Genomic DNA, 57671 nt, shown 5'->3' on the forward strand with positions numbered 1-57671 from the left:
ACTACAGAACCGTTACCTTGATACGGACTAGTGAAAATCCGGTACACTCCGGTTGTAGCTGGCTTAAAGCTGAACAGCTGTGTGCTGAGAGAGGCCTGGTTTACATCCTGCGGCTGATACACAATTAGTTCTGGCAAGGTAGTTGAAGCCTGAACGGAGGCATAGGCGCTGCTGCCTTTAGGATAAACTGCGGCTACTTCCAAGAGATACCCCTGTGAAGACACCAAGTTTAAAAATGTATATGAATTAACGTTAGAGGTACCTTTCTCCACACCGTTAATCCGGAGTTTATAGAGCGTTGCCTCAGGCATCGAATCCCAGGTAAGCTTTATACTATTAGCATAGGCTGCCGTTTTCAGACCAGTAGGAACTGCAAACGGTTGAGTCTCAATAGATCCCAAAGTCAACGTATACGGTGAGTTGCTAAATTGGCCGCTGAAGCCAGTGATCTTAAGGTAATACACTTCATTTTTGGTAATTTGTAAATCTACATGCTCTGCCACGCCAGTGCCATTGGAGGAGCTCCATACGGGAAGTCCGGACGCAGTATAAATATCAAGTTCATAGTCAACTTTAGATGGAATGGTTAATCCGATAGGGATTTGTCCTGTCTCTTCAGCTGTCAGTTTGTAATAATCCACATCACTGGCTGAAGAAATGTAAGAGATATAACTGTTTTTAGGAAATACATTTTTTGCAGTTATAAAGGTATCATTAGGTTCAAAAGTATCTTGCCCTATACCTGCTTCAGTTACATAAACTGTAAACTGGTAGTCATATAATCCTGAAGGTACGGCAGGAAATTTGTATTTTATTTTATACGTACCGGTAGGCGTGGATGAAGAAGTCTGCCAAGTGTAGGGAATATCCTTATCCAGTGCCACTCCAGTTATCGTTTTACTTGCAATGACCTGAAGCGGATTGGAGGCAGAAGTAACTTCCACCTCAACTTTTTGATGCGGGTTCTCTCCATGCTCATCTCCTTCCAGCTTTAGGGAGACTGTAACCGAATCCCCAGGATGGATAGAGGCACCGTCATTCTTAGGGTCGTAAGAGGCGATTCCTATTTCACTATCTGGAATAGAAGGAATGATCGTATTAAGTCCTGATAGATTTTCTTCCGATAATGGGGCAATTGACCCTGTAATAACCCCTTCTGCTTTGGCAATATTAACAATTCCGTGACCGGCTTCATGTGATGTTTCGAGCGGGGTTGCCGCTTCATATAACTTATCAATAACTTCCTGCCCGTTCAGCGATGGATGGTGAGACCACAATAATGCCACAGCACCCGTGACATGCGCTGCGGCGTTGGATGTTCCCGAGGAAACACCATACTCTCCATTCATTGTTGTACTTATCACGCCAAAACCCGGTGCTAAAATATCCAGTTCATCGCCTGTAGCTGAGAAGTCCGTACGGTGGTGTGATGATTCTATCGCACCAACAGCAATAACCTCAGGGTATCTAGCAGGATATTGCACGGTGTCTTCCCCGGAACCATTATTTCCTGCTGCAGCAACAATAATAATACCAGCGGATGTCGCCTTCTGAATGGCTTTGTGCAGCATTTCACTATACTGCGCAGATACAAAACTCATATTAATGATATTAATCTTATGATTGATCGCCCATTCAATACCCTGAATAACCGAGCTTGTATATCCGTCGCCAGAAGAGTCGGCTACCTTTACTGCATATAGCTCAGCATTCGGTGCCATACCTACTACTCCGAAGGAATTATCCGAGGCGGCAATTGTACCTGCAATATGTGTTCCATGCCCCTTATCATCCTCATAACTATCCGCAGATTCTACATAACTAACCCCGCCAGCAAGATTCAGGTCCGGATGGTTAGATATTCCCGTATCAAAGACTGCCACTTTGATCTGGCCATCACCTGAACCTACTGCTTGTCTGGTTATATATGAACCTGACGAGTGAATTCCCCAAGGAATGGTTTGTGAAGATTCTTTAATTGGCTGCTCTTCTACCTTGGTGAGTGTTCTCTGTTCTGCAATTTGTATTGGTTTATCTTCTTCTACTGCAGCAACCATTGGATTTGCAAGCAGCTGATTGACTTCCTCGGGATGCAACTCCATATACAGAGCATTAGCACTTTCCAGATCCTTCACATGATATAAATTAACTTTTTGCGCAAGATCTTGATCGTATTGCTGTTTTCTCATCTCCGCTAAGGGACTCAGGTCTAGTGCACTATTCTTCAGACCTAACTCGTATTTCTCTTCATATACACTGTAAACTACGCTAGATACATTTACCTGGTAATTCTCCTTCAAGCTGACTATGTATTTCCCTCTCATATTTTTACTGTAAGTATCCTGTGTTACTGTCATCGACGATAATATTTCACCCACTGCGTCCTTAGTTTCCTTCGATACCGAAGATATCAAATCACCAGTTTCGAGCGCTGGCTTATTCTCTGTGAGAACGCCACCTTTAGTAGCCCCGCTAGCAGTAGCATAGCTAGACATCTGGCTCACATTTCCAGTCAAGATAGATAAAACTAAAAATAATATGGCTATCCTCTTCAAAAAAATTTCCTCCTATTAAATAAATTTCCATCTGGATTACATACTTAAACAGAGTATTCTTTTACTATAATTTCAACAATAATAATTTTTGTTCTTTTTTTTATATTGATGTCGAATAATGACATATGTTAAAAGATACTACTTTAGACACGTGTCATTAGCTGCTGGCTATTGTAATTTATCGGACCCTTATCCCTATTTATTAACAAACGTTTGTCACACAAATGTCAAAAAAGGGAGTATCCCAACGCCATTAAATGGCTGGAATACTCCCTTTATCATCCTCTATGCTAAGCTGGGCGCAGCGCCGCCCCCTTACTCCGTAACCTTACTCTGATTCGCCACCTCGCGGGCTTTCTGCTGCACCTCTTCCGGTTCGCCGAGGTAGAAGCGGCTGATTGGCTTCACATCGTCGTCGAGCTTGTAGACCAGCGGAACGCCGGTCGGGATATTGAGATCCAGCAGTGCGGTCTCGTCGATATCCTCCATATACTTGATCAGGGCCCGCAGCGTGTTGCCGTGCGCCGAGATCAGAACCCGCTCCTTCTTGCGGATGAGCGGCACAATCCGGTTGGTCCAGAAATCCCCGACCCGGTGGACGGTATCCTCCAGGCTCTCGCCGCGCGGGATGTCACCCGGACGCACTTCCTTGTAGCGGATATCATGTCTGGCATAACGCGGATCATCCGGCTCCAGCATCGGAGGGCGGACCGAGAGGCTGCGCCGCCAGATATGGAGCTGCTCCTCACCGTATTGAAGTGCGGTTTCACTTTTGCTGAGGCCCTGCAATGCACCGTAATGGCGCTCATTGAGCTTCCAGGATTTCTGCACGGGAATCCACAGCAGATCCATCTCATCCAGGATGTAGTTCAGCGTCTTGATCGAACGCTTCAGCACCGAGGCAAATGCCAGATCGAAGGTATATCCGGCATCCTTCAGCAGCTTGCCCGCCTTCTTCGCCTCTTCAACACCCTTCTCCGTCAGATCAGGATCATTCCAGCCCGTAAACAGATTCTGCCGGTTGTATTCACTCTCTCCATGCCGTATCAGGACTATTTCGTACATAAGTATTCTCCTTCTCCCGTGTATATTTTGGCTGTGCTTTCCTTTATTTTGTCACAGCGCAGTGTCCGCTTCAACTTCAGGCCTGCCTTGCGGACTGGAGAGCCGCTATTTCAGTGATTCTGCCAGATCACGCAGGGCAAGCGGACTCAGATGCTCTTAAGTTAGCCCATACGCCTCCATTTCGGCCCCAATCTGCATAATAACGGCCCCTGAGTCCGCAGCGGGCGGAATAAGTGCCTTTTTCGCAAATTAAGGTCCTCACGGTCCGCATAGCACGGATGGCATGCATAGCACACACAGCACACATGGCACGCATAGCACATCAAGCACCCGTAGCATAACAGCACACATAGCACGGATGGCGCACATAGCACATACAGCACATCAAGCACCCGAAGCACCTATAACACTCAGCACAATACTCCCCCGCCGCTTCAGCGAATCTCCGATGGGCTCTTCCCGGTATGCTGCTTGAACTGGCGGCTGAAAAAGAAGATGTCCCTGTAGCCGAGCGCATCCGCCACCTCCGTGACGTTCATGCCCGCATACAGCAGCAGATGCTGAGCCCGTTCGATCCGTGCGCGAATCACATAGGACTGGACCGAGGAGCCGGTGATCTCCTTGAACTTGATCGAGAAATAGCGAGGGGACAGCCCTGCACGGGCGGCCAGATCCTCTACCCGGTGCGCCGCCCCGGGATGCTGGCTGACATAGTTGGCGACCTCGTGGATCACCTCCGCCAGCTGGTTGCTGACATGGCGCTCGACCGGCCTTGCCTGATCCTGCCGCAGCAGATGAATCATGAGCTGCTTCAGAATCAGACGGCCCTCCTCCTCCGCAGCGTAGGTCTGCACCAGGAACAGCCGGACATAACGGGCCAGCAGATGCTCGAACTCCACCGTCTCACTTAGCTCGTGGTAGAACGCCGGCACCTCGGTCACCTCTTCGGCAACATCGAAATGAATATATGTAAGCACAAGCGGCTTTTGCGGATTATGTGTGGCGCTGGTATAATCCCCCGGACGGAACAGGAAGCAGCTTCCCTTCCCTACCTGATAGGGCACTCCTCCGCGCACAACAGTCCCCTCCCCGCTCCAGACGTAGAATAAATCGTAATTTTGCAGCGGCTTCTCTCTTTTTTGCCACTTCCAGCCCGGTTCACAGACAATCTTCGCCAGGGCCGGGAGGATTACAAAAGAGGATGGCGATGCATGCAGCATATGATTCCCTCCTATAGATATAGCGTAAGCTTACTTTTCATAATACCTTGTCCGGTTCCCATTTGTACATCTTCTGGGCTGCGCATGGGGACGGGACGCCGCTTCGTTTCCAAAACTATTTATGAAAACGCAGCATTCCTAAGTGACGGGGGCAATCCGCGGTGTTATAATGTTAGGCAATGTTAGCGTATATATCCCAGAAGAATACCGGAAGGATGAAACTGATGAATCCACTGGCTGGACAATTGAATGACAGCATCAAGGCAGGCAATGAACATGTGTACAATATGCTCTCTGGTCTCGGTAAAGCGATCTATTTTCCCAAAGAGGGGATTCTGAGCCAATCCGCAGAGGCAACGGCTCATGCTAAAAAGTATAACGCCACCATCGGGATTGCTACCGAGAACGGGTTGCCGATGCACCTTGGCGTAATCCAGGATAAGCTCTCCGCCTTCAGCCCCAAGGACCTGTACGGCTATGCACCTCCAGCAGGCAAGCCTGAGCTTCGCTCTGTCTGGCGGGAGAAGATGCTGCGGGAGAATCCGTCGCTTGAAGGCAAGTCCTTCAGTAATCCAATCGTCACGAATGCGCTGACCCACGGGCTTAGCATCGTTGCCGATCTGTTCGCAGAGCAAGGGGATGCCGTCATTTATCCGGACAAAAACTGGGAGAACTACGAGCTGACCTTTGGCATCCGCCGCCAGACTGAAACCGTGAATTACCCGCTCTTCACGGAGGACATGAGCTTCAACAGCGAAGGGCTGCTGGATGCCCTGCTGGCCCAGAAGGACCGCGGCAAAGCCATCGTCCTCCTTAACTTCCCGAATAATCCAACCGGATATACGCCAGGCCTTGCAGAAGGCGAGGCCATTGTTGCCGCTATCCTGCGTGCTGCCGAAGAAGGCGTTAATGTGGTAGTGGTCAGCGATGACGCTTATTTCGGACTTTTTTTCGAGGATTCACTCAAGGAATCCCTGTTCGGCAAGCTGGCGAATCTGCATCCGCGCGTGCTGGCGGTCAAGATTGACGGAGCCACCAAAGAAGAATTCGTCTGGGGCTTCCGCGTCGGCTTCATCACCTACGCTTCGGAGAACAAGGAGCTGCTGGCTGCGCTGGAACAAAAAACCCTGGGCATTATCCGGGCCACCATCTCCAGCGGCGCGCATCCGTCGCAGACCTTCGTGCTGGACGCGCTGAAGGCGCCGGAATTCTCAGCCCAGAAGGAAGAGAAATTCCTCATCATGAAAGGCCGGGCCAACAAAGTGAAGGCACTGCTGGACAGCGGTAAATACGGCGATGATGTATGGACGTATTATCCGTTCAACTCCGGGTACTTCATGTGCCTGAAGCTCTTTACCGTCTCTGCGGAGAATCTGCGGCTTCACCTGATTCACACCTACGGCCTGGGCACCATCGCCCTTGGCGAGAGCGACCTGCGCATTGCCTTCTCCTGTATCGAGGAGGATCAGCTGGAAGATCTGTTCGATTTGGTCTATGCGGGCATCCGTGATTTGGAGAAGGCCTGATCATCCGCCTGTGCATACCTGCGTCAGCCCCGGAAGGCCGGGGCTGATTTTTTTTGCCCGGTGCTACGGCATTGGCCTATACACGTTCTGCCCTCCGCACATACAATACGATGTACTCAAGTACAACAACTCACACGCGAAAGGGGAATGAACATGAGCGAAGAAGTTAGAGGCGGATACGGATACGGCGGCGGGTTCACAAGCACTGGAGCGATCCTGGTTCTCTTTATCCTGCTGGTCATCATCAGCCGTTCACTCTTTGTCTAACAGGGAGTGAGTCCCCTGGAGGGAGCTGCGTGCTCTCTCCGATCCACGTGTTATAGCATTCCCTGCTCCACCTGATATGAAGAGGGAATTCCCTTTTATACATTCTTATCTTCTAAAAATGGCCCCAGACTCCGCATCCGCGAGAGTCTGAGGCCATTTGTGATAAGCACACCCGCTTGCGGGCACGCCTTGTCGGCTGCTGCAATCTGTTCTACAGGTCGTCTTCATCCATACGCGCTTCCTTGCGGGTGGAGTTGGCCTTGAACAGATACGCCAGCAGGAATCCGCAGGCGAAGGTCGCCAGCACTTCCAGCGGGCGCTGCCCTAACTGAAGCAGGAGCGGCAATCCGGTCAGCAGCGCCAGGACCAGATGGGCCCGGAATACAAACTGGATCGTTCCCTTGCCCTTGCTGCCCTCCGGCAGCGGGTAGACGGTCAGCCAGAACGATTCGCTGTGCAGCTTGCGCAGCGCCGTCAGCTGAATGCCCATCAGGAAGAGGAAGAATACATAGATGCCGCTGCCGAGATAGCTGTCCTTCATCATCCACACCAGGAACAGATCCAGCACAGCCATCCGCAGGACGATGCCGAAGACGTCACCCCGGGCGAAGCTTTTGGTCAAGAGGAACCGGTAGGCTGAATCCCGCTGCCAACTCAGGCCGCTGCCCCAACGTGACAGATAACGGCGGGCATAGACCCGCTGCTCGCGTCCCGGAACATCGACGAACCAGCCGAGGACCATCAGCGCCCGGGTCCCCTGGTTCTTCTCCATGGTGATCAGGCGTTCCCACGGAACAGCGTGCCGGCCGGGAACGGCCAGCGCGGCCGCATAGGTTGCGGCCAGAATCAGGATGAAGATCAGGGCGCGCATGGACGGCTGCCATAGCCATGCCCCGACCATTAGACCGCCGACTGCCCAGCGCAGCAGGTTATAGCCTGCGGCAGCGGGGCGGGAGAGCATCGCCGTCTCCCGCCATAACCCGTAGCTGGATAACAGCTTGACCAGAATGAGCACCAGCAGGGTAGCCAGCAGCCCCCGGGGTGACTCCTCGGTGCGTATGTACAGCGGCCATAATGTAATGAGGATAAAGGCCAGGCGCAGAATCTTCCACACATTGCCGCTGACCCAGGACGGGGCGAAATACTCTCTCATCCGGTGGCCCTGCGGCAGCAGGAAGATCGTATCCGGGGTCTGCAGATACGTCCGGAAGCTGCTGTGTACCGCCGCGGGCACCAGCAGGACGAACATAATCCAGCGGATCGGTATGCCAGGCGGAATATCGCGCAGCAGCGCTGTGTACCAGGCGGAGAAAATAATCAGCACCAGCAGGAACACCATGGCGACACCGCTCTGTATGATATATCCCACATAAGGGACAAGGCTTCCTGTGAACCGGCTGCGCCGCTGCCGGCGCAGCTCCTTCAAATCCATATCATTTCCCTCCCTGAACCAGCTCGTAGAACAGCTGCTCCAAATTCAAGCCCTGCCGCCCGGCCTTCGCGGTCATCTCGGCGAGGGTTCCCTCCGCTATCACCTTACCGCCGTGCAGCACAATGAACCGGTCACAATAGTTCTCAATCGTAGAGAGAATATGCGAGCTGAGCAGAATTGAAGCTCCGGACTTCTTCAGGTCCAGCATGAAATCCAGCAGGGAGCGGATACCCAGCGGATCGAGGCCGAGGAACGGCTCATCGATGACATACAGGGCCGGGCGCGCTACGAACGCGCACATAATCATCACCTTCTGCTTCATGCCTTTGGACAGATGGGAGGACAAGGTATCCATCTTGTCCTCCATATTGAAGAGTGCAGCCAGCTGGCTGGTGCGTGATTCATAATCACTGCGCTCCACGCCATACGCTCTGGCAGTGAATTCTACATGCTCACGAACCGTCATTTCCTCATAGAGCAGGGGGGACTCCGGCACGAAGGACAGCGCACTGTGGTAGCTCTCAGGATCGCTGCTGCGCGTCTTCCCCTGTACCGTAATCTCACCCTTATGCGGGGACATCAGTCCCAGGATATGCTTCATCGTAGTGCTCTTGCCTGCACCGTTCAGTCCGATTAACCCAACCATCTCACCGGGCTGCACCTGCAGGCCGATGTCATGCAGCACCGGCTTATTCAGGCTGTAGCCTCCGCTGAGGCCCGTAATTTCCAATACGGGAGCTGTATTCATTGACCGTCACCTCTCGGGGTTTTGTTCTTGAGCCATTTCGGGGCTCCCTTATTCTTGCGGTTCTTATCCCGCTCCGCCTGGCTGCGGGCCTTGCCCCCGGGCCCCGCCGCGCTGCGCGTGCCGGCGCTCACTCCCGGCCGGTGCTGCTCGCGCCGCGCCGTAACGCCACTGCCGCCAGCCGCTGCGCCCGGCTGGCCTGCCGGCGCGTCGCCGCCCGTCCCTCCGGCTGCTGTTCCAGCCGCCGAGGTCCGCACCTGCGGCTTGCCGGTGCGCGCTGCAATGCCGCCGCGCGGGGCAACGCTTTCGCGGCGGGCGTTCCCGCCCCCGCCGCCTAAATCACTGCGCTCGCCTTCCGCCAGCGCCTTGCCGAAGGCCATGGCCCGCTCGTCCAGCTGGATATCCAGCTCGCGGGCGAATTTGCGCATGATGAACGTCTGCTGCTCCGTAACGATCGTTACGGATAAGCCGCGTTTGCCCATGCGCCCGGTCCGTCCGGCACGGTGGACATAGTGCTCGGAGTCAAAGGCCGGATCGAAGCTGACGACAAGCGTCAGATTCTCAATGTCCAGGCCCCGTGCCGCTACGTCACTGGCGACCAGCACCTTGAGCTTGCCGTCCCGGAAGCGGGTCAGCACGTTTGCGCGCGTCACCTTGTCCGCATCTCCATAGAGCGCAGCAGCCGGAAGCCCCAGATGGTTCAGCTTCGCGGTCACCTCTGCGATATCGTCTGTAGCGTTCACGAACACAATCGCCCGCTCCGGCTTGTAGTGGCGGATGACCCGGCGCAGCATATCGATCTTGTTCCGCTCCTCGCACACCACATAGTGATGCTCCAGGCTCGCTGCGGTCATCATCTCCGGATCAATGCCCACCTCCGCCGGATTCTTCATTTCCCGGTTCGCCAGCAGACGGGTCTCCGGTCCAATGGTGGCTGACAGCATGACCAGCTGCCGCGTACGCAGCGCACTGCTGACGATCTTCGTCACTTCGCCTGCACCGCTAAGCTGGAACATCTGATCTGCCTCATCGAGAATAATTGTGCTCACCTCGTGCATCTTGAGCTTGCGCAGCCCGATCAGCTCACGTATGCGTCCCGGGGTGCCTACCACCAGATGCGGATGCTCCCGCAGCTTGTCAATCTGGCGCTTGATCGCCGCCCCGCCGATCAGCCCCATGGCCCGGATGCCCCGGTGTGCCCCGTAGCGCTCCGCTTCACGGAGAATTTGCATCGCCAGCTCCTGGGTTGGGGCCAGCACCAGCTTTTGCACCGATTTCGAGTCCGGGTTAATCCCTTGCAGCAGCGGCAGCAGATAAGCCAGTGTCTTGCCTGTTCCTGTCTGGGATGCGGCCAGAACATCTCTTCCTTCCAGCAGAAGCGGAATCGTCTGCTCCTGTACAGGGGATGGTTCGGTGATGCCGAATTCAGACAATCGGGCAGCAAGGTCTTCCTGGATGCCGATAGCCGCAAAAGAAGCTTTATTCATAATAGGGTTTCATCCTTTTCACTTAAGATAATATGTTCATTATATGCCAAAAAGGCCTCTCCACCAAATGGAAGGCCATAAAATCTAAGTTGGGGCCGTATTTAACACGGTCATACCATCCTGTATACCAAAGGGGGACAAGCCGTTCACGCCACAGACGGTAACTATGATCTATACTTCTCTGGTCATTTTCTGTTCATCAGGTTATAGGTCAGCTTGTCTGCCAGCCGCGGAAACAGGCCATAGAGCCGGATGCCGAAGCCTGCCAGACCGGGCAGATCCACTTCCTCTTTGCCCTTGTCCATCAGCTTGACGATCTTCGCGGACACATGCTGCGGCGTCATCATGATCCGGCTTACGCTTCGTTCATAATTGCCTGAAGGGTCGGCGGTCTTGAAGAATTCGGTGGCGATAGGTCCAGGGTTCACCGCCGAGACAATAATACCGCTCTTGCGAAGCTCCTGGCGGAGCGCATTGGTGAAGCCGAGAACGGCATGCTTGGTGGCCGTATAGGACACTGAGCGTGCGGTTCCGATTTTGCCGGCCATGGAAGCCACATTCACGATCTGACCGCTGCCGCGTGTAAGCATATGAGGAACGACAGCCTTGGTGCAGCGCACAATTCCCATATAGTTAACATCCATCATGTCGGCGAACTCTTCAGACTCCATCTCTGTAAAAGCCGCAAACTTGCCGTAACCGGCATTATTGAGCAGAATGTCAATTCTGCCGTATTGCTCCAGGATCTCCGCAAAGGTATGCTTAACTGCCGTTTCATCGGTCACATCACAGACGAACAGCCCATGCTCCCCCTGAATGCCCGCCGCAACAGCCTGCAGCTTGTCCCTGGACCGGGCCAGCAGAACGGGAACCGCCCCACGCTCGCTGAGCATCTGTGCCGTAAGCGCTCCAATCCCGCTGGAAGCTCCTGTAATCACCACAATCTTGCCTTGTACTGCCATGGAATAGGTTCAACTCCCGATTATTTGCCTAAGAGATCATAACCTGAATATCAAGCTCCCCGATGCCTTCCATCAGAAGAGGAATACTCAATGCTTTGCGCGGCAGGATGGACATACCCTCGGACTTCATCAGCTTCGGCGGGGTAATGTCTACCGAGACCCCTTGATTGGAGAGAATAGTACTGGCATTGCCGCTGATCATATTGCCCAGCTCAGAAATGGCGCTCTGGCCCATCTCATCCATCTCTGTTATCACATAACCGCCCATCATGGCCGACACCATCTTAAGTGCTACCGGTTCGGCAATCCCGAAGATAATATTCCCGCTGAGCTGACCTGTCATTCCCACTTGAATCCATATATGATTATCGATCAGTTCAATATCCTTAATCCCCAGCATACCGGTGGACGGCGAGACTTGGATCACCTGTTCAATTACAATGCGCGCAGACTCTAAAAACGGATTGATTACTTCTGCTTTCATGAAAGTGCTGTCCCCCTCGACCAGTCTTTAGTCATATACCAAAAGTCCTAAGCAATAAAATTTATTATACTTCATATATCGGCATTATTCACCAAAAATTAATGGTCTTGTCGAATGATTTCTGAAGATAGTTTGGAGCGCAACATTGCCCTCCCGGGAGGAATCTCCTATAATTTAATCAATAAACGTAAGATCTGCGGCGTCACACCCTCCGAGTGCAGCACTCACAGCGACCCTTGTACCTATCTGCTTTGTCAGAATCCGCGGCTTGCAGACTCTAATTCTGGAAGCCGGCATGTGCGCATACGCCCTCCGGAAAGCTGCGGCTTTCCCTGTTTGTACAAATATACGGCGGCACCATCCGGTAGCCATAAGGGGGACAGTCCATGAATATCAGCCAGCTCGAAACATTGATCACCATCTCCAAAACCATGAGCTTCCGCAAGGCGGGAGAGCTGCTCAACCTGACGCAGCCGGCGGTCTCGGCCCAGATCAAAAGCCTGGAGGAAGAGTTCAAAACGCAGCTTGTTGACCGGAACCAGCCGGTGACGCTGACGGACAGGGGCAAGGTCTTCCTCGCCCACGCGGAACAGATTGTCGGAATCGTAGATGAGCTTAAGCAGCGCCTTGCCGATCTCGAAGAGAATCCCCAAGGGCATATTATTCTCGGTACGACCACCTCCATCGCCATCCAGATTCTCCCCAGGGTGCTCTCCTACTTCCAGGATCAGTTCCCTCATATCAAAACCTCGATCTCATCCATGTCCTCCTCCCAGATCTACCAGCAAGTCGAGAACGGGATTGTGGATGTAGGCATCGGCTATCTGATCGGCCGCAATCCGGGAATGACGACCTCGGTCCTGTATTATGATACTTTTGAACTGGTGGTTTCGCCCCGCCATCCGCTGGCCCAGGTCAAAACAGCCGGGATCGAGGCACTGGGCACCATCCCGCTCATCCTGCTCTCACCGGATACGGTCGGCCGGAAATTTGTCGATGAGGTACTGGCGAGGCACGGTATTCAGCCGCTGGTGATTATGGAGCTGACCAGCAGTGAGGAAGTGAAGCGGATGGTCGAGCTTGATCTGGGAGCGGCGGTCATCTCCAAGCAGTCTGTCACTGCCGAGGTCAGAAGCGGAACCCTGCGGATCGTCCCGATCATCGAGCTTGAGGTTACCCATCCTGTAGGTGTCATTACCAAGTCGGGCAAGTATGTCAACTCTGCGATGAGACAGTTCCTGAGCGACCTTAAGGGAATGCCCGAGACCCAGTTCATCGGCTCAGAGTAACCTGCACCCTATTTCGCCATATTGGCCTAAGGAGATGTTCCGATTATGAAGTTCGACCTGCATACCCATCATTTCCGCTGCGGCCATGCTGACGGCACGATCCGGGATTATATTGAAGCCGCAATAGCGGCAGGGCTGGATGTCATCGGTATTTCCGATCATTCGCCTTACTTCGGAAGCCCGTCCGAGCAGGCTTTTCCGCGCATTGCTATGGCCAAGTCCGAGCTGGTCCACTATGTAGAGGAAGTATTATCGCTGCAAAAAGAATACGAAGGCCGCATTGATGTCCTGCTCGGTATGGAATCCGACTTTTTCCCGGAGCATGCGGAGCTGTACCGCAAGACCTACGCCGCATACCCGTTCGATTATATAATCGGCTCCGTGCACCATGTTGAGGAGGTCAGTATCTTCAACCAGGGCCGATGGAAGGGGCTTGACCCCGCGCAGAGGCTTGCCTCCAAAAGCGAATACTACCGTCTGATTGCCGAATCCGCACGCAGCGGCATCTTCCAGATTCTCGGCCATATCGATGCCATGAAGGGGAACTATCCGCCGTTCTCCGAGATTGCTGCCCCCAAGGAGATTGACGAAGCCTTGCGCGTAATAGGCGAATGCGGCCCGGCCATCGAGATCAACACCTCCGGCGGCACCAAGCTGTGCGGCGGCTGGTACCCTTCCGATGAGATTCTGGAGCGGGCCCTGCACTTCGGCGTGGAGGTCAGCTTCGGCTCCGATGCCCATCTCCCTGCCCGCGTTGCCGACCAGCGCAATCAGGTGGCTGCGCGGCTGAAGGAGATTGGATTCGAATACTGGGTCTATTACAAGCGGCGCGAGAAAGTTAAGGTCGCGTTGTAGGCAGTAAGTGGGCGGGAATTCTCCGCGTACAACCAGCACCGCGCAAACAGGCAGCGTAGCGGGACACTCCCCGTCACGCTGCCTGCTGCTGTGGTGCTTTTTTGCGCTGTACACCTAATACTGTGCTTATTCCTTATTCAGATTCTCACAGGTGAAGCCCTGCTGCTTCAGCGTACGCTGTGAGTCCCCATACTGCGGATTCAGAGCGTAGAAGCGGGCAATCATGCTGGTCCAGCTCCGCTCCGTCAGCCCCTGGGACTTGAGCAGCTCCCGGTGAGTCTCATTATATTCTTCGATCAAGTGTTGCTGATCCGGGTTATAGACCTCTTCATGATACACAGCTGCTATAGGCAGGCGTGAACCCTTCGGCTGTTCTCCCGCCGGATAGCCGATGCAGAGTCCGACCACCGGGAATACATACTCTGGCAGCTGCAAAAGTTCAATTACCCCTGCCGTGTTACGGCGTACGCCCCCAATCGGGATAATCCCCAACCCCAGCGACTCGGCAGCAGCTACTGCGTTCGATAGTGCTATGCCGACATCCGTAGCCCCAACGAGCAGCGCGTCTATATCCGCAACCGTTTCGAACGGCTGGCCTTCCAGTTCTGCCGCAAGCTTGGCCCGGTGAAAGTCCATGCAGAACACCAGGAATACCGGTGCTTCCGCCACATGCTTCTGGTTACCGCTCAGCGCCGACAGCTGCTGCCTGCGTTCCTCGCTGCGTACCGCAATCATCGATACCTGCTGGCCATTCACCCAGGAAGGCGCCGCCTGGGCTGCCTCAATAATCGTCTTCAGCTTCCAAGGCTCCACCGACTGCCCGCTGTAGTTACGGAATGAACGGTGGTTCATAAGTAATCTAATCACATCATTCAAAGGTTCATTTCCTCCCCCATCTATACTTGTCCATGTACCCTCTACACTATCATAGCTCAATCCACTCGGAGACTGCCAGCACACAATGTTTATACGTAAGGGCAGAGGTTACTTATTCAGGAGAACTATGCTCCCCATTCAGCCATTTAGCCAACTATCTACGAATTCAGGGGCACTTGTGCTCCTCATTCGCTCGTTCAGCCGACTATCTACGAATTCAGGGGCACTAATGCCCCTCATTCAGCATTCCAGCCAACTATCTGCGAATTCAGGGGCACTAATGGACTCCTGTCAAGAAAGTAGACAGCAACTACATCGTTGTTCGCTTAAATGTGGCTGCAAACTGAACCGGAGAAACGTAACCGAGCGCCCCATGGATTCGTTTGCGGTTGTAGAAAAATTCAATGTACTGGAAAATGGCATCATACGCCTGTTGCTTCGTTTTAAATCGATTCCAGTACACCAACTCTTTTTTTAAGAGGCTGTGAAAAGATTCGATACAGGCGTTATCATAACAGTTCCCTTTGCGGCTCATGCTTGCCGTCATCTGGTACGTCTTTAGGCGTTCCCGGTAGTCTTCCGAGGCGTACTGGGAGCCTCGATCCGAATGGTGAATTAAGCCCTTCCCGGGGCGTTTGGCCTTGTAGGCAGCGTCCAGAGCGCCTTGTACGAGGTCAGTGGTCATCCGGTCGCTAAGCCGCCAGCCGACAATCTCCCGGGTACACAGGTCCAGCACACTCGCCAAGTACATTCGTCCTTCCCGGCAGGGAATGTAGGTGATATCCGCCACCCACGTCTGGTTCGGCTTTTCCGTGTGAAATTGCTGGTTTAACAGGTTGGGGGCAATGGGTAACGGATGGTTGGAGTCGGTGGTGCATACGCGAAATCTCTTTGCGACACAAGAGCGCAGACCCAGTTCTTTCATGTACTTGCCTACCGTGCGTTCACTGACCTGGTGCCCTTCACGCTCTAGGAGAACCTTGATTTTGGGGCTGCCATAGCGACCCTTAGAGTCATGAAAATGATAGGCAATCCGCTTCAGCAACAAGGTTTTGCGGCTGGCTTGAGGGCTGGGCTTTGCTGTTCTCCATTTGTAGTACCCGCTCCGGGACACCTGAAAGACATTGCACATCTTCTCCACGCGGAACTCGGAGCGATGATCTTCAATAAACTGAAATCTCAGTTCTTTGGATTGCTGAAGATGTGCACGGCTTTTTTTAGGATTGCCATCTCCTCTGTCAGCTCTGCGAGTTGTTGCTCCCGCTCCTTCAGTTGACGTTCCAGCTCTCTGTATTTGTCTGGAGTCACGATGGGCTCATTCTCAAACTGCCGGTACTGTCCTAGCCATTTATGCAACGTTTTGGCGGGGACATCCAGTTCCAGGGCCAGTTCCGCCACCGTTTTCGTCTGCTCCTGGATGTACTTTACGGTCTGTCTTTTGTATTCTTCATTGTAGCTTCTCCGTGTTCCACTCATGGGGACACCTCCTCGTTAAGCTTATTATCTCTATTCTCTTAACGGGTGTCCACGGTTAACACTAACAGCATAATGCCCCTCATTCAGCATTCCAGCCAACTATCTACGAATTCAGGGGCACTAATGCTCCTCATTCGCTCGTTCAGCCGACTATCTACGAATTCAGGGGCACTAATGCCCCTCATTCAGCATTCCAGCCAACTATCTGCAAATTCAGGGGCACTAATGCTCCTCATTCAGCCATTTAGCCAACTTCCGGTCGATCCCAAGGGATTTATGCCTCTCATCGGAGCTCAGGCCCGCACATGGCCAAAAAAAATGGACCCGAATCATCGGGTCCCAACAGCAGTTATATTTTCAAAAGGGGGTCATGTACTTAGTTTAACCGCTGACTGTTAGAGTTTGATAACGGCATTATTTCATTTGTATGACAAAGTGAAGACTTTCATTACGTCGCCCGAGCCGTCCGCCATCGGCAGGGTCCGCTCCAGGGTCAGGCCGTTCCTCAGCATGACCTGAGCGGACCGGTAATTATCCCCCCGGCAGCGCCCCTCGACCTTCCTCAGGCCAAGTTCCCTGAAACCGTAGGCCAGCAGCAATCCCAGTGCCTCGGTTGCATACCCGCGACCCCACCATAACGGATTCAACATATAGCCCAGCACCGCCTGGCCCTCCTGCCGGTTCCAGTTCTGCAGGGAGACTGAACCGATCAGCTCCGGCTGGCCTAACATATAGATTCCTGCATGCAGCGCGCCGGGATCATAGCCGTGCAGCATCCGGTTCACCAGCTTATCCAGCACACCCTGCCGGGAAGTCGATCCATGGCGCAGCTGAATATGCGGCTGCACCTCAGGGTGGGAGAGCAGCGACTTCAGCAGCGCTCCGTCGCCGGACGCCATATTCTTCAGTTCTACCTTAGAACCTTGCAGTGACATCCCCATGATCATCTCATAAGTGCTCATGAACTTCTCCCTCTTCTTCTCCCGCCTATGGCGTCCCTCTCTTGCAGTCCGGCTACCCCCGGCGCAGAGTCAGCACGGTAAGCTCCGGGCGGCACAGGAAGCGCAGCGGCATCAATGTCTCGCCGAAACCCCTGTTCACATACACTGGCATGGCCTTATTCTCTGTATAATACAAGCCGTCTATGTATTTCTGAGATCCGTAGGGCGTGAACGGCGCGCCAACCAGCGGCAGGCGAATCTGACCACCGTGGCTATGCCCCGAGAGCTGAAGGTGAAACGGGTACGCTTCCGCCACATCGGCGTAATCCGGCTCATGCATCAGCAGCACCGTGAAGATGCCGTCCGGAATATCCCGGATGGCTGCCTCCGGGTCCGGCTTGCCGTGCAGCATGTCATCCAGTCCTGCTACGGCAATCGTCGCTCCGCCTTGCTTGATCAGATAAGACTCGTTCCGCAGGACGCGGAATCCGGCCTCCGTCAGCAGACGGGTCAACAGCTCCGTATTCTTGTAATCATGATTCCCGAGGATAGCATACTTCCCAAGCGGAGCCTGTAGCTCTGCCAGCAGGGGGACTGAGTCGGTCAGATCCTCGGCATAGCTGTCTACGATATCTCCGGTGAAGCAGATCAGATCCGGCTGCTCTTCCTTGATATGCTTCGTCAGCCGGGCCAGATCCTTCGCATCCTTGTTGAAGCCCAGATGCACATCGCTGAAATGGACCAGCCGGGTCCCGGCGAACGCGGACGGCAGCTCCGCAAGCGGCAGCTCCCGGCGGGTCACCTCTAACCAGTTCGGCTCCCCCTGCCAGGCATAGCCGCCGGCGAGGAGACCCGCCCCTACCACCGCTCCTGCCCCCCGGGACAGGAACTGGCGGCGGGTCATCTTGCGGCTGCTTAGGCCTTCCGGCTTCGGGGGGCCTGTTCCCGCGCCATCGGCAGCAGCAGGAACTGTACGCTCGGGAGAGCCTCCGAACGATTTTTTCATAGGGAGATTCTCCTCTCTGTCTTGAATTCTAATCGGGTTATTGCCGATCCGCTACGGCTTCATCCACTTTGTCATCAATATCTACTTCAATGGCCGCCTCAATCTCTTCCTCCGTGGTATTTACCCCAAGAATCTTGCGGAATAAGCCCAGCATGGACAGCGCATAGGCGACCGTAATGAAGCTGAAGCAGATCTGCATAACTACAACCAGCCTTGAGGTATTGTCTATGGGAGCTATATCTCCGTAACCGACGGTCGTAAAAGTAGCCACGCTGAAATAGAGGAACGTAATCAACTGGCTAAGCAGATCCTGGCCCAAGCCTTCTCCCTGGAACGAGGACTGTCCAAACAGCTTATATATCGATGTATATACGACTGTAAAAAAAAGAATGCAGGTGAACGCAGCGATGCTGATCCGGACCAGCGTCTGCTGCATTCTGACTTCCTTACTGTTGGAATCCCTGATTTCATGGAAAATAAACAGAATATAAAACAGGACTGAAGCCAGGACAAAAAACAGAATCAGTCCGCGCAGTCCCCGGTTGCCGGGCACAATCGTCCCCAGATCGATCAGGTTCAGCAGATCCTCCACCGAGATCAGCGCATAGATCAGAATAGGAGCGAGCAACACGCCTCTGCCCATCCAGTTCAGCTTCAACCTTGCAAACCTCACTACCAGGAATACAATGACAATGATATTAAAAGCCCAGATCCACCATGCCATGGCTTTTACGCTCCTGTTCTATGCTCCCGGCTTCCCGCCGGGAAGGTCCTTATCCGGTCCTGCCGATACTCGCAGAGCTGCGGCTTGCCAGGACTTATACTACCCCTTAGTGCGCTGACCGGCTCCGGACTTCACCCGCGAATCTTCTTCCGGTCCGCTTATGACTCTGATCCGGCATTCTTCCTCAGGAGCCTCGCGGTAGGCGCGGGCAATTCCCTTATCCTTAATGTCCGCCCGGGTGACCCGCCGCTGCTTGAAGCTCACTTCAACCTCCTGAGTGAACGGGAACGGGGTCAGGGTCAGCGTAGCACTGTCCTGCCACTCCGCCTCAATGGCACGGCCGGAGGTGAAGCTGAACTCCTCACTACCGGAGAAGCCGTCTGCGAACCAGGGGTGCTTCTCCGATTCGGCGCTGCCCGGCCTACTAAGCGCCAGGAACAGCGACAGATCATCGCAGAATTGCAGCAGTCTGGCGTCATAATACAGCTCGCCTTCTTCAAGCGGCTTGCTCTGCTCCAGCGCCCGGTGGATACGGGCACGTCGGTCCGCTTCATCCTCCAGATATTGCGTCAGCTCCGGGCATTCCTCACCCGACACCTCAATCAGCCGTTCAAAATGCGAGCTGCACAGCAGCGCCCCGTATGGCGTCTCCGCTTCCACCTCATCGATTCCCCGTCTATAAAAGGTCAGCTTCGGCACAACCGGGAAATCGAGGAAGCTGTAAGGCAGCCCCTCCGCATCATTCCAGAACGGTGTCTCATCCAGATCAATCCAGCCCCGGTCATGGTTACTTACTGCCCACAGTACCTCAGCCCGGCGGCCTTCCGCGGGCGTATGCTCTTCCTTGAACCACTTAGCAAATTCTCCAGCCAGCAGACCGTGCTCATGCTGCTTCGTCATTACAAGCGTTCCATCCTGTTCACGGCAAATCACAGTCATTCCTCCCCGTTATCCGCTGTCAGACGGTTATCTTCAGCTATGTAGATTATAACATATTCACCTATATTTATCGGAACCTGCGGACGTATGGCTATTCTATGCAACTTCAGGCTCTTCATTACAGGCTGTCTACACATGTACCCTTTTTTCAGCCGGCCAGAAACATCCTTACCTGTTACTATGCCAGACGCAGCCAAACAGGCCACCCAGGATTGACACCTGAATGGCCTGCTACAATTCTGACTATAGAGAAATGGTCTAAGATGCTGTCAGACACCCAGCCAGCGCTTGAACATATGCTTCGTTGTCTGCTTGTTGATCTCGGCAATGGAGGTCGTCAGCGGAATGCCCTTCGGGCAGGCCCGCACACAGTTCTGCGAGTTACCGCAGCCGTCGATACCGCCGTCATCCATGAGCGCATCCAGGCGCTCTTCAGCATTCATCTCTCCTGTAGGGTGAGCGTTGAACAGGCGCACCTGGGAGATGGCTGCCGGCCCGATGAAGTCAGTCTTCTCATTGACATTCGGGCAAGCCTCCAGACAGACGCCGCAAGTCATGCATTTAGACAGCTCATACGCCCACTGGCGTTTCTTCTCCGGCATACGAGGTCCCGGACCGAGATCATACGTACCGTCAATCGGAATCCAGGCCTTGACCCGCTTCAGGGCATTGAACATCCGGCTGCGGTCAATCACCAGGTCGCGGACGACCGGGAAGGTCTTCATCGGCTCAATGCGCACCGGCTGCTCCAGATTGTCGATGAGCGCTGCGCAGGCCTGACGGGGTTTGCCGTTGATGACCATGGAGCAGGCGCCGCAGACCTCCTCCAGACAGTTGGATTCCCAGCATACAGGAACTGTATTATCGCCTTTCGCGTTCACCGGATTACGCTGAATCTCCATCAGCGCGCTGATCACGTTCATCCCCGGGCGGTAGGCAAGCTCGAACTCCTCCGTATAGGGGCTGGTCTCCGGTTCATCCTGGCGGGTAATAATAAATTTCACATTTTTGGGAGCTGCTGCTGTTTCCGCCATGTCAGTTACCTCCTAGAAAGTTTGGTTAGTCTAACCTGTCAGTCCTTCGAGTAATCCCGTACGCGCGGAGGAATCAGCGATACATCGACTTCCTCGTAGGAGATATGCGGACCGTCTGCTGTCCAGGCGGCTTTGGTGGTCTTGAGGAATTCCTCATCATTGCGCGTCGGGAATTCCGGCTTGTAATGTGCGCCCCGGCTCTCATTGCGCAGGAGGGCTCCAAGCGTCATCGCCTCCGACAGCTCCAGCATGTTCCACAGCTGGCGGGTGAAGGCCACGCCCTGGTTGCTCCAGCGCGAAGTGTCGCTCATATTGATATTCTTGTAGCGTTCCTTCAGTTCTTTGATTTTGCCGATGGTCGCTTCCAGCTTCTTGTTCTCACGCACCACGGTCATGTTCGCCGTCATCCATTCGCCAAGCTCCTTATGGATCACGTAAGCATTCTCTGTACCAGTCATCCCCAGGAGAGACTCATATTTATCGGTCTGCGTCTTGTGGAAGCTATCGAACACCGTCGAGGAGATATCCTGCACCGATTTCTTCAGTCCCTTGATGTATTCCACAGCCTTCGGACCGGAGACCATCCCGCCATAAATGGCAGAGACCAGGGAATTCGCGCCCAGACGGTTGGCCCCGTGGTATTGATATTCACATTCCCCTGCCGCGAACAAGCCGGGAATATTCGTCATTTGATTATAGTCGACCCACATGCCGCCCATCGAATAATGCACAGCCGGGAAGATTTTCATCGGAATCTTGCGGGGATCATCCCCCATGAACTTCTCGTAGATCTCAATAATGCCGCCCAGCTTGACGTCAAGCTCCTTCGGGTCCTTATGCGACAGATCCAGGTAGACCATGTTCTCGCCGTTAATGCCCAGCCCCTGATCCACACACACATTGAAAATCTCACGGGTAGCAATATCGCGCGGCACCAGGTTACCGTACGAAGGATATTTCTCTTCAAGGAAGTACCACGGCTTACCGTCCTTATAGGTCCAGATCCGTCCGCCTTCACCGCGCGCCGATTCCGACATCAGCCGCAGCTTGTCATCGCCGGGAATCGCCGTCGGGTGAATCTGAATGAATTCCCCGTTCGCATAATGCACACCCTGTTGATACACGGCGCTTGCGGCGGTTCCTGTGTTGATGACCGAATTCGTGGTTTTGCCGAAAATAATCCCCGGACCGCCGCTGGCCAGAATGACCGCGTCCGCCGGGAAGGTCTGAATCTCCATCGTCTTGAGATTCTGGGCGCTGATGCCGCGGCAGACCCGCTCGTCATCCAGAATCACCGAGAGGAATTCCCAGTTCTCGCTCTTGGTCACCAGGCCTTCCGCTTCCCAGCGGCGCACCTGCTCATCCAGTGCGTAGAGCAGCTGCTGACCGGTAGTCGCCCCGGCAAAGGCTGTGCGGTGGCGCTTCGTTCCGCCGAACCGGCGGAAGTCGAGCAGCCCCTCTGGGGTACGGTTGAACATTACGCCCATCCGGTCCATCAGGTGAATAATGCCCGGTGCCGCTTCGCACATGGCCTTCACCGGAGGCTGGTTGGCCAGGAAGTCGCCGCCGTAGACGGTATCGTCGAAATGCTCCCAGGGCGAGTCGCCCTCGCCCTTGGTATTCACGGCGCCATTGATGCCGCCTTGAGCGCAGACGGAATGTGATCTTTTGACAGGGACCAGTGAGAATAGATGTACATGCGCGCCGGATTCAGCGGCCTTAATGGTAGCCATCAGGCCGGCCAGACCGCCGCCCACGATGATGATATCGGCTGATGCCATGATTGTTCCCCTCCTACAAGTTAATAGTTCTCTCTTCTATTACTAAATAAAGCTGCCCAGCGACTGCATCGCCACGGCTGCCGTTTGGAATTCATCGTTACGGAAGGTAACCAGCGACAGGACGAACATGAAAGTAACGATAACGAAAATACCTAGGCAAAGTACGGACGATACTCTCTGCGAACGCGGCCCCACCGTGATTCCCCAGCTGATCAGGAACGACCATAGACCGTTGGAGAAGTGGAAGCAGGCAGCCACGATTCCGACAATATAGAGAGTCATCAGCAGCGGCTGGGTCACAATGTTATGCATCACTCCGCCAAGCTGATCATGCTCCACCTTGCCGAGCGCTACCTGGACACGGGTGTCCCACAGATGCCAGACAATGAAGATGAAGGTGACGACTCCGGTAATCCGCTGCAGCGTATAACGCCAGTTGCGCTCAAGATTGTAGCGGTTCAGGTTCGGCTTCGACTGGTACGCGATGTACAGGCCGTAGACTCCATGGTACAGCAGCGGCAGCCAGATGCCGAACAATTCCAGGAAGAAGACAAGCGGCAGGCTGTTCAGCCACAGCACACTGTCTGTGAAGCCAGAAGCGCCACCCTCTACTGCTGCGAAGTTCGTCAGCATGTGCTCAAGGAAGAATGCCCCGAGCGGGATAACGCCGAGCAAGGAATGAATCTTTCTGGAATAAAATCCTCTCATGCAAAGTGTCCCCTTTCCATATAAAACAGCGTTTTCACAAGTCTTTTTAAAGAGCATACACCGCCGGGAGTACAGTTGAAACAGGGCAGCGGCAGGCTTGATTTACCGGCTAATAGTCTGTTTGCACCACTATCCATTGTTTTCCCGGACTTTGCTGAATAATTCACAATATGTGAATATCCTGTGTCACTTTTCATGTTACTCTTTTTTCGCTTATAAGGGAATTGCAATCTAATTATTAATCGTTATACTATAATTGCATAAGAATATTTTTAATATGATAATAATTCTCATTTAGCTTCATTAATAACATACAATCCAGACTTGTCTTCCTGCGCATCAGGGGCAACCCTGTTCATCTGCTATACTTTTTATCACAGTTGAATGGGAATTTGGGAGAGAGAGGAGCACTATGAAATGTATGATGATTTAGATGCTTTTGCTGCGGTGGTGGAGCACTCCAGCCTGAATCGGGCCTCGCGCCAGCTCAACCTGTCCCAGCCGGCCCTCTCCCGCAAAATCTCCAAGCTGGAGGAGCGGCTCGGCGTCGCCCTGTTCAACCGCTTCGGCAAGCGTCTGGAGCTTACAGAGGTAGGCCGCCTTACCTACACCTATGCGCTGGAGCAGCGGCAGCAGCGTTCCAAGTTCCTGGAAGCGTTATCGAAGTTCAAGGAGGGCGAGCCGCAGCTCGTGACCTTAGGCGCCAGCCTGACCACGCTGCAGACAACCCTGCCTCCCCTGGTAAAAGCATACACAGAGAAATATCCGGCAGCCGAGCTGAAGCTCATCACCGGGAAAACCCATGAGATGGTTACCGCTGTCAGCGAAGGCAAATGCGATGTGGCCATCATCGCCTCCCAGGTTCAGGAGCCGGGGCTGCGCTGCATCCCGCTGTTCGAGGACCAGCTCCGGCTAGTCGTCTCCGAGCAGCATCCGCTGACCCTGACGCCGCGGCTCACCATGGAGCATCTCTCCCGGCTGCCGATGATCCTTTTCTCCAAGGGAACCTGGTACCGCCGGACGACAGATGATCTGTTCCAGCGCTGCGGGGTTGATCCCGATGTACGGATGGAGATCGATTCCTTCGAGGCCATCGTCCGCCTGCTTCCGACCATCAAAGCTGCGGCCCTGCTGCCGAATTCGTATCTGCGTCCGGAGCTGCTGAACGGCGGGGGGCTGGTCTCCCTGCACATCAAGGAGCTGGAGCAGACGCAGCGGACTACTTGCCTCATCTACCAGAGCAGCGGCGGACTCAGCACGGCAGCGCGCTGCCTGGTGCAGGTGACGGAGGATGTCTTCCTGAACAGCCGCGAGTAGCGGCGGGGAACACAGCAATCACCCGGCAAGCCTCCGTTATGCTACGGATCGGTCTGCCGGGTGAGGATACTGCCGGGTAATTTTTTTTGCTATACTAAGCCAGGCTTACACAAGATTAACGGAACTTGCCTGCATCAATTGCCGCCTGCTTCTCATCGAGAATCTCCTGGTAGCCTGCCTCCAGATACGTCTTCTTGGCGGCTTCATACGTAGCATCGAATTCAGCCTCCGGAGCGAGCACCACCTTCACATACAGCTCCTGGAACAGCGTATTCAGATCCGCCTTGTATTCGTTCACCTTCTCCAGCACCACATTGAACAGGGCATCCGGTGTACGGAATTCGGCAACCTCGTCATAATACTTCACCAGATCATCCGCCAGCGGCTCATAACCGGCCGGTGCCCAGTTGCGCAGGTTGGCCTTGCGGGTCTTGGCTTCATCCGGGTACTGGGCAATTTCTGTCACCAGACCCCAATAGTCCTTGTTATTGTTCTGTGCCAGCACCGCTTCGCCCTTATAATCCGGGTTCTTCAGCGCAATGCCGTCTGCGTCAAGCGTATAGTTCTCCCCTTCGATCCCGTTCTGGAACTTGAACAGGTTCTCCGGCTGGCTGAGCCATTCCAGATACATCCACACGGCTGCGCGTTCTTCCGGCGTGGATTCATAGTTAATTCCCATAATGAAGCCGAACGGCCAGTAAGCGCGTCCCTGAGGCTTGTTGCCTTCCGGAACTCCCGCATACGGAGGCACCACCGCAAATTCGGCATCCGGGTTATTCTGCAGCGTAGCCGCAAAGACATCAGTGTTGTTCGCCAGATAGAAGCCGAAGTTGCCGGTTTTGCCTGCCACGAATTCAGCCTTAATCTTCGGTTCATCGTTGCGCAGATAGAATTCCTTATCAATCAGGCCATTGTTATACTGATAATTGAGGTTACGCAGGTAAGCCTCAGTCTCCTCCGTAGTCAGATCGGCCACACTGAGATCGGAATACAGCGCACGATATTTCGCATCCACCGGCCATTTACGGAACGGATAGTTGAAGTTGAAGAAATTCTGCTGCAGATTGCCGCCGCTTACGCCGAGTCCGGCTTCCTTCCATTTGGCCAGCATCTCGTTATACTTCTCCAGCGAGGTCAGATCCTCAACCTTCATGCCTACCTTTTCCACCCAATCCTTGCGGATAATGTTGACGAAGTTGTCGGCTTCAGGGCGGGCAGCGAAGAAGAAGGTCTTCTGATCGTCCACGGTACCATACTGTTCAATCGTCTCACCCAAGTTCTTCCAGTAGATCGGCGCATAATTCTGGATCTCTGCATAGTCGAGCGGCTGCATCACATCCTCGCCATAATAAGTAAGCGCTTGCGGCATATCATAGTGGAAAATAATATCCGGAGCCTTGTGCGAAGCCAGCAGCTGTTCGAAATCCGTTACTTCTTTGGAGCGGGTGATCGGCACATAGTTAACCTCTATATTATATTTGTCGCCGAACTCCGCCTGCACCCAGCGGGTATAATAGTTATCGGACACGTTCCAGCCTTCATAGGCACGCTCATAGACCGGAATGTCGAGTGAGACTTTTTTCTCGAAGCCCTTGGAATAATCAGGGTAGGCTCCTTCGGTCTTGTTCGTAGCAGCGGCAGTCTCGGCCGGCTTATTGCTGGATTCGGCTGTATCCTTGGTGTTATTTCCCCCGGAGCACCCGGCCAGCAGGCCGGCCGTCATGACGGATGCCATCATTAACGAATACACGCTTCTTTTACTCATCGCAATTCCCCCATTTTTTGAATTTTCGTAATTCCAAAGAATGACTATATACCAGGGACGCAGGATTACTCCTTGACGGCTCCGAGCATAACACCTTGAACGAAGTATTTCTGGACGAACGGATACACACAGAGGATAGGCAAGGTAGCGAATACAACGACTGACGCCTTCAGGACTTCGGGATTGCTGAGCTGCACCTGGCTGGCCTCCAGCTGGAAGCTTTCACTTGCCTGAATGACCAGATAATACAGCTTGAGCTGAAGCGGCCGGAGCGAGGTCTCATGCTTGATATAGAACAATGCGTCCTGATAAGCATTCCAGCGCCCCACCGCGTAGAAAAGGGCAAGTGTCGCCATAATGGGCTTGGATAAAGGCAGCACAATGCTGAACAGAATCCGGAAATGCCCGGCACCGTCGATCCGCGCAGATTCCTCCAGACTGACGGGAATTCCGCTGGTCAGCGAGGTTTTCATAATCAGCAGATTGAAGGCACTGAAGGAGAGCGGCAGCACCAGTGACCAGATGGTATCCATCAGCCCCAGGTTGTTGATGTTCATATAGTCGGGGATAATGCCCCCGCTGAAGTACATGGTGAACAGGAAGATAAAGGTGATCACCCTGCGGCCCTTGAACTGGGTTCTGGACAGCGGATAGGCGGCGCAGATGGTCAGGATCATGCCCAGAATGGTGAACAGCACAGTCACGATGACCGAGATGTACAGGGAACGGAGGATACTGGCATCCGCGAAGATTTTGTTATACGCTTCAATGGTGAAGCCCTGCGGCCACAGAAAGACCTTGTTGGCAATGACGAAGGAGTCAGAGCTCAGCGATTTCGATACGACATGAATGAACGGCAGCAGGCAGATCAATGAGATGATAATAATGACGAGGCGGATCAGCGTTTCCCAGATATCGATACGTGCTTTATGGGGTGCGGCAGTGCCTCCGGCTATGGCTTTCATGGTTCCTCTCCTTTCTACAAAATCCCATCCTCGCCAAGCTTCTTGGCTACGCGGTCCGCGGAAATGACCAGAATAATCCCGATGACGGACTGGAATAATCCGATGGCGGTCGCCCGGCTGAAATTACCGCTCTCAATCCCCCAGCGGTACACCAGGACCGGTATGGTGGTGGTGAACTCCGTGGTGGCCTTATTCTGCAGCGCATAGATACGCTCGAAGGAGCCGTCCATTACTTTGCCCAGCGCCATAATCAAGAGCGTCACAATCGTTGCCCGGATCGATGGAAGGGTGATATTCCATACCTTTCTCCAGCGGCCTGCCCCGTCCACCGTAGCCGCTTCATACATCTCAGGGTTGATCCCGCTCATCGCCGCCAGGTAGATAATCGTGCCCCAGCCCATGCTCTGCCAGACCCCGATTACGAGATAGCTAATGAGCCAATTCGTATCCTGCTGCAGGAATGGAATCCGGGTGCCTCCCATCAGCTCTATGAGGTTATTGACAACGCCGCCCCCCTCACTGAGGAGCTGATAGGCGATGGCTCCGATAATGACCCAGGACAGGAAGTGGGGCAAATAGAGCACCGTCTGATTGATTCTTTTAAACCGTACACTCTTGATCTCGTTCAGCAGCAGAGCCAGCACAATCGGCATCGTGAAGCTGAAGCACAGGTCGAGCACGTTCAGCAGCAGGGTGTTGCGGACGGCCCGGATGAAATCAGGCTTGGCGAACAGGTCCTGGAAGACCTGCAGTCCGGCCCATTCACTGCCCCAGAAGCCTCTGGCGATCTTATAGTCCTTGAAGGCGATTACAAGTCCGGTCATGGGCAAATATTTGAATACGATGACAAAAGCCAGCGGAAGCATCACCAGCAGATAGAGCTGCCAATCCCGCTGTAAATAATAGCTGAACCCCTGTTTCCTTCTTAATAAAGGACTGTGATTCGTTTGTGAAGCGCTTGCAGCTTTCAACATATTCACCTCCTGCCTTGAATTCTCTTGCCGGCTTCCGGCTATTATACTCCGGCCTGGCTCCTATGCTACCGCCTTTGCCGGGTCTTGAATATCATGAGTATTGATGATCACCTATCACAATTGATTGCCAATGGATTGCCGCCCGGCCCTCCTGGCCTCAGCCGCAGGAGAATAATCAAAACTGATAGGCATTCCCAAAATTAATAAAGCGCTTTCAATTTGGAGGGGAGCAGGTACAAGTCGGATAGAAAGGCATGGCGAGGGATGGGGCCAGGGGAGATTGGAGTGATTGGGGCGATGAGGGAGTGATGAGGGAGCGATCAAGGAGCAATGATAGCTAACAGGGAGCGATTCGGGAGCTATGAGAGCTATCAGGAATGATTAGGGAGCTACTGTTGCTCGCCCCGCACGCTTTTGACTAATATAGATTTGAACACTCCTACTTTCCACGAACTCAGGGGCACTTGTGCTCCTGAATTACTCGTTTAGCCAACTTTTCTGGAATTCAGGGGCACTTGTGCTCTTCATTTACTCGTTTAGCCAACTTTCCCGGGATTCAGGGGCACTTGTGCTCTTCATTTACTCGTTTAACCAACTTTCCTGGAATTCAGGGGCACTTGTGCTCTTCATTTACTCGTTTAGCCAACTTTCCCGGGATTCAGGGGCACTTGTGCTCTTCATTTACTCGTTTAGCCAACTTTTCCGGGATTCAGGGGCACTTGTGCTCTTCATTTACTCGTTCAGCCAACTTTCCTGGAATTCAGGGGCACTTCTGCTCTTCATTTACTCGTTTAGCCAACTTTCCCGGGATTCAAGGGCACTTGTGCTCTTCATTTACTCGTTTAGCCAACTTTCCCGGGATTCAAGGGCACTTGTGCTCTTCATTTACTCGTTTAGCCAACTTTCCCGGGATTCAGGGGCACTTGTGCTCCTCATTCGCTCGTTTAGCCAACTTTCCCGGGATTCACATCCACCCACTTTCAGCACCATTAGAGGGATTTATCCCTCTCATTTCCACCGCCTGCCCACTTTCCACCGACAAGCCGAAAAACCAAGATCCTTGAAACGAGTTACCGGTCCGCCGGGGATGGGTTTCTAATGGTTTCTACGGGTTTCTATGGGCTTTTATAGGTTTCTATAGGTTTCTATGGCCATCTGTGAGCTTCTAGGAACTCTTGCTCTTCGCTGACTTGTAGCCGCTTGGCGGCATGCCTTCATACTTGCGGAAAAAGCGGTTGAAGCTCTGCACATTGGCATAACCAACCTCTGCGGCAATCTGCTTGATTGTCAGCCCCGAATCCAGCAGCAGCTCCTTCGCCTGCTCGATCCTTAGCTGATTGACGAAATCAATCATGCTGCTGCCGGTCTGCTCATAGACAAGCTTACGCATGTAGGAGTAGCTGATGCCAATCTGCTTGGCCATGTCCTCGAAGACAATCTCTTCGCGGTAGTGCTGCTTCAGGTACTCCATGATCCGCTGCGCATAATTGGTCTCATGGGTGCTCCGATCCAGGCTCTGTACAATCTCACAGTAGAAATCATACAGGTACTCCTCCAGCTCATCCAGCGTATCCATCGCGGCGAGAATCGAATACACGTTGCCCCGGCCCATAATCATCCTTCCGGTTCCGAGGTGGTTCTCCCGGAGATGCTTGATCGTCGCGCCCATCAGCTGATGATAGATGAACATAATATTATCGTAGGAGATATTATCCTCTGCGGAGATCTGGCTGCGGATGCTCTGCAGCTCCTTGAAGATTCCCACCAGGTCGCCGGCATCCAGGAAATTCAGAATTCGCCGCTCGCTGCTCTCAGAGTCAACATACTTGCGGCTGTTATCCTCCCCGTCATGCCAGTACATGATGCTTCCGGCCCCCTTGATCATCCTGCGCTTAATCACCTCCATCGCTTCGAACAGCCGCAGCGCCACCCTCTCCGGAGCATCCGTCCGCTCACTCACCCCAATCGTGACCGAATGCTCCAGCAGCTCAAGAGACTGATCGCGGATCTCCTCTAGCGCCTGATGAATCAGAGTACTATGCGCCTCCCCCTCCTCCGGAGCAAAGTTCAGTACAATCACTGTACAGCCCTCATTATGGTAGACACAGCGGGCCACCAGCCCCTCAGGGAAAACATTCTCATACTTGGCACTCAGCAAATACCGGTGATAACTGCGCGTCTCCCCATTGGTATGGCCCACGTATCTTCTATATTGGTCGATGGAGACCACCACCACTCTATAACAGGCATGCGGAAAAACCTCCGTGATCCGCGGCGGAATCTCACCGCGCAGCAGACGGTGTACGGCCAGACTGCGGGTATCCTGTTCGCGCTCCTGCAGCAGCTGGAACAGGCTCTCTTCCTCCTCCTGCATCCTTTTGAAGGCCAGATCCAGGAAGGCCAGCTCATTCTTGTTCACTACGCCAACATCAATCTTCGAGCGCATCGTCTGCACCAATTGCCTCAGGGGCCTGGATAACCAGGTGGCAAGGAAGATGGCCAGCAGCGTCCCCAGTACAATGATCGCCCCTGTCAGCAGAATAATATTCCCCTGCATCTCTCTGGATTTGGTCATCAGCTCATCCATGGAGCTCCAGCTGACATTCCACCACCCGGACAAGGAGGAACGGCTCCAGGCATACACCGTCCGTTTGCCCTCCAGCTTGCGGAAGGTGTAGCCTTCACTGGCTTCCTGATTCAGAATCTCCTGTAAGAACGGCAGCTTACGGCTGTCGGAGAGCAGCATGGACCGGTCATTGAAGGAGATCACCGTACCCGCAGCGTCCAGCAGCAGGTAGTTGCTGTCACCCACCTCGGTAGCATGCAGATATTTGCCGATCTGGCTCTCCTTCATGTTGACGACAATCACTCCCCTGGTGGTGGTGGACAGGCGGTTGAGCGGGTACACATAAGACACCACGTTCTCGCCCGACGCAAGCTTACGGGGCACCCATACCCCGCTGATCCCCCTGCGTCCCTTAAGCGCTTCAGTAATCCATCCGATAGGCTCATAGCGGGCAAGCGTCGTGATGCTGCTGTCGGTAGAGAAGACATAATCCGAATCCTCCAGGACAAAGAATGAAGAGTACACACCGTCCACCCGGCGGTTCAGGTTCAGCAATTCCTTGGTGACAGACAACGCCAGACTTACATTGTTATAGTTGGCGTTAATCTCATCGTAGGTCTCGAAGCTGCGGATACGGTCAAAAATATTCGTCGCCGCCAGACGCGACGTATCCTGGGCCAGATTGGCCAGCGCGTTCTCGTTCAGCCTGCGGTTGGCATTAAGCCCGGCCAGCGTGGACTCCCCGATAGCCGCTTCAGAATTCTGTATAATCTGTGACCCGCTGTACCAGGTCAGGACTGCTGTAGGAATAGCCATAATGCAGAATAGAATCAACGCCAGCTGCAGGATCATCGGTGTTTTTTTCATCACATATCCCCCTAAGGATTTCTATGTTACCGCTTACAATATTTTTATTTTATCATTTCAGGATACATTTTACATATGTGTATAGGAAAATTTTCCGGTCCCCGCGCGGCATGTTACAGGCTGATGTGCAGGCGTTCTAATATGCGGCTGCAGGCTTACGCCGAAACAGCAAAAACGCCTGGATGCATTGCCATCCGGGCGTTTGTAGCTTTCTTTTATCGGGATAGGCTCGCTGTCAGGAAGTCCTTACTCCGCATTCACCGCTTCATCCTCGAACTCCTCGATGCTGTCGTTGGAGCCGATCACCACCATGATGTCTCCCTGATGCACATGATCATGCGCGGTCGGGGCAACGATGATGCCATCCTCGCGGTTCAGGGCAATGATGCTGCAGCCGTATTTGGCGCGGGTGTTCAGCTCAGAGAGGCTTTTGCCGTTCATGCAGGCGGGCACCGTCAGCTCAACGACCTTGTAATCCTTGGAGATCTCGATATAATCGAGCAGATTCGGCGTCACCAGCTGATGAGCCACGCGGATACCCATATCCCGCTCCGGGAAAATCACCCGGTCTACCCCCAGCTTCGACAGCGCGCGGCCATGCAGAATGGAGATGGCTTTGCCGACCACCTGCTTGACGCCCAGCTCCTTCAGCAGAATCGCGGCCAGAATACTCCGCTCCATATTATCGCCGATCGCCACAATGCCGCAGTCGAAATTACGCACCCCGAGGGAGCGCATAATCCCTTCATCCGTAGCATCTGCCATGACTGCATGGGTCAGCCGTCCGGTCATCTCCTCCACCCGCTCCTCCTGGTGGTCAATGCCAAGCACCTCGTAGCCCATAGACATCAGCTCCAGCGCCAGACTTGAGCCGAAGCGGCCCAGGCCGATTACAACAAACTGCTGTGGTTTCATGACTTGATTCCCCTATCCAATTATCATTTTGCCTTCCGGATATTTATATAATGGTTTACCCTGTCTCGGACCGAGCGCATACGCCAGTGTCAGCAGTCCCAGCCGTCCGGCGAACATGGTCAGGCAGATCAGAATCTTGCCGACCTGCGTCAGCTCCGGGGTCAGTCCCAGACTCAGTCCGACATTGGCAAACGCTGAGATTGTCTCGAACAGAATCATCAGATAAGGCAGCCCCTCTGTAGTCGAGAGCATCATCGATACCGTAACGATCAGCAGCAGCGCCAGCAGCGTAATGGTCAGTGCCTTGAACACGCGCTCCTGAGCCAGCCGGTAACGGAAGAGCACGATGTCTTCGCGGCCGCGCAGCATGGAGATTACAGCTCCGATCATCAGCGTGAAGGTTGTGGTCTTAATGCCGCCGCCGGTAGAGCCCGGGGAAGCCCCGATGAACATCAGGATCACGATGAAGAACTGAGTGGCCTGACGCAGTCCCGTGATATCCAGTGTGTTGGCCCCTGCCGTACGCGGTGCCACCGATTGAAACAGGGAGGCCCATAGCTTGCTCCCGAGATTCAGCGGTCCCAGGGTCCGCGAATTGGTGAACTCGAAGATGAAGATGACCACCATTCCGGTCACAATCAGTCCGGCTGTCATCGACAGCACCACCTTGCTGTGCAGCGACAGCCGCCGGGTGCGGCGGAAGTCGGCCAGATCGGAGATGACGATGAAGCCGATTCCCCCGGAGATGATCAGGAACATAACGACCAGGTTAATGACCGGGTCTCCGACATAGCTAATTAAGCTATGATCATGCCCGCCGAACAGATCGAATCCGGCGTTATTGAACATCGACACCGCGTGGAACACCCCGTAGTAGACCGCGCGGCCAAACGGCATATCCACCGCCCAGCGGATGGACAGGAGAAGCGCTCCCGCAGCTTCAATGACCAGGGAATAGAGCAGCACCTTGCGGATCAGCCGCACAATCCCTTCCATCGAGCTCTGATTCATGGCTTCCTGAAGAATCAGCCGGTCACGCAGTGATATTCTGCGCCTGAACACCAGCGCAAACAGCGTGGCCATCGTCATGAACCCGAGCCCGCCAATCTGGATCAGCACCAGAATGACCGCTTGTCCGAAGCCCGTAAGATGGGTACCGGTATCCACTACAGCCAGTCCGGTCACACAGGCGGCAGAGGTGGCTGTGAACAGCGCGTCCATGAAGCGGAGCGGCTGACCGGGTACGCTGGATACCGGAAGCATAAGCAGCAACGTGCCGATGAGGATGACCGCAGCAAAGCTCAGCACCAGGATTTGCGGAGGAGCCAGCTTCAGGAATCGGAAGCCGGTGATCTTGGAAGACGGTGACGCCAAACTTCTCATCCTTTCAGGGTTCCATATTAGAAATTACGAATCGGTCAGTATCAGATAAGCATACAAAATTATATACGTTATTGCCTAACTTCACAAAGACTCATTTTGATAAGAAGACAAAAATAACAAGCCTTTAAGCATAAGCCGTGACTTCTTCACGTAAAAGGATAATAAGGCATTTCTTTGTACCTGCCCGGCATGTAATACTATAATGGATGGATGAGAGCATTTTATTTCAAGGAGGCGTTCCATGAATCCCGTCGGCCAGCCCCTGCATCAGCGGCCCCTTACTACCAAACTTATCCTAGCCGGAATTCTAGGACTCATTCTATTTGTCATGTTCCAGATCGCTCCACAGCTCCTCTCCAGTTCAGACGGGGATACAGCCATTCTCAGCAAAAGCGAAATCCGGGTGAAGGCCGCCGCATTCGCTGCTGGGCAGCTCGGCTATGAAGCCGCAGCCGGAGATGAATGGGTGATCCTGTACAAGACGGACTCTTCCTTCTACGGCTATATGTCCCGTGAGAAGCTGCTTCCGGACTATTCCAAGAATAAGCTGGACCAGCGTTATCCGTTCGATGTGTACCATGCGGTGCTCTATACGTCCGGAGAGGCGGCAGCCCGGCTGGCAGTCGATCTCAATATGTATACCGGCGAGCCTGTGGCTTTTGCTGTTGGCGCCGATGCCGACGCTGCGTCCGGGCTGAATTACGGGGAGCGGCCCACGGCGGCAACCAAACGTACCGATACTGCCAATCCTGTAAGCAGCATACCGGATCTGAGCCTGGAGGCAAAAGAGAGGCTCGCCCTTCCCTGGCTGAAGCTCTGGGGGGCCAATCCTGCCAAGCTGAAGATTGAGGCTAACCTTGATGGATACGGGCTTGTCTATTCCGACAACTCCGTCACCATAGGTGAATTACCGCTTAAGTACCAATTCAATTATCTGAACGGCGAGGTCTCGTACTTCCGTGCCGGATTCTCGGCTCCCGCCTGGCATGATACTTATGTGGACGGGCAGACCTCGCTTGCCAAGAAGCTCACCTTGTTCGGCTACGGCCTGCCTACCCTGCTGCTCGGTATCCTGGCGATGATCTACGGCATTCTGCGCAGGAAGCATACTTCCTGGAAGCGCGGAATTTTCCTGAGCTCCGTCCATTTCCTGATCATGATGGTCAGCAGCTACAATGTGGTGTCCGAATCCGGCAGCGGCAGCGCTGAGGCAAGAGTTACAGCGGTAGTCATGTTCATCATCTACGTTCTGTACAGTCTGCTGATGTCGCTCCTGCTCTACTTCTCCCTGGTCGGAGGGGACGGCTTGTGGCGCTCTGAGGAGAAGCTGAATCCTTGGCCCCGGGCCTCCGAGCCCGGCTACGGCCACTATGTACTGAAGAGTATTCAGGCTGGTTATATCTGGGCCTTCATCCTGCTTGGCGTACAGACCGTCATGTTCATTATTCTGTCCTATACGCTGGATAACTGGTCCACCACTGACGCCAGCCAGTCGCCTTACAATATGAAATATGCCTGGCTGCTGCCGATTGTAGCCTGGCTGGCCGGGCTCTCGGAAGAGGCGGTCTACCGTCTGTTCGGTATCCGAATGCTGAAGAAGCTGGTCAAGAATACGCTCATCGCTTCACTGATCACGACCCTGATCTGGGCACTCGGACATACGCTCTACCCAATCTATCCCGTCATCTCACGGCCGATTGAGCTGACGGTCATCGGCCTCCTGTTCAGTTATATTTTCCTGCGTTACGGGTTCATTGCGGTGATGTTCAGCCATGTGGTATTCGACAGCATCCTGATGGGCGCGACCCTGATCTTCATGCAGGATAAGGTGAACGTAGGGGCAGGCATCGTGACCATCATCCTGCCGTTCATCGTCGGTTATCTGGTATACCGCTTCAATCCTCCACGGGAGCCGAAGCCGGTAGAACCTTTCTCTACTCCATAAACACCAGCAGCGGCTGCGCCTCCTGATCAGGGAAAGCGCAGCCGCTGCTGCTGTATAGCTATAGCTGTCATGCCTCTTCCGGCACAGAATGATACGGACGGTAAGGAAAGCGGAGCCGGATCAGCGTTCCTTCGCCCAGAGAGCTGTGAATAGCTACGCCATACGGTCTGCCGTACTGCAGCTTGATCCGCTGGTCCACATTACGGATGCCATAGCCGATACCCTGGCCCGCAGGCTCAAGAATCTGTCCGATCAGCTCCTCCTTCATCCCCAGCCCGTTATCCTCCACTTCAAAGACCACATCCCCCTCTTCCATGTAAGCACGGATAACCAGGGAGATTTCATCGTCATACCAGGCATGCTCCAGCGCATTCTCCACAAACGGCTGCAGAATAAATTTCACGCTCTCGCTCTCCAGCACCTCCGGCGCTACAGCATAGGCGACATGAATCCGGTCCGCATTCTTGATCCGCTGAATGTCGAGATACGATTCCGCGATCTGCAGCTCCTGCTCCACGGGAATAATCATCTCCCCCCGGTGCAGCGTCAGCCGGTAGAACCGGGCCAGTGAACGGATGACCTCATGCAGCTTATCAATCTCCCCGAGCTTGGCCATCCGGCTGATGGAAGAGAAGGTGTTATACAGGAAATGCGGGTTCATCTGGGAATGCAGCACCTGCAGCTCGGTCTCCTTTTTCTCCAGACTGACGACATAGACCTCATCGATTAACCGCTGAATGGTTGAAGCCATCTCGTTAAAAGCACTGCCGATCTCCGCAAACTCATCATTGCCCCGGACCGGCATCCGCTTGTGGAAGTCCCCTTCCTGAAAAGATTTCAGGGAAGACACCAGCTTCTGGAAGCTCCGCGAGAAATACTGGGACATCGCCAGACTGATCAAAAAGAGCAGCACCAGGGTAACCAGACAGATGCCGATGGTCACATTGCGGACCTGCTGTGAATTCTTCTGCAGCGAAGCATATGGAATCCAGGCCACTACACTGGCCGGCATATTGGTAACCGGCTGTTTGATCTGCATATAAGAACCGGGCTGCTTAATATAACCTGAAGCGGCTGAAGCCAGCGGCTCAGGGATAACCCCGTTCGGGGAGCTTGTGAACAGCAGGCGGTCTGCGTTATCCACGATGAACAGGATGCTGTCCTCGCCCAGCTGCCCCGAGACTGCATCAGAGAAGATGTATTTCATATTCGCCGTCATTTTGATCAGACCATTCAGCTGCAGGGTATCGTAGTTGATCAGGGGCCGCAGGTAGGAGATGCTGCCATCCGCCTTGTCATTGCCCGTCTGCCGCCATGCATTGGAGCCGTAATGCAGATCGAGCCTTCTGTACCACGCTTCATCCTCAATGCGGTCCATATGAAACAAAGAGTACTTCCGGACATCTTCTGCTGCACTATCGTTGTAATAGAATTCCCCGACATCAGGATTGCTTACATAGACGGAGAGCTCGACCTCCGGGTCCGGCAGATTCGCCGCATTCTTCAGCCTGGGAAGGATATACTGCGACATAATGCTGTATCTCTCCCAGCCGGAATGATAGCCTGCCAGATAACGCGCCAGGGTCTGGTCTGCATACAGCTCATCGGTGCTGCGGACCATATCCTTTAGCCGGAAATCCACGTTGCTGGCCATTTGCTTGACAGCCACCTCCAGATTGCTTCTGGTATGCTGCTCGGTGGAACGCACAGACGATAGGTAGGCATAGCTGCCGATCGCGATGATCGGTGTCAGCACCAGCAGCAGATAAGAAATAAGCAGCTTGTAGCTTATGGGAATGTATAAGGATTTCGCACGCTTCATCTGCATGCCGGATCAGCTCTGCTTTCTGTAATCGGCTGCGGTCATATTGAAAAACTCCCGGAATTGCCTGCTGAAATAAGCAATGTTCTTGTAGCCAACCTTATCAGCCACCTCGTAAATTTTGTATTGAGGCTGATCGAGCAGGAGAATCGCCTTCTCCATGCGGAGCCGCACAAGATACTCATTGAAGCTCTCCCCCGTGTGCTCTTTGAACAGGACCCCGAGATGATTCGGCGAATAGGCAAAATGGGCAGCTACCGCCCGCAAGGTAAGATTCTCTGTCAGCCTCTCCCGGATATAGGCTTCAATCCGCTCCATCAGCCGGCGGTTCTTGTGCTGCTTCTTCATGAACAGAAGCTCGGAAATCTCAAACAAGGTACACCGGAGCCAGCGTTTGATATCGTCAACGGTCTCCAGATGATGAATAACGTCCATCTGCTGCAGACTCTCGTAGGTCTCGTTGAGTGTCCCCAGGTAAGCCTCCAGCCGGGTAACGATATGAATAGAGAAATGATAGACCTTCACCGGATGCTCGAACAGCGCCGCCATCTCGAACAGCTCGTCGAGGCAGTCGCAAATATCAGCCAGCCTGTAGGCCGCCATGGCCCCGAACATCCCCTCCAGGACAACGCTCAGCTCCTTGATCTCCTGAACCATACCCGGCTTGCTCATCACCGGCGGAATCACCCTGTTCTTGCCGATGAACATTTTGCCGTTCATATAAGCCTTCGCCTGGGAAAAGGAGGAGGCCAGTCCTTCCGGAGACCCCACCTCTGCTCCATAACTTACAGTGATCGTATACTCCGTGTGCTCACGGACCTTCTGCACCAGCTGCTGAAGCTGCTCTTCCAGCGTCAAGCGCTGCCCGGTATAGACGAAACCGAGCTGTGAACGGTTCAACCGGCACCATTTCCCGGCAGCGGCGGCGTCAATCTCTGTCCCGATGTATTGAAACAGCCTGTCCAGACCGGCATAGACATCCTCCGGCTGCTCCTGCACCCGCATCAGAACATCATCGGCCTCAATCAGCACCGCAGAAGCGCTGGAGAAGGCCAAATCGAGCGGATACCGGTCCAGGAAGGCGCCCAGCGTAGCCCCGTCAATGCTGCCCTCCAGCAGATGCTGCAGCACATCATTTTTGATGAAATCGAAGGAAGCGATCATCCCGCCGTCCTCCGGCCCCCTGCTCCGTTCCAGCTCCAGCTCGGCGGTAGCCGTGCGCAATACACTGATCAGCTCCTCATCATCCACCGGCTTAAGCACGTAGGCATGGGCCTTCAAGTCGAGTGCCTGCTTCGCATAATGAAATTCCTGGTAGCCGCTGATGAACACGATTTTGAGCCCCGGATTCAGCTCCAGTGCCAGGCGGGACAGCTCCATACCGGAAACCGCCGGCATCCGGATGTCCGTAATCAGCAGATCAATCTCATGATTCTCGATATATTGGAGAGCGGCAAGCGGGTTGCTCTCGCTGCAGACCACTTCAATCCCAAGCTCACTCCAGGGAATCAGGCAGCGCAGCCCCTCCAGGTCATAATTCTCATCATCTACCAAGACAGCTCTGTACATCGCAACCAGCACTCCTTCATGCGGAAAAGAGGGTACATAACGTATCCCTCTTCTTCTCCAAACGTTTATTGTTCTGGTGTGTAATCCTTGATCTTCTTCAGATTGCTCTGCCACACTCCGGTCTTCCAGGCCAGCAGCCTGTCATAGCCCAGGTCCGATGCTTCCCTGTCTGCTGCCTTAAGCAGCTCCCGGAGCTCTTCATCACTTGCCGCAAAAATCATCCGGGGCACCACCTGCGCATATTGATCCCTCAGCTTTTGCAGAATAAGCCCCTCTTCCGAGGCAGGCGCCGGGTCAAGATTAGAGAATTCGGTGATGTTCATCGAAGTCTTGAACGTTATATTGGATTGTCCAAGGGTCGTCCAGTCCCGGGCTCCGGCGGGCAGCAGCTTCTCACGCTGTGCTTTGGCAGCATCAATGTATGAAGTATTACCGTACCAGTTGAATTCTCCGATCTTCAGATCATCATACCATTTCAAGTCACGTCCAATATAGGAATCATTTGGGATGGGAACTCCATCCTCTACTTTATCATAAAACAATCCCTCCGGCCCGAAGAAAAGAATACGCTGCCCCTCAGGACTCGTCGCCCAGTTCATATAGGAGAAAATGGCCTCCGGGTCCCGGGCAGCGGTTGTAATGACATTGACATTCCAGCCCAGCGTATTGTACCCGGAGGGGTAGACCTTGCCTGAATCAACGCCTTCGCGGTGCAACGGCCAGATGAGCTCATAGCCGTCCAGCGGGTCCTTAGCCGAGAGCTGATTATTCGCTTCCCGGCCGATCCCTTCCACGACAGCGTCATATGCGCCGAATACCGCGATCCGGCCGCTTTTCAGCTTTTCCAGCACCTGATCCCGTGTCTCGGTCAACAGATCCGGAGAGGTCAGTCCCTGACGGACCAGCCGGGCCGCCAGCTGCAGCGTCTCCAGGAATGCCGGGTCCCGGTACACAGAAGTCAGCCGGATGCCGGAGGGCACACCGAAGATTTGGCCTGAACCGGGAGAGATGAAGCTTGGCGTCCGGTTATCCGCCGCACCGCTGTACAGCATGCCGATCATCTGTATTTCCACGCCGTCCCGGGTCTCCCCGAAGTCGATCGGCACAATATCCGGGTATTTCCTCTGCACTTGCTGCAGATACGCTTCGAGATCATCCCATGTCGCAAGCTTAGGGGAGCCGAGCTCGCGGTATATTCTCTTCTCCACCAGGAAACCGGCGTTGCCGCTGCCGCCGCTGCCGTTAATATACCAGTTCGGAATCTGGTACAGCCTGCCGTCTTCACTGCGCAGCATGTTCAGCGTGTTCTCACCAACCGTCCGGGCGAATTCAGGATATTGCTCCAGATAAGAGTCCAGCGCCACCAGCTTGCCCGCCTTTTGCAGCCGTTCCACATCCTTGCCGCGATCCATAACCAGCACATCGGGAAGCTGATCCGAGACTATCATCGCATTCAGCTTCTGGGCGGCAGCACCGCTCGATGGTACCGGCAGAAGCTTCACCTTCAGATGATCGGTGATCCACCGGCTATGCGGCCCGGCCTCCCAGTCCGGCGCCGTATACCAGTCATAGTTCACAAAGACGGTGAACTGAACCGGCCTCACCTTGGCAGCCAGCTCCGAGAGGGGGACGGCTGAAGGATGGCCCGCAGGCAGCGTAATTTCGGAGCGGCCGCTGTCCGAGCAGGCACTAAGACTGCTTAGAACCAGCAAGAACAGGAGTGCCGCTGACCTGGGCATTAATAGATTGACAGTTCCCATAAAGAATAGCCGTACTGGGTGCCGCGCTCCGTCCCGTTCACTTTCACATACCGCGCACTGACCGGGGTGAAGCTGACATCGTCGAGTCCGCCATCCCCGGTTGTTGTGGAATAGGCCGTGGTCCAGTTCGTACCGTCTGCCGACGTCTCGATCGTGTAGGCTTTGGCGTACGCCCCCTCCCAGTTCAGCAAGACACGGCTGAGCGTCTGGGTAGAGCCGAGATCCACCTGAATCCACTGCGGATCACTGAAATCCGATTCCCAGCGGGTGCCCTCGTTTCCGTCCACAGCTCCGGCAGCGGGCTGCTTCGGATTCTCCGAAGCGGTAACCGCCTTATTCAGCGCAAGGTTCACAAGCGGCGGTGTGCCGCCGGTAATCACCTGCTGCACCGAAGCATCGTTATATCCCGCGGCTGTTACTGCAATCGTATACGTCTTCCCTGTAGGGAACAGCGCGGTATTCAGTTTGATTTTACCGGCTTCCACGGTATAATTCGCTGCCGCTGCTGCCACTCCACCCACCCTCACCGCAGTGATTGCAGTTCTCCAGGCCGCATTCTCCGTGAACGTCAGCTCAATCGGCTGACCGACAGCATTCTGGGTGGTATCGGCTGTCAGAGCAGGCGGAGCCAGCGGTGTCACGGCGCTGCCGCTGCCGTACACCTCCAGTTCCCACAAGGAATACCCGTACGGCGTCCCGCGTTCAGTCCCGTTCACTTTTACATACCGCGCGTTGACCGGGGTGAAGCTGACATCGTCAATGTCCCCGTCTCCGGTAGTTGTCGAATAGACTGTTGCCCAGTTCGCGCCGTCTGCCGATGTCTCGATCGTGTAGGCTTTGGCATATGCCCCCTCCCAGTTCAGCAGGACACGGCTGACCGTCTGGGCAGAGCCAAGATCCACCTGAATCCACTGCGGATCACTGAAGTCCGATTCCCAGCGGGTGCCCGCATTTCCGTCTACAGCGCCGGCAGCGGGCTGCTTCGGATTCTCCGAAGCGGTAACCGCCTTATTGAGGGCAAGGTTCCCGGACGGCTGTGTTCCGCCGGTAATGACCTGCTGCACCGAAGTATCGTTATATCCGTCTGCTGTTACTGTAACCGTGTAAGTCTTCGCCGTGGGGAACAGCACCGTGTTCAGCGTGATTTTACCGGCTTCCACGGTATAATCCGCTGCTGCTGCTGAAGTTCCATCCACTTTTACCGCAGTAATTGCATTTCTCCAGGCTGCGTTCTCCGTGAACGTCAGCTCAATCGGCTGGCCGGCAGCATTCTGGGTGGTGTCAGCTGTCATGGCAGGCGGAGTAAGCAGCGTATCCGTGGTCACCTTTGTCGGGTCCACCTTCACCAGCTTCCCGGCCGGGACTACAGCCGAGCCTGTAACTCCTCCGCTGTTGCGGAACGTAACGGTAATTGCCGCATTCGTCGGATTCCAGACCAGCGCACGGTAGGCGGAACCTTTTTTATACACCGTTGCACTGTAGCCGTTCTCCGCCCAAATGTCCTTGGTGCGTGATCCAAGCGTGGCCATATTGTGCACGAACCAGTACGTGTTGAACAATTCGTTCTGTTGCGGCAATGCCGGATTCCATTTATTCAGCACAGCCTGCGGATCGCTCAGCGCCTGAATCGGCCAGACAATATGGTACCAGTCCGGTTCCGGCCCACCGTTATCGGCCACGAAGCCGCTGTATAATCCAGCCGCCTTAGCCGTATCGAACCCGTAGCTGGTCAGATATTCTGCTGTAGGCAGCCAGTGAATGCCATAGACATACACCGGATTCCCATTGAAAAAGGTGCCGAAGAAATTCGAGCTTCCGTAAATCTGCCCCACCGTTTTATGCGTATAGCCGGGCAGCCAATTATCCTGGTCGTAGTTGAACCAGTATTGCTGTACCGCTCTAAGCTCCGTCGTGAAGCCCATAATGGAAGCATCGCGGAAGGCGGTGTTGCCAGTCAGTGTGCTCCACATATATTGGCCGACCCAGCCGAACAGCGATTCCCCTGCTGCTTCCTGGTTATTGCCGCTGTCATTGTCAGCATAACCCCCGGCCCATGAATGGCCTTCATACGGGTCGAAGTTGCGGAAGTACGGATACTTCGGGTCCGTCTTCGACGGATTGGCATAATCCCGGATCAGCTCATCGACCATCCCGCTGAATTTATTTCTGAAGTCGGTATCGTAGGTCGCGAGCACGGCGGATGCAAAAACATAATAGCCATACGTGAAATGATGGTCCGTGATGCCAGAGTTCGCACCGAACTCGCTGTTTTTATAGATCAATGTTCCCCAGTCAGAGTTGTAGTCGAAATAATAATCGGTTTCCCCCGAGGTGTACGTATACCAGTCTGTAAGCACCGTCTTCATCCGGGACAGGAACAGATTCTTGTAGCTCTCATTGCCGATCTGATCGGCGATCAGCACACCCATGGCCAGCGGATGCAGCTTCTTGCCCTGCCAGTACGCATCGGCCTGCATCAGATTGGTGGCGGTGTCCGTATCCAGCAGCGCCAGGTAATTCAGCAGATCCTGACGGGAATAGGTAGAATCGCCCGGCTCGGTGAACTGCGGCACAATGCCGTGGAATTTATCCGTAGTGGCGAACGAATTGCCCTCTGTCACCTTCATCGTTCCGCGGATGGACGGGAAGGAGACAGCAGTCAACGGTGTTGTAGTAACCTTCCACTGGTGGGGAAGCTGTGCCATCAGCGTTGTATTCGGGAAGCCCGAACGCTTGAGTTCTGTCACCGCATTGAAGGTGGTCGTGACATCGGAGGTGGTCTCGTTGAAGGTATAGGCCACCTTCGTGTCCGTCACGAAGGCATAGCCGTGCTGGTAGAAATAATTCAGATTGGACGGTGCCGGAAGAGCCGACAGGGACAGGTAGTTTTGGCCTCCGCCGAGCTGGATTTTGAGCTTGGCACCGACCCGCTTGAAGGTTGTACCAGCCGGCGCATACAGCCCATAGTGTCTGGTCACCATTTCAGATGTTGGCGCCCCGTTGGAATTGGTGACCGCAATGCCGATATGGTCTGCCGTCACTGTGTCGCCGTCTGCAGCGAGAATAGTAGTATTGCTGCCGTCGAAGAAGCGGGCCCCGGCTGGCAGATACACTTCAGGACTGGACGGATCACTGAATTGCGAATAGAGATAAGGCGAGCCTTTGACGAATGTTGTCTTCAGCTTCTCGGTTGCACCATCGCTTAATACGGCTGTCGCTGACCAGTCGCCGTAAGCAGTAATCCGGTTCGACATCCCCGAGGTATTAATGTTGCCGGCCATCAGGAACAGATCCGGGCTTCCCGCGGCTTCCTGTGCTCTTCCGTCAGCGCTTAGGTAGCCTGCGCCCGGATTCAGAATGCTCAGCCCCTGCTTGGTATATTTCGATTTGAGCGGAAGCGTAATAATGCCGTTGCCGAGCTGATTGATCATGATGGACTGCCACCAGTCATTGGAAGGCAGCGGTGCAGTCAGCGCATCCGATTTATACTGCGGATATTTGGGCTGGGGCACCGAGAGGTCATTCGCAGCATGACTGCCTTGACCCACGGCCACTGTAGTCAGCTCCGGCAGGGCCGGAATGTTATAGACCGGCTTAGGATCGCCTGCCACATAATCATAGGCCTGGAATTCAAAGATCGAGTACCCGAAGGAGGTTGCTCTGCTGATCCCTTTCATCCGGAGATAGCGGCCGCTGGCATAGACGGGAAGATTAAGGGTGCCTCCGTCGCCGTGAAGCTCCCGGTAGATCGTAGTCCATGAGGTTCCGTTATTCGAGACCTGAATATCATAGATCCGGCCGGCGGCTGCCTCCCAGTTAAGGATCACCCGGCCCAGCGTACGTACGCTGCCAAAATCAACGCTCAGCCATTCATTATCGGTAGCGTTGGAGGACCAGCGTGTGTTCAGGTTGCCGTCCACCGCCAGTTCCGGCAGGGTAGAGCCGACCGGGAGATAATCGGCCACCTGATAGGATGAAGCCGTCACAGGCTTGTTCAAGGCCACATTCGGCCCCAGAACCACCGGAGGAGGATTAACGCCGCCGGTGCCGTATACCTCGAACTCATAGAGGGAGATGCCGTATTGCGTCAGGTTCCGCTCCGTGGCGAATACCCGGACATAACGGCCTGTGCCGCTGAGCGTAAGCTCATCCACACCGCCATCTCCTGTAGTTGTGGAATAGATATCACTCCAGTTCAATTCGTCAGCGGATACCTGGATTTTGTAGGCCTTGGCGTAAGCCCCTTCCCAGCGGAGCACCACGCGGTCTACGGCGGCAGTTGCCCCGAGGTCAACATAGATCCAGTTCGGGTCCGTCCCCCATGAGCTGCTCCACCTTGAACCCGTATTGCCGTCCACCGCCAGATCCGGGGTATTATTGCCCTCTGTGCCCGAGGCATACGCCGGCCGGTCTTTGGAGAGCAGATAAGAGTCCGCAGCATGCGCCGGTCCTGGCGGAAGCGCCAGCACGAGACTCAGCAGCATGATGATGCTCAGACAAAGAGCAGTCCCATTGATCCCCTTTTTGCGTCTTACTGTTTTTGAATATCCCATTTCTTTAATCCTCCTCTTATAAGCGTTTTCATAGATTCAAGATAAGCGTACCCTTTACCGAAACCGGTTGCAATTATACAAATCAACGATTTTATGCAGAAAGTAAAGATTAACCTAATTATGCAGCAGCTCATAGTGTTCAGTCTACTATGTACATTTGGCCCGCACAGCGCCACCCAACGCAATGTAGTCGGTTTTTCGACTACATTTACTCCACGTGCCTCCACCATGCCCAATGTGGTCGGTTTTTCGACTACATTTGATCCATGCGCCTCCGTCACGCCCATTGTGATCGGTATTTCGACTACATTTACTCCATGTGCCTCCACCATGCCCATTGTGGTCGGTTTTTCGACTACATTTGATCCATGCGCCTTCACCATGCCCAATGTGGTCAGTTTTTCGACTACATTTGATCCACACGCCTCATCCCTGCAAATTGTAGTCGGTTTTTCGATCACATTTGATCCACGTGCCTCCGTCACGCCCATTGTGGTCGGTTTTTCGACTACATTTGATCCACACGCCTCATCCCTGCAAATTGTAGTCGGTTTTTCGATCACATTTGATCCACGTGCCTCCGTCACGCCCATCGTGGTCGGTTTTTCGACTACAATTAGCCCACGTTGGCCTGCCATCCAGACGACTAGCGGGATGTCTGAAGATACCATCCATTCCTAACCAAACCCAAAGAAGCCGGCCCACATGGGGCCGGCTTCTTTTCCGTTACCGTTCAAATCCATTTTAGATTGACGGCTCCTCATCCTTCAGCGCCTCCAGAATCTGACCGGCCAGCTTCTCGCCGATGGACAGCACCTTGAAATCCTCGATGGAGGCTTCCTTGATCTTCTTAAGTGACCCGAAATGCTTCAGCAGCAGCTTCCGGCGTTTGTCCCCGATGCCCGGAATCGAATCCAGCTTCGAGGTGACCATCGACTTGCCGCGCTGCTCCCGGTGGAACGTAATGGCGAAGCGGTGAACCTCATCCTGGATACGCTGCAGCAGGTAGAACTCCTGGCTGTCCCTGGCGAGCGAGACCGGCTCGGCGGAGTCGCCGACCAGCAGCTGGGCGGTTCTGTGCTTGTCATCCTTAACCAGACCGCAGACGGGAATGAATAACCCCAGCTCATTCTGCAGAATATCGATCGCCGAAGAGATCTGGCCCTTCCCTCCATCGACTACGATCAGATCCGGCTGCGGCAGATTCTCTTTCAGCACCCGCTCATAACGCCGCCGGATCACCTCGCGCATCGTCTCATAATCATCCGGCCCCTGTACGGTGCGGACCTTATACTTACGGTACTCCTTGCGGGCAGGCTTGCCGTCGATGAAGACCACCATGGCCGAGACCGGATTGGCCCCCTGGATATTCGAGTTATCGAACGCTTCGATCCGGTTCAGCGAGTCCAGCCCCAAGCTCTGCCCCAGACTGCTGGCCGCCCCGGAGGTGCGCTCCTCGTCCCGCTCGATCAGGCGGAACTTCTCATTCAGCGCGACCCGGCTGTTCTGGCAGGCCATGCCGATCATCTGCTTCTTCAGCCCGCGCTGCGGCACCAGCACTTTGATGCCCAGCCATTCCTGCAGGGCGGCGGCGCCTCCGGCCGCATCCACGGTTCCTTCGGCGGCTGCATCCTGCTCCGTCTGCTCCCGCGCCGCTTCCGCCGCTGCGCCCGGCCCTGCTGCCCCGGACGGATCAGCCGCAAGCACCTCACCAGCGTCCGCTCCGTGAGACACCTCTCCGGCCTCCGACTCATCCTCTGCGCCCAAGGCCGCCATCAGCGCCTGGCCGCTCGGCATTCCACCGGCTACCAGCCCGCTGCTTCCCTGGCCGGGGGTGCCGCCTGCTTCCGGCGGAACCATGCCGGCACTTGCCATATCCGGCAGCAGAATCTCCTGCGGCAGCGCGGGATTGTCGCTGTAATACTGCGTCACATAAGACATGAAGTCACTGTACGCCTCTCCGTAGAACGGGAAAGCCGACGAATGGCGCTGGATCATTTTCCCTTGCCGCATATACAGAATCTGCACACACATCCAGCCCTTGTCCACCGCATAGCCGAAGACGTCGCGGTCCTTGGTGTCGGCCGTATTGATCTTCTGCTTCTCCATCACGGCATCGATGTGTTGAATCTGGTCGCGCAGCTCCTTGGCCCGCTCGAAATACAGCTCCTCAGCCGCCTCCTGCATCTTCTTCTGCAGGTCCTTCTTCACCGCGTCATGCCCGCCTCCGAGGAACGAGGAGATGTTCTGGATAATCTCTTCGTAAGCAGACTTCGGCACTTCCTTCTCGCACGGCGCGAGGCACTGGCCCATGTGATAGTACAGGCAGACCTCCTTCGGCATCACCCCGCACTTGCGCAGCGGATACATCCGGTCGAGCAGCTTCTTGGTCTGCTGGGCGGCGTAGCTGTTCGGATACGGGCCGAAATATTTAGCTTTATCTTTCAGCACCCGGCGGGTAACCTCCAGGCGCGGATGGGCTTCGTTCGTGATTTTTAGATAAGGAAAGGTCTTGTCATCCTTCAGCAGCACGTTGTAACGCGGCATATGCTTCTTGATCAGATTGCACTCCAGAATGAGTGCTTCCATATTGCTCGATGTCACGATATATTCAAAATCAACAATATTGGCGACCAGCCGCTGCGTCTTCCCGTTGTGGCTGCCTGTGAAATAAGAGCGCACGCGGTTCTTCAGTACCTTGGCCTTGCCGACATAGATGATCGTACCCTCTTGATTCTTCATCAGATAGCAGCCGGGCAGATCAGGCAGCAACGCAAGCTTGTTGCGGATATTATCCATATAATCCATAAGTTCTCCCCCACCTGTTACTACACGGTTATAAGGTAAGTTTAGAATAGAATGTACTACACATTCAAGCCTTAATATAGAACATCCGTTTCTATAGGACAGACAAAGCGCCTTCGGTAATCCGAAGGCGCTTTGTCTGAAGGGCCGCAAGGCCCAGATTACAGCAGATTGTAACCCATTATTGATGCTTGGCTACGATATTCTTAAGGGAGTCCTTGGAGTTCAGTCCTACGACTTTGTCGACAGGCTGGCCGTCTTTGAAGAAGATCAGAGTAGGAATACTCATTACTCCAAAACGGGAAGCTGTCTCAGGATTCTCATCGACATTCAATTTAGCGATCTTCACATCGTCACCCAGCTCGGTGGACAATTCCTCGAGAATTGGGGCAAGCATTTTGCAAGGGCCGCACCAAGGTGCCCAGAAATCTACTACTACAGTACCTTGACCTTCCACTTCATTCACGAAGGATTGGTCAGACACGTTCACGATAGCCATGATATTGTTCCTCCTCAAAAAGTTTTGTTGAGCTTAAGCTGTACGAAATAACTTCCGCTTCTATAGCCTGAGCCAAGTCCGCAGAATTTACTCCGAGATCATAGCGGGATAAAATGCTTCATGTAATATGATAACCAGATTATCAATTACCGACACATCCACAGTATAACATAAATACAATGCATTTGTTATATATTTCGAGAAATTATATTGCATAAAATTAATTTGTCTTTTAACGGTTTAAACTTTGTCCCTGAGATTCAGCTTCATAGTCCACGAGGTACCAGCTGTCCCGACATACTCGAAGCCGAGCTTGTTATATAACCGGACGGCCGCCTGATTCTCCGGATCAACACTGAGCGAAAGTGACGGGTATCCATCGGATACGGCTTGCTGTATGATGCCCTCCATTAGCCTGATTCCCAATCCCTGCTGCCTGTAGTCAGACCGAATAGCAACGCCTAATTCCGGGGTTGTGGTATCCACAAATCCGTAGCCCTGGTTCGTCTCGTCAAACAGCCTGTACCAGGCAGCACCTGCGGGCTGATTGTCCACCAGTGCGATTATCGCCCTGTCGCCTTGTCTCCCCCAATGTTCGTTGTACTTCGCAATCCCCGGGGAATTCAGCAGCTCACTTCTGGGCGGCTTACCTTGTTCAATATGAATGGACTCATAATGCATATCCAGTAGAAAATCATACTCCTGCGGTTCCATAGGTCTTATATGTATCATAAAATCACCCTTCTATCTTTACATCTCCCCTGCATCTTCGTATACTTGAAGAAAGCGCATTAATTGTCAATGACTTCTCTCACATGTATAACTGTAACCCACTTCATGCAGTCATGCAACAGCAAGGAGGAAGAAGCGAATGGACGTCAATGTCAACGCACAGGTCCGTGACCCGCGGGAGCATATCAATGAGGAGCCCCGCAACGATCTCGGTGATCTGCTGGCCGGTTTCTTCGGAATGACCGGCTTCATGACCGTGGTCTTCTTCGGAATGGTAATCATCAAGTATTTGTCCGAATAGCTGCTTAGCTGCAGTGTCCGGTATTCTTTGCCCAGGTCAGGGCGGGATGCCGGATTTTTTTTGCGTTCATTTTGTGCTCCATCGAGATTCAGTAACAATAACATAAATTTACAATTTAATAAAAAGAAAACACATTTTTGTTTCACAGGAGCCATGTTACTCTGTATGCGAAAGCGCTCTTATACCCTATTTTGAGGAGGAAGGAAGAATGAAAAAGCTTGTCAGCCTTGCTGTCGCAGGCTTGTTGGCATCGGCGCTATATTCCCCGGTATCGTTCGCTGACAACCCTGTTGTACAGACCATCTACACGGCAGACCCGGCCCCGCTTGTATACAATGATACGGTCTACCTGTACACCGGACATGACGAAGACAACTCGACCTACTATACGATGAATGATTGGAGGGTCTATTCTTCCAAGGACATGGCGAACTGGACGGATCACGGGTCACCGCTATCTTATAAGGCGTTTAGCTGGTCGAGCGGAGAAGCTTGGGCCAGCCAGGTCATTGAGCGCAACGGCAAATTCTACTTTTATGTCACGGCAAAAAGCACTTCGCTCGGACGGCCCGCCATCGGCGTCGCCGTCTCCAGCAGCCCGACCGGCCCGTTCGTGGACGCTATCGGAGGGCCGCTCGTCTCCAGCAGCTGGGGCGACATCGATCCTACGGTATATGTAGACAGTGACGGCCAGGCCTATCTCTACTGGGGGAATCCAACACTGAAATATGTGAAGCTGAACCCGGATATGATCTCCTACAACCAGAGTATGGGTATTGTCCAGGTGCCTATGACCACAGACAGCTTCGGTGTGCGAAACGGCAATGCCGACAGACCGACCCTCTACGAAGAAGGACCCTGGTTCTACAAGCGCGGCAGCTTATACTACATGGTCTACGCCGCAAGCGGCATTCCAGAGAATATCGCCTATTCCACCAGCTCTTCGCCTACCGGCCCGTGGAAGTACAGAGGGGTCATTATGCCCACCCAGGGCGGGAGTTTCACGAATCACCCGGGCATCATCGACTTCAAAGGCCGCTCCTATTTCTTTTACCATAATGGCGCCTTGCCTGGAGGTGGTGGCTTCACCCGGTCAGTGGGGGTAGAGCAATTCACCTACAACGCGGACGGAAGCTTCCCGGTCATCCACATGACAACCGCCGGGCCGCAGCCCATCGCCACCCTTAACCCCTATGTCAGAACACAAGCCGAGACCAGTGCATGGGCGGCCGGGGTAGAGACCGAGACCACCTCAGATACGGACGGGGGAATGAATGTCGGCTTCATAGATCACGGTGATTATCTCAAAATCAAAAATGTGAACTTCGGCGCTGGAGCCGCAGCCTTCGAGGCCCGGGTAGCGTCAGCAGGCAGCGGCGGTAATATTGAGCTGCGGCTGGACAGTCCGGCAGGAACACTGGTCGGCACCTGTGCAGTGCAGAATACAGGGGGCTGGCAGAGCTGGGTGACCAAGACCTGCACGGTCAGCGGAGCAAGCGGGACTCATGACCTTTACCTGAAATTCACAGGCGGCAGCGGATACTTGTTCAATATCAACTGGTGGAAATTCAGCGCCAGCTAAATCTAAGCGCAGACAAACAGGGGACCCCGGCCAGATGCTGGCGTGGTCCCCTGTTTTAAAATATAGAATTTATATGTTTCACCCGATAACTTATCCGAAGCCGTTTCCACTTGTATTAATAAAAATTCAGTCTCTGGCCCTGCCACGCTGGTTCTCCCCATGCAGCGGGATCACCTCTACGAACGGGGCAATCCGGTCCATCAGCCGCTGACCCTTGTAGAGCTCTTCCCCGTCCTTGCTGGTGATGCTCAGATGCTTCTCCAGCCCATCCAGCGGATAATTCGAGGTATAGAAGGTCGGCTTGCGGTTCATCCGGTAGTTCAGGATCGCTCCGAGCACATGGTCACGCGCCCAGGGATTGAGATTCTCGGCGCCGATGTCATCGAAGATGAGCAGATCACAATTCTTCATCGTATCGACCATTTCCTTCAGCTTCTGGTTGTCCATCATGATCAGCTTCAGTTCCTCGATGAAATCCGGCATATAGACAATCACGCCGCTGTAGCCCGAGATAGCCAGCTCATGGAGCAGATAGCACATCAGGAAGGTTTTGCCGGTCCCGAAGCTGCCCTGCAAATAGATCCCCCGCGAAGTCAGGCCCTCTGCTCGCACAGCTGCTATATAGTCAAATATCTTGTTCACGGCTGAGGCCCGCCGGGGGTCCTTGCCCATAATATCCATCTCATCATATCCGCCGTTCAGCACCCGCTCATCCACATAGAAGCTGCGGATCCGCTTGCGGACATTATCCTGATTATCCTGTGCAATCTTCAGCTTGCACGGTGTCTTGCGTTCGTACAGATCCGTTACACCATTAACCGTCTCTACAGTAAGCTTGCTGTAATGCCCCTGGAAATCATTCGGGCAATCCGCCAGGCCGGGGCAATTCTTGCAATGCCGGTCCTCTTCGACATACTGGTATAGCCGGCTCAAGTGCAGCCGCAGCCGGGACTCGTCCAGCTCGGGATGCTCAGCCTGAAGCTCCTTGACCAGGGGATGGTTCAGCAGGGTCTGCTCCAGGTCACGGGAGCGCTGGCGCAGAGCGGGGTTGTTCATCGAACGCAGCACTTCGCCCATGGACTCCATCGCTGCACCTCACTTTCTTCAGGGCGTTCTCAGAACGCCTTTTTTCTTGCTGGCCTTGATCTCGGCCGCTTTCTTCATCATCGCCGCGAATTCCTCTTCCGATACGGTTCCGGCGCTGCCGTCATCAAGCACAATCGGAATCTCCTGCTTGCCGGACCGCCCGCCGCTCTTCGTATACGAACGCTGGCGGGTTCCCGCAGAGCCTGTGCCGGAGGAGGCGGAAGCCGCCCCCTTGCCCTTCACCTTCGACTGGTCACGGATATAGCGCACGGCCTTCTCGTAAGTATTCACCTGCTTCACCAGCATATTGGAGGCAATCGCCTCCACGAAGTTGCGGTTCATCCGCTGATCGCCGCCGGAGGCCACCATCGTCATCAGATAATGGATCAGGACATTGATCACTTCGCCGCTGAGCTTATAGTTCAGATCAATCTTCTCGAAGATATCCATCAGCTGGCCCGGAACTGCTCCCGGGAAGAACGTCTGTAACAGCCGTGTATAAGGCTCGTTGCGCAGCATCATATTATATTGGTGAATGTCGCATTTGGACAGAAATTGCGGAGGCACTTCTACATAGAACTCCATTTCGACAGCCTGCTCCACCGGCACTGCGGAGGGATCACTCTCTTCCTCAGCGGCAGAGCGCAGCGACACTACCTTGGCGGCAGCAATCTCTCTTTTCTCCTGACGCTTCCTATCCTGACGGAAATGCTGGCTCGCCTTGTACTGCAGCGTATCCAGAATCACCTCTCCGTCCGGCGTGAAGACATCATCCTCATCCAGCAGGCGGCATACATCCTGCGGACCAAGCTCGTATTTGCGGGCTACATAATTAATGACACCCATCTGGTTATGGTCAAAACGCAGCTTCTCAACATGCGCACGGTTCACCGATTCACGCGGGAAGCGCAGGATAATATCGCTGTAGGCTATATTCGGCTCAACCGCCTGAGTGGTGCCGGGCTGACGCACGGAGGCTACCTCGGCCAGCGCCTGCTCCAGCTCATAGTCGATCACATGGGTATTCAGCTCAAAAATATCATAAAAGGGCAGTGAAATATTCTCTTTCCCGAGCGACCGCCCGCTCCATTCCTCCGGTTCCCGGTGCCAGAACTGCTCACGCAGCGACAGCACAGCGAACTTGCCGATCTTATCCCGGAGCAGCAGCGTCAGATGCTGGGTTGCAAAGAAATCAGCCGGCGACAGCGGCGGCATTAACTCGTATTCGTACATATAATCATCATTCTCCGCGGCATACAGCCGGCAGGTCTGCAGCAGTCCCACCGCCTCCAGCCGGGAAGCCTGGTCTACCATATATTTACGGCCCTTCTCGTTGGGTTCAACGCCCAGGGTCATAAAGAGCCTGCGCTGCTGCTCCACACCGGAGTAACCGATAGATTCAGCCGGAATATGCTCGAACAGCAATCTGTACAGGCTGATGGCGAACGCGCCTACCATTGGCTGATAGACTGAGCCCAGCATACGTCCATCCAGCTGGCTTAGACCGAATTCGCGGGACACGCAGTACCGGTGATGTTCAGTGAAATGATGCAGGTTGCTCATACGCATCTGCGGATACCTCCCCCTCTTCTATACGAATTCATATAGATTTCTATTCTATCACAAAACACCCGGCCGAAAATGTAAAATAAAGATGAATCCTTGGCTCTTCTGGCGGAAAAGAAAAAAACGGCTCACCCCATTACAGGAGATTAGCCGTTTCTTGTTGTACCACCCTTCAGGCAGCGCTTAGAACATCTTGTATCCGCCCAGCCGCAGCTTCTGAATGGTCCAGCCGCTCAGCACCGCTCCGGCAAGACCGGCTACCCCGGTAAGATAATCCACAATGTGGAAGGTAGAGAGGTGCTCCCATAAGGACATCGCGCTCCGGTCCCAGATGGAGTAGACCACCACCGGAAGAATGACAATGACGAACAGATAGGCAGGGAACCAGGTAGTCTTCATCAGCATGTTAAGAATGAAGCCAATGCCGAACATCATCACAAAGAATAAAACGGCCAGAACAAACACCGGAATAAAGCCCATCGTACCGCCATCCCCTCTCTCTATAAAGAACCGCACACCTAAGCTTATATAATAGTAAGTTTACTAGAAAAAATGTAGCGAAGCAATGAACATTATCGCGCTTAATACCGGAATTCGCATGAATGGGGGCCTTGGCGTTTGCTCTCTGCCGCCCGCTGCGCTACAATGCAAATAGCACCCGACCTATGTTCATACATATTTAAGGTATGCGGACCAAGAAGATTTTACGCGAGGATATTCCACCGATAACCTATAAGGAGTGAACAACTTGAACGAAGCCGCTTTGACACTGGAAGGCTGGTATGCGCTGCATGACTTCCGCTCACTGAACTGGACAGCCTGGACGGCAGCCGATGACGAGGAACGGGCAGTGGCCCTGGAGGAGCTGCATGCCTTCATGCAGGAGTGGGGACCTGTCGAGGAAGCGAAGGAGGGCAGCACTGCTGTCTATTCCATCGTGGGCCAGAAGGCTGATTTCGTGATGATGTTTCTGAGAGAGAGTCTGGAGGCGCTGAATGCGCTGGAGACCGCTTTTAACAAAATCGCCTTTGCCCAATATACTACGAAGGCTTATTCCTATGTAAGCATCGTTGAGCTCAGCAACTACGCCGCAGGAGGAAGTGCCGGTGACGGCAGCGATCCGATGCTGAACCCGCATGTCGCTGCCCGGCTGAAGCCTGTACTGCCGCAAATGAAGCATATCTGCTTCTACCCGATGAACAAGAAGCGTGAGCTTGCCGACAACTGGTACATGCTGGATATGGAGAAACGCCGGGAGCTGATGTATTCGCACGGCCTGATCGGACGAAGCTATGCCGGCAAGGTGAAGCAGATCATCACCGGCTCCGTCGGCTTCGATGACTGGGAGTGGGGCGTGACTCTGTTCGCCGAGGATGCCCTGCAGTTCAAGAAGCTCGTCTACGAGATGCGCTTCGATGAAGTCAGCGCCCGCTACGGAGAGTTCGGCCCCTTCTATGTCGGCAACCTGCTGAACGAAGAATCGTTCGAGGAGATGCTGAAGCTGTAACAGCATAAACGCAAATAGACCGCCACCTCAGCAGAGGTATGCGGTCTATTTCTTGACTACTTTTCCGAAAGCCGCCGCCCTTAAAAGCGGCTATTGCATCCGAGAGCCGTGTTGCAAGCACGGCTCTCTTTGCATTGTACGTCTTTTCTACCTCCACTTATGCCGAAGGTTCCTTATCGTCCTCTTTGTCTTCGTCTTCGTCCCCGTCACGCAGACTCTCCAGATATTCAGCCGTCGCCCGGTCACGCGCGCGGCCCTTATCCTTCAGGCGTTCGATAGCCGGGAGAATGAGAATATCGATTTCCTTCTGGATATTGTAGGCCAAATCATACCGCGTCTGATCCTCCAGATAAGAGCCTACCTCAATCAGAGCATTATAGCGGTCCAGCTCCTCGCGCGTCAGCAGTCCGCGTACTTGCACGCTGCAGTGGCGCATCTTAGAGGAATCTTCCTTTTTTGAGCACGAGCGGGATGCCGCCGATGATGAGCAGGTAGCGCATATCGACAACCTTCTTCAGTTGCGCTGCCTTCCAGCCTTTGTACGTCTTCTCGCCGACTACGGCAATTCCCTGGCCCTTACCAAGTGAAGCTACGGTCCCCTTGTTGCTGAAGGCGAATTTCTTCGGCTGCTGGCTGCGGATGGCCGCTACTAGATTATGCGCACAGCATTCTCCCTGCTGCATTGCAATCTGTGCCGTCGGCGGGTAAGGACGCCCTTCCGGATTAATCATGAGGGAGCCGTCACCAATGATGAAGATGTTCTCATGTCCCGGAGCCCGCAGATATTCGTCTACCTTCACCCGTCCGCGCATCGCTTCGAAGCCGGCAGCCTCGATCAGACGGTTCCCGCGGATACCGCCGGTCCATACAATGGTGGATGCCTTGATCTCTTCACCCGTGGCCAGAATCACGCCGCCAGGCAGGCATTCCTTGATCGCTACGCCCATCTTGAAGGTTACCCCCTTCTTGGTGAGTACGGTCATGGCGTGCTCCACCAGCTCAGGCGCGAACCCCGGCAGAGCCGTAGGCGCAGCTTCTATATTATAGATGTTGACCATGCTTGGATCGACATCAAATTCTTTGCATAGTGCAGGAATCCGGTCAGCCAGCTCCGCAACAAATTCAATCCCGCTGAAGCCCGCGCCGCCAATGACGAAGTTGATATGCTCCTGTGCATTATTCTCATTCTTATATTTGGCGAACTGGTACTGGATATGCTCCCGGATCAGCCGCACAGAGTTGATGCTGCGGATGGTCAGCGCATATTTGTCGAGTCCCGGAATCCCGAACGTTTCAGGCTCACCGCCAAGGGCAATCACGAGGTAATCATACGAGAGCGTTCCGTCCTCCAGAATAACCTTCTTCTGCTGGGTGCGGATCTCCTGCACCGAGGATTTGACAAGATCGATCTTGAACTCATCGATTAATTTGGAGATAGACACGCGTGTATGCTCGATGCTGTCCGTGCCCGCTGCAGGCATATGCAGATGGGTCGTGAAATAGTGATATTCATGGCGGTTAACCAGGGTTACATCGGCTTCATTATAATTCAAAGCTTTCTGCAGCCGCTGGGCGGTCAAAATCCCTCCATACCCCGCGCCTAGAATAACGATTTTGGGAATACTGCTCATGTTCCGGCTCCTTCCAACAGGTGAATCTGTCTATGTGTTATTTTTTGTAAAAAAATCAGGTTTCTTTTGTGAATTTATACACTTAAATTCAGAAGAATTTCCAATAAAACTTAAAGGATTTCTAAAATAACCATATCCATTGTAAACCTTAGTATCGTTTTAATCAAATATAATCATACAACAAAATGT

The 57671-nt window shown here is 54.0% G+C and carries 46 protein-coding genes (1 of these 46 cut by a window edge); 9 read left to right on the forward strand and 37 right to left on the reverse strand.

The features are described 5' to 3' along the window. The 3 genes from NYE26_RS24670 to NYE26_RS24680 all read right to left on the reverse strand — a co-directional run. Nucleotides 1-2555, reverse strand: partial view of a S8 family serine peptidase gene (locus NYE26_RS24670; RefSeq protein ID WP_339250847.1) — the start only. Its footprint begins 2974 nt before the window's first position; the window shows 2555 of its 5529 coding nt (coding positions 1-2555); its start codon is at nucleotides 2553-2555; its stop codon lies off the left edge, out of view. 315 nt (nucleotides 2556-2870) lie between these two features. Continuing rightward, nucleotides 2871-3620, reverse strand: a complete 750-nt coding sequence (gene gpmA / locus NYE26_RS24675) for a 2,3-diphosphoglycerate-dependent phosphoglycerate mutase (protein ID WP_339250849.1) — start codon at nucleotides 3618-3620, stop codon at nucleotides 2871-2873. 434 nt (nucleotides 3621-4054) lie between these two features. Continuing rightward, a complete protein-coding gene (locus NYE26_RS24680) occupies nucleotides 4055-4840 on the reverse strand; it encodes an AraC family transcriptional regulator (protein WP_036727103.1) in 786 nt (261 codons plus the stop codon). 224 nt (nucleotides 4841-5064) lie between these two features. Here NYE26_RS24680 and NYE26_RS24685 point away from each other — a divergent pair, with 224 nt between their 5' ends. Both NYE26_RS24685 and NYE26_RS24690 read left to right on the forward strand, forming a co-directional pair. Further along, complete coding sequence (locus NYE26_RS24685; protein WP_339250851.1) at nucleotides 5065-6366, forward strand: aminotransferase class I/II-fold pyridoxal phosphate-dependent enzyme; 1302 nt, start codon at nucleotides 5065-5067, stop codon at nucleotides 6364-6366. Between the two features lie 153 nt (nucleotides 6367-6519). Continuing rightward, nucleotides 6520-6633, forward strand: coding sequence for a YjcZ family sporulation protein (locus NYE26_RS24690; RefSeq protein ID WP_209875980.1), 114 nt, complete (start codon nucleotides 6520-6522; stop codon nucleotides 6631-6633). 211 nt (nucleotides 6634-6844) lie between these two features. On the opposite strand, the gene NYE26_RS24695 is transcribed toward NYE26_RS24690, so the two are convergent. From NYE26_RS24695 to NYE26_RS24715, 5 genes are all read right to left on the reverse strand, one after another. Further along, nucleotides 6845-8065 carry an ABC transporter permease gene (locus NYE26_RS24695; protein WP_339250854.1) on the reverse strand — a complete coding sequence of 407 codons (1221 nt, stop codon included), beginning with the start codon at nucleotides 8063-8065 and terminating at the stop codon, nucleotides 6845-6847. A gap of 1 nt (nucleotide 8066) precedes the next feature. Continuing rightward, nucleotides 8067-8813, reverse strand: a complete 747-nt coding sequence (locus tag NYE26_RS24700; protein ID WP_036701580.1) for an ABC transporter ATP-binding protein — start codon at nucleotides 8811-8813, stop codon at nucleotides 8067-8069. Continuing rightward, complete coding sequence (locus NYE26_RS24705; RefSeq protein ID WP_209875967.1) at nucleotides 8810-10297, reverse strand: DEAD/DEAH box helicase; 1488 nt, start codon at nucleotides 10295-10297, stop codon at nucleotides 8810-8812. Before NYE26_RS24705 ends, NYE26_RS24700 begins: the two co-directional genes overlap by 4 nt. 185 nt (nucleotides 10298-10482) lie before the next feature. Continuing rightward, nucleotides 10483-11259, reverse strand: coding sequence for an SDR family oxidoreductase (locus tag NYE26_RS24710; RefSeq protein WP_209875965.1), 777 nt, complete (start codon nucleotides 11257-11259; stop codon nucleotides 10483-10485). Between the two features lie 28 nt (nucleotides 11260-11287). Continuing rightward, complete coding sequence (locus NYE26_RS24715; protein ID WP_036727095.1) at nucleotides 11288-11743, reverse strand: chemotaxis protein CheX; 456 nt, start codon at nucleotides 11741-11743, stop codon at nucleotides 11288-11290. A 386-nt stretch (nucleotides 11744-12129) separates the two neighbouring features. Here NYE26_RS24715 and NYE26_RS24720 point away from each other — a divergent pair, with 386 nt between their 5' ends. Continuing rightward, nucleotides 12130-13032 (forward strand): LysR family transcriptional regulator, encoded by a 903-nt coding sequence (locus tag NYE26_RS24720; protein ID WP_036701586.1) that lies wholly within the window; start codon nucleotides 12130-12132, stop codon nucleotides 13030-13032. Nucleotides 13033-13077: 45 nt separating this feature from the next. Further along, nucleotides 13078-13887 (forward strand): histidinol-phosphatase, encoded by an 810-nt coding sequence (locus NYE26_RS24725; protein ID WP_339250859.1) that lies wholly within the window; start codon nucleotides 13078-13080, stop codon nucleotides 13885-13887. Nucleotides 13888-14013: 126 nt separating this feature from the next. Here NYE26_RS24725 and NYE26_RS24730 read toward each other — a convergent pair whose 3' ends face one another. The 10 genes from NYE26_RS24730 to NYE26_RS24775 form a co-directional block, all read right to left on the reverse strand. Then, on the reverse strand, nucleotides 14014-14754 hold the full coding sequence (locus tag NYE26_RS24730; RefSeq protein WP_339257609.1) for an NADPH-dependent oxidoreductase: 741 nt from the start codon (nucleotides 14752-14754) through the stop codon (nucleotides 14014-14016). A 319-nt stretch (nucleotides 14755-15073) separates the two neighbouring features. Then, the gene (locus tag NYE26_RS24735) at nucleotides 15074-16057 is read right to left on the reverse strand and encodes an IS3 family transposase (protein ID WP_339257364.1); all 984 of its coding nucleotides are present in this window, start codon (nucleotides 16055-16057) and stop codon (nucleotides 15074-15076) included. Further along, nucleotides 15943-16239 (reverse strand): transposase, encoded by a 297-nt coding sequence (locus NYE26_RS24740; RefSeq protein WP_339223802.1) that lies wholly within the window; start codon nucleotides 16237-16239, stop codon nucleotides 15943-15945. The genes NYE26_RS24735 and NYE26_RS24740 overlap by 115 nt, the downstream gene beginning before the upstream one ends. 419 nt (nucleotides 16240-16658) lie before the next feature. After that, on the reverse strand, nucleotides 16659-17201 hold the full coding sequence (locus tag NYE26_RS24745; protein WP_339250861.1) for a GNAT family N-acetyltransferase: 543 nt from the start codon (nucleotides 17199-17201) through the stop codon (nucleotides 16659-16661). A gap of 52 nt (nucleotides 17202-17253) precedes the next feature. Further along, nucleotides 17254-18186 carry a metallophosphoesterase gene (locus NYE26_RS24750; protein WP_339250863.1) on the reverse strand — a complete coding sequence of 311 codons (933 nt, stop codon included), beginning with the start codon at nucleotides 18184-18186 and terminating at the stop codon, nucleotides 17254-17256. Between the two features lie 37 nt (nucleotides 18187-18223). Continuing rightward, nucleotides 18224-18910 carry an ion channel gene (locus NYE26_RS24755; protein WP_051478155.1) on the reverse strand — a complete coding sequence of 229 codons (687 nt, stop codon included), beginning with the start codon at nucleotides 18908-18910 and terminating at the stop codon, nucleotides 18224-18226. 99 nt (nucleotides 18911-19009) lie between these two features. After that, the gene (locus NYE26_RS24760; RefSeq protein ID WP_339250866.1) at nucleotides 19010-19843 is read right to left on the reverse strand and encodes a DUF3891 family protein; all 834 of its coding nucleotides are present in this window, start codon (nucleotides 19841-19843) and stop codon (nucleotides 19010-19012) included. A 275-nt stretch (nucleotides 19844-20118) separates the two neighbouring features. After that, nucleotides 20119-20883, reverse strand: a complete 765-nt coding sequence (gene sdhB / locus NYE26_RS24765) for a succinate dehydrogenase iron-sulfur subunit (RefSeq protein ID WP_036727090.1) — start codon at nucleotides 20881-20883, stop codon at nucleotides 20119-20121. A 38-nt stretch (nucleotides 20884-20921) separates the two neighbouring features. After that, a complete protein-coding gene (gene sdhA, locus NYE26_RS24770) occupies nucleotides 20922-22664 on the reverse strand; it encodes a succinate dehydrogenase flavoprotein subunit (protein WP_339250868.1) in 1743 nt (580 codons plus the stop codon). A gap of 42 nt (nucleotides 22665-22706) precedes the next feature. Next, the gene (locus NYE26_RS24775; RefSeq protein ID WP_339250870.1) at nucleotides 22707-23372 is read right to left on the reverse strand and encodes a succinate dehydrogenase cytochrome b558 subunit; all 666 of its coding nucleotides are present in this window, start codon (nucleotides 23370-23372) and stop codon (nucleotides 22707-22709) included. A gap of 417 nt (nucleotides 23373-23789) precedes the next feature. Here NYE26_RS24775 and NYE26_RS24780 point away from each other — a divergent pair, with 417 nt between their 5' ends. Beyond that, nucleotides 23790-24689 carry a LysR family transcriptional regulator gene (locus NYE26_RS24780; RefSeq protein ID WP_036701597.1) on the forward strand — a complete coding sequence of 300 codons (900 nt, stop codon included), beginning with the start codon at nucleotides 23790-23792 and terminating at the stop codon, nucleotides 24687-24689. Nucleotides 24690-24804: 115 nt separating this feature from the next. On the opposite strand, the gene NYE26_RS24785 is transcribed toward NYE26_RS24780, so the two are convergent. The 6 genes from NYE26_RS24785 to NYE26_RS24810 all read right to left on the reverse strand — a co-directional run bounded on the left by NYE26_RS24785 (nucleotide 24805) and on the right by NYE26_RS24810 (nucleotide 34115). Next, nucleotides 24805-26454: an ABC transporter substrate-binding protein gene (locus NYE26_RS24785; RefSeq protein ID WP_339250872.1), complete on the reverse strand. Its 1650-nt coding sequence runs from the start codon at nucleotides 26452-26454 to the stop codon at nucleotides 24805-24807. Nucleotides 26455-26519: 65 nt separating this feature from the next. Continuing rightward, entirely contained in the window at nucleotides 26520-27419 is a 900-nt protein-coding gene (locus NYE26_RS24790) for a carbohydrate ABC transporter permease (RefSeq protein ID WP_051478153.1), read from the reverse strand. A gap of 14 nt (nucleotides 27420-27433) precedes the next feature. Further along, nucleotides 27434-28393 carry an ABC transporter permease subunit gene (locus NYE26_RS24795; protein ID WP_209875949.1) on the reverse strand — a complete coding sequence of 320 codons (960 nt, stop codon included), beginning with the start codon at nucleotides 28391-28393 and terminating at the stop codon, nucleotides 27434-27436. Between the two features lie 1165 nt (nucleotides 28394-29558). Continuing rightward, on the reverse strand, nucleotides 29559-31826 hold the full coding sequence (locus NYE26_RS24800) for an AraC family transcriptional regulator (protein ID WP_339250875.1): 2268 nt from the start codon (nucleotides 31824-31826) through the stop codon (nucleotides 29559-29561). A gap of 246 nt (nucleotides 31827-32072) precedes the next feature. Further along, nucleotides 32073-32741, reverse strand: a complete 669-nt coding sequence (locus NYE26_RS24805) for a TrkA family potassium uptake protein (protein ID WP_036721939.1) — start codon at nucleotides 32739-32741, stop codon at nucleotides 32073-32075. 12 nt (nucleotides 32742-32753) lie between these two features. Beyond that, the gene (locus NYE26_RS24810) at nucleotides 32754-34115 is read right to left on the reverse strand and encodes a TrkH family potassium uptake protein (RefSeq protein WP_339250878.1); all 1362 of its coding nucleotides are present in this window, start codon (nucleotides 34113-34115) and stop codon (nucleotides 32754-32756) included. Nucleotides 34116-34365: 250 nt separating this feature from the next. Here NYE26_RS24810 and NYE26_RS24815 point away from each other — a divergent pair, with 250 nt between their 5' ends. Further along, nucleotides 34366-36069 carry a CPBP family intramembrane glutamic endopeptidase gene (locus NYE26_RS24815; RefSeq protein WP_339250880.1) on the forward strand — a complete coding sequence of 568 codons (1704 nt, stop codon included), beginning with the start codon at nucleotides 34366-34368 and terminating at the stop codon, nucleotides 36067-36069. A gap of 67 nt (nucleotides 36070-36136) precedes the next feature. On the opposite strand, the gene NYE26_RS24820 is transcribed toward NYE26_RS24815, so the two are convergent. The 8 genes from NYE26_RS24820 to NYE26_RS24855 form a co-directional block, all read right to left on the reverse strand. Then, on the reverse strand, nucleotides 36137-37891 hold the full coding sequence (locus NYE26_RS24820; RefSeq protein ID WP_339250882.1) for a sensor histidine kinase: 1755 nt from the start codon (nucleotides 37889-37891) through the stop codon (nucleotides 36137-36139). Nucleotides 37892-37903: 12 nt separating this feature from the next. Then, complete coding sequence (locus NYE26_RS24825) at nucleotides 37904-39460, reverse strand: helix-turn-helix domain-containing protein (RefSeq protein ID WP_339250884.1); 1557 nt, start codon at nucleotides 39458-39460, stop codon at nucleotides 37904-37906. 65 nt (nucleotides 39461-39525) lie between these two features. Beyond that, nucleotides 39526-41199 (reverse strand): extracellular solute-binding protein, encoded by a 1674-nt coding sequence (locus NYE26_RS24830; RefSeq protein WP_339250885.1) that lies wholly within the window; start codon nucleotides 41197-41199, stop codon nucleotides 39526-39528. Next, entirely contained in the window at nucleotides 41199-45773 is a 4575-nt protein-coding gene (locus NYE26_RS24835; protein WP_339250886.1) for a discoidin domain-containing protein, read from the reverse strand. The genes NYE26_RS24830 and NYE26_RS24835 overlap by 1 nt, the downstream gene beginning before the upstream one ends. Beyond that, the gene (locus tag NYE26_RS24840; protein ID WP_339250888.1) at nucleotides 45752-46444 is read right to left on the reverse strand and encodes a hypothetical protein; all 693 of its coding nucleotides are present in this window, start codon (nucleotides 46442-46444) and stop codon (nucleotides 45752-45754) included. Before NYE26_RS24840 ends, NYE26_RS24835 begins: the two co-directional genes overlap by 22 nt. Before the next feature lie 73 nt (nucleotides 46445-46517). Beyond that, a complete protein-coding gene (gene uvrC, locus NYE26_RS24845; RefSeq protein WP_339250890.1) occupies nucleotides 46518-48581 on the reverse strand; it encodes an excinuclease ABC subunit UvrC in 2064 nt (687 codons plus the stop codon). 178 nt (nucleotides 48582-48759) lie between these two features. Next, entirely contained in the window at nucleotides 48760-49077 is a 318-nt protein-coding gene (gene trxA / locus NYE26_RS24850) for a thioredoxin (RefSeq protein WP_036701616.1), read from the reverse strand. A 240-nt stretch (nucleotides 49078-49317) separates the two neighbouring features. Then, nucleotides 49318-49809: a GNAT family N-acetyltransferase gene (locus tag NYE26_RS24855; RefSeq protein WP_339250892.1), complete on the reverse strand. Its 492-nt coding sequence runs from the start codon at nucleotides 49807-49809 to the stop codon at nucleotides 49318-49320. A gap of 139 nt (nucleotides 49810-49948) precedes the next feature. Between NYE26_RS24855 and NYE26_RS24860 the strand changes: the two genes are divergently transcribed. Continuing rightward, entirely contained in the window at nucleotides 49949-50110 is a 162-nt protein-coding gene (locus NYE26_RS24860; RefSeq protein ID WP_155991192.1) for a YqzM family protein, read from the forward strand. Between the two features lie 208 nt (nucleotides 50111-50318). Beyond that, entirely contained in the window at nucleotides 50319-51692 is a 1374-nt protein-coding gene (locus tag NYE26_RS24865) for a glycoside hydrolase family 43 protein (RefSeq protein WP_339250895.1), read from the forward strand. 126 nt (nucleotides 51693-51818) lie between these two features. Here the strand turns inward: NYE26_RS24865 and dnaI are convergent, their stop codons facing one another. From dnaI to NYE26_RS24880, 3 genes are all read right to left on the reverse strand, one after another. Next, entirely contained in the window at nucleotides 51819-52778 is a 960-nt protein-coding gene (gene dnaI / locus NYE26_RS24870) for a primosomal protein DnaI (RefSeq protein WP_339250897.1), read from the reverse strand. Between the two features lie 18 nt (nucleotides 52779-52796). After that, nucleotides 52797-54347, reverse strand: a complete 1551-nt coding sequence (locus NYE26_RS24875) for a helicase DnaB (protein ID WP_339250899.1) — start codon at nucleotides 54345-54347, stop codon at nucleotides 52797-52799. A gap of 180 nt (nucleotides 54348-54527) precedes the next feature. Beyond that, nucleotides 54528-54824, reverse strand: coding sequence for a YuiB family protein (locus NYE26_RS24880; RefSeq protein WP_036721959.1), 297 nt, complete (start codon nucleotides 54822-54824; stop codon nucleotides 54528-54530). A 268-nt stretch (nucleotides 54825-55092) separates the two neighbouring features. Here NYE26_RS24880 and hemQ point away from each other — a divergent pair, with 268 nt between their 5' ends. After that, nucleotides 55093-55851: a hydrogen peroxide-dependent heme synthase gene (gene hemQ / locus NYE26_RS24885; RefSeq protein WP_036721960.1), complete on the forward strand. Its 759-nt coding sequence runs from the start codon at nucleotides 55093-55095 to the stop codon at nucleotides 55849-55851. A 157-nt stretch (nucleotides 55852-56008) separates the two neighbouring features. Here hemQ and NYE26_RS24890 read toward each other — a convergent pair whose 3' ends face one another. Continuing rightward, the gene (locus tag NYE26_RS24890) at nucleotides 56009-56287 is read right to left on the reverse strand and encodes a hypothetical protein (protein WP_036721963.1); all 279 of its coding nucleotides are present in this window, start codon (nucleotides 56285-56287) and stop codon (nucleotides 56009-56011) included. 1 nt (nucleotide 56288) lies between these two features. Then, entirely contained in the window at nucleotides 56289-57482 is a 1194-nt protein-coding gene (locus NYE26_RS24895; protein ID WP_036701637.1) for an NAD(P)/FAD-dependent oxidoreductase, read from the reverse strand. Nucleotides 57483-57671: the final 189 nt, after the last annotated feature.

The sequence above is a fragment of the Paenibacillus sp. FSL P2-0136 genome (genome assembly GCF_037975325.1).
In the GTDB taxonomy this organism is placed as follows: domain Bacteria; phylum Bacillota; class Bacilli; order Paenibacillales; family Paenibacillaceae; genus Paenibacillus_AQ; species Paenibacillus_AQ silagei.

Excerpts from the sequence above, each read along its gene's own strand:
- NYE26_RS24685 (WP_339250851.1), top strand. The coding sequence starts at position 5,065 with ATGAATCCACTGGCTGGACAATTGAATGACAGCATCAAGGCAGGCAAT.
- sdhA (WP_339250868.1), bottom strand. The coding sequence starts at position 22,664 with ATGGCATCAGCCGATATCATCATCGTGGGCGGCGGTCTGGCCGGCCTG.
- NYE26_RS24700 (WP_036701580.1), bottom strand. The coding sequence starts at position 8,813 with ATGAATACAGCTCCCGTATTGGAAATTACGGGCCTCAGCGGAGGCTAC.
- NYE26_RS24680 (WP_036727103.1), bottom strand. The coding sequence starts at position 4,840 with ATGCTGCATGCATCGCCATCCTCTTTTGTAATCCTCCCGGCCCTGGCG.
- NYE26_RS24880 (WP_036721959.1), bottom strand. The coding sequence starts at position 54,824 with ATGGGCTTTATTCCGGTGTTTGTTCTGGCCGTTTTATTCTTTGTGATG.
- NYE26_RS24755 (WP_051478155.1), bottom strand. The coding sequence starts at position 18,910 with ATGGCATGGTGGATCTGGGCTTTTAATATCATTGTCATTGTATTCCTG.
- NYE26_RS24725 (WP_339250859.1), top strand. The coding sequence starts at position 13,078 with ATGAAGTTCGACCTGCATACCCATCATTTCCGCTGCGGCCATGCTGAC.
- NYE26_RS24895 (WP_036701637.1), bottom strand. The coding sequence starts at position 57,482 with ATGAGCAGTATTCCCAAAATCGTTATTCTAGGCGCGGGGTATGGAGGG.
- NYE26_RS24865 (WP_339250895.1), top strand. The coding sequence starts at position 50,319 with ATGAAAAAGCTTGTCAGCCTTGCTGTCGCAGGCTTGTTGGCATCGGCG.
- NYE26_RS24775 (WP_339250870.1), bottom strand. The coding sequence starts at position 23,372 with ATGAGAGGATTTTATTCCAGAAAGATTCATTCCTTGCTCGGCGTTATC.
- NYE26_RS24890 (WP_036721963.1), bottom strand. The coding sequence starts at position 56,287 with ATGCGCCACTGCAGCGTGCAAGTACGCGGACTGCTGACGCGCGAGGAG.
- NYE26_RS24800 (WP_339250875.1), bottom strand. The coding sequence starts at position 31,826 with ATGAAAAAAACACCGATGATCCTGCAGCTGGCGTTGATTCTATTCTGC.
- gpmA (WP_339250849.1), bottom strand. The coding sequence starts at position 3,620 with ATGTACGAAATAGTCCTGATACGGCATGGAGAGAGTGAATACAACCGG.
- NYE26_RS24780 (WP_036701597.1), top strand. The coding sequence starts at position 23,790 with ATGTATGATGATTTAGATGCTTTTGCTGCGGTGGTGGAGCACTCCAGC.
- NYE26_RS24795 (WP_209875949.1), bottom strand. The coding sequence starts at position 28,393 with ATGTTGAAAGCTGCAAGCGCTTCACAAACGAATCACAGTCCTTTATTA.
- NYE26_RS24805 (WP_036721939.1), bottom strand. The coding sequence starts at position 32,741 with ATGAAACCACAGCAGTTTGTTGTAATCGGCCTGGGCCGCTTCGGCTCA.
- NYE26_RS24750 (WP_339250863.1), bottom strand. The coding sequence starts at position 18,186 with ATGAAAAAATCGTTCGGAGGCTCTCCCGAGCGTACAGTTCCTGCTGCT.
- NYE26_RS24720 (WP_036701586.1), top strand. The coding sequence starts at position 12,130 with ATGAATATCAGCCAGCTCGAAACATTGATCACCATCTCCAAAACCATG.
- sdhB (WP_036727090.1), bottom strand. The coding sequence starts at position 20,883 with ATGGCGGAAACAGCAGCAGCTCCCAAAAATGTGAAATTTATTATTACC.
- NYE26_RS24785 (WP_339250872.1), bottom strand. The coding sequence starts at position 26,454 with ATGAGTAAAAGAAGCGTGTATTCGTTAATGATGGCATCCGTCATGACG.
- NYE26_RS24815 (WP_339250880.1), top strand. The coding sequence starts at position 34,366 with ATGAATCCCGTCGGCCAGCCCCTGCATCAGCGGCCCCTTACTACCAAA.
- NYE26_RS24825 (WP_339250884.1), bottom strand. The coding sequence starts at position 39,460 with ATGTACAGAGCTGTCTTGGTAGATGATGAGAATTATGACCTGGAGGGG.
- NYE26_RS24790 (WP_051478153.1), bottom strand. The coding sequence starts at position 27,419 with ATGAAAGCCATAGCCGGAGGCACTGCCGCACCCCATAAAGCACGTATC.
- NYE26_RS24710 (WP_209875965.1), bottom strand. The coding sequence starts at position 11,259 with ATGGCAGTACAAGGCAAGATTGTGGTGATTACAGGAGCTTCCAGCGGG.
- NYE26_RS24830 (WP_339250885.1), bottom strand. The coding sequence starts at position 41,199 with ATGCCCAGGTCAGCGGCACTCCTGTTCTTGCTGGTTCTAAGCAGTCTT.
- NYE26_RS24745 (WP_339250861.1), bottom strand. The coding sequence starts at position 17,201 with ATGAGCACTTATGAGATGATCATGGGGATGTCACTGCAAGGTTCTAAG.
- NYE26_RS24875 (WP_339250899.1), bottom strand. The coding sequence starts at position 54,347 with ATGCGTATGAGCAACCTGCATCATTTCACTGAACATCACCGGTACTGC.
- NYE26_RS24840 (WP_339250888.1), bottom strand. The coding sequence starts at position 46,444 with ATGGTATCTTCAGACATCCCGCTAGTCGTCTGGATGGCAGGCCAACGT.
- NYE26_RS24695 (WP_339250854.1), bottom strand. The coding sequence starts at position 8,065 with ATGGATTTGAAGGAGCTGCGCCGGCAGCGGCGCAGCCGGTTCACAGGA.
- NYE26_RS24855 (WP_339250892.1), bottom strand. The coding sequence starts at position 49,809 with ATGATACATATAAGACCTATGGAACCGCAGGAGTATGATTTTCTACTG.
- NYE26_RS24715 (WP_036727095.1), bottom strand. The coding sequence starts at position 11,743 with ATGAAAGCAGAAGTAATCAATCCGTTTTTAGAGTCTGCGCGCATTGTA.
- NYE26_RS24705 (WP_209875967.1), bottom strand. The coding sequence starts at position 10,297 with ATGAATAAAGCTTCTTTTGCGGCTATCGGCATCCAGGAAGACCTTGCT.
- dnaI (WP_339250897.1), bottom strand. The coding sequence starts at position 52,778 with ATGGAGTCCATGGGCGAAGTGCTGCGTTCGATGAACAACCCCGCTCTG.
- NYE26_RS24740 (WP_339223802.1), bottom strand. The coding sequence starts at position 16,239 with ATGAGTGGAACACGGAGAAGCTACAATGAAGAATACAAAAGACAGACC.
- NYE26_RS24690 (WP_209875980.1), top strand. The coding sequence starts at position 6,520 with ATGAGCGAAGAAGTTAGAGGCGGATACGGATACGGCGGCGGGTTCACA.
- uvrC (WP_339250890.1), bottom strand. The coding sequence starts at position 48,581 with ATGGATTATATGGATAATATCCGCAACAAGCTTGCGTTGCTGCCTGAT.
- NYE26_RS24820 (WP_339250882.1), bottom strand. The coding sequence starts at position 37,891 with ATGAAGCGTGCGAAATCCTTATACATTCCCATAAGCTACAAGCTGCTT.
- trxA (WP_036701616.1), bottom strand. The coding sequence starts at position 49,077 with ATGGCTATCGTGAACGTGTCTGACCAATCCTTCGTGAATGAAGTGGAA.
- NYE26_RS24860 (WP_155991192.1), top strand. The coding sequence starts at position 49,949 with ATGGACGTCAATGTCAACGCACAGGTCCGTGACCCGCGGGAGCATATC.
- NYE26_RS24835 (WP_339250886.1), bottom strand. The coding sequence starts at position 45,773 with ATGGGATATTCAAAAACAGTAAGACGCAAAAAGGGGATCAATGGGACT.